37 protein-coding genes (1 of these 37 cut by a window edge) are annotated in these 42,507 nt (G+C 67.3%); 15 read left to right on the forward strand and 22 right to left on the reverse strand.

From position 1 onward, the window contains the following. On the forward strand, positions 1-690 hold the 3' portion of the coding sequence (locus AB0L70_RS34285) for an MDR family MFS transporter (protein ID WP_363690955.1). 1,332 nt of this gene lie to the left of the window's left edge; the window shows 690 of its 2,022 coding nt (coding positions 1,333-2,022); the start codon falls outside the window, past its left edge; its stop codon occupies positions 688-690. A gap of 11 nt (positions 691-701) precedes the next feature. Here AB0L70_RS34285 and AB0L70_RS34290 read toward each other — a convergent pair whose 3' ends face one another. Continuing rightward, positions 702-1,193: an META domain-containing protein gene (locus AB0L70_RS34290; RefSeq protein WP_363690956.1), complete on the reverse strand. Its 492-nt coding sequence runs from the start codon at positions 1,191-1,193 to the stop codon at positions 702-704. 78 nt (positions 1,194-1,271) lie between these two features. On the opposite strand from AB0L70_RS34290, the gene AB0L70_RS34295 reads away from it, so the two are divergent. Together AB0L70_RS34295 and AB0L70_RS34300 are read left to right on the forward strand one after the other, a co-directional pair. After that, positions 1,272-1,958: a Crp/Fnr family transcriptional regulator gene (locus AB0L70_RS34295; RefSeq protein ID WP_363690957.1), complete on the forward strand. Its 687-nt coding sequence runs from the start codon at positions 1,272-1,274 to the stop codon at positions 1,956-1,958. A 139-nt stretch (positions 1,959-2,097) separates the two neighbouring features. After that, entirely contained in the window at positions 2,098-2,526 is a 429-nt protein-coding gene (locus AB0L70_RS34300) for an SRPBCC family protein (protein WP_363690958.1), read from the forward strand. Between the two features lie 24 nt (positions 2,527-2,550). On the opposite strand, the gene AB0L70_RS34305 is transcribed toward AB0L70_RS34300, so the two are convergent. The 8 genes from AB0L70_RS34305 to AB0L70_RS34340 all read right to left on the reverse strand — a co-directional run bounded on the left by AB0L70_RS34305 (position 2,551) and on the right by AB0L70_RS34340 (position 13,703). Next, positions 2,551-3,474 (reverse strand): hypothetical protein, encoded by a 924-nt coding sequence (locus AB0L70_RS34305; RefSeq protein WP_363690959.1) that lies wholly within the window; start codon positions 3,472-3,474, stop codon positions 2,551-2,553. A 23-nt stretch (positions 3,475-3,497) separates the two neighbouring features. Further along, positions 3,498-4,328, reverse strand: coding sequence for a hypothetical protein (locus AB0L70_RS34310; RefSeq protein WP_363690960.1), 831 nt, complete (start codon positions 4,326-4,328; stop codon positions 3,498-3,500). 167 nt (positions 4,329-4,495) lie between these two features. Next, entirely contained in the window at positions 4,496-5,221 is a 726-nt protein-coding gene (locus AB0L70_RS34315; protein ID WP_363690961.1) for an IPT/TIG domain-containing protein, read from the reverse strand. Positions 5,222-5,878: 657 nt separating this feature from the next. Then, positions 5,879-7,714, reverse strand: coding sequence for a long-chain fatty acid--CoA ligase (locus AB0L70_RS34320; protein WP_363690962.1), 1,836 nt, complete (start codon positions 7,712-7,714; stop codon positions 5,879-5,881). A gap of 157 nt (positions 7,715-7,871) precedes the next feature. Beyond that, a complete protein-coding gene (locus AB0L70_RS34325; protein ID WP_363690963.1) occupies positions 7,872-10,622 on the reverse strand; it encodes a BTAD domain-containing putative transcriptional regulator in 2,751 nt (916 codons plus the stop codon). Positions 10,623-10,700: 78 nt separating this feature from the next. Beyond that, positions 10,701-11,726, reverse strand: a complete 1,026-nt coding sequence (locus tag AB0L70_RS34330; RefSeq protein WP_363690964.1) for an aspartate-semialdehyde dehydrogenase — start codon at positions 11,724-11,726, stop codon at positions 10,701-10,703. A gap of 250 nt (positions 11,727-11,976) precedes the next feature. Further along, a complete protein-coding gene (locus AB0L70_RS34335) occupies positions 11,977-12,165 on the reverse strand; it encodes a tautomerase family protein (RefSeq protein ID WP_363690965.1) in 189 nt (62 codons plus the stop codon). Positions 12,166-12,200: 35 nt separating this feature from the next. Then, on the reverse strand, positions 12,201-13,703 hold the full coding sequence (locus AB0L70_RS34340; RefSeq protein ID WP_363690966.1) for a sodium:solute symporter family protein: 1,503 nt from the start codon (positions 13,701-13,703) through the stop codon (positions 12,201-12,203). Positions 13,704-13,854: 151 nt separating this feature from the next. Here AB0L70_RS34340 and kduI point away from each other — a divergent pair, with 151 nt between their 5' ends. Genes kduI through AB0L70_RS34355 form a run of 3 tightly spaced genes read left to right on the forward strand, consistent with a single transcriptional unit; the run spans position 13,855 to position 16,224 of the window. Further along, the gene (gene kduI, locus AB0L70_RS34345; RefSeq protein ID WP_363690967.1) at positions 13,855-14,691 is read left to right on the forward strand and encodes a 5-dehydro-4-deoxy-D-glucuronate isomerase; all 837 of its coding nucleotides are present in this window, start codon (positions 13,855-13,857) and stop codon (positions 14,689-14,691) included. Next, the gene (locus tag AB0L70_RS34350) at positions 14,688-15,449 is read left to right on the forward strand and encodes an SDR family oxidoreductase (protein WP_363690968.1); all 762 of its coding nucleotides are present in this window, start codon (positions 14,688-14,690) and stop codon (positions 15,447-15,449) included. The genes kduI and AB0L70_RS34350 overlap by 4 nt, the downstream gene beginning before the upstream one ends. Before the next feature lie 10 nt (positions 15,450-15,459). Then, positions 15,460-16,224 (forward strand): IclR family transcriptional regulator, encoded by a 765-nt coding sequence (locus AB0L70_RS34355; protein ID WP_363690969.1) that lies wholly within the window; start codon positions 15,460-15,462, stop codon positions 16,222-16,224. Here AB0L70_RS34355 and AB0L70_RS34360 read toward each other — a convergent pair. The 7 genes from AB0L70_RS34360 to lepA form a co-directional block, all read right to left on the reverse strand. Further along, on the reverse strand, positions 16,203-17,411 hold the full coding sequence (locus AB0L70_RS34360) for an MFS transporter (RefSeq protein WP_363690970.1): 1,209 nt from the start codon (positions 17,409-17,411) through the stop codon (positions 16,203-16,205). The two genes, AB0L70_RS34355 and AB0L70_RS34360, sit on opposite strands and share 22 nt — an antisense overlap. Positions 17,412-17,435: 24 nt before the next feature. Beyond that, positions 17,436-18,683 carry an MFS transporter gene (locus AB0L70_RS34365; RefSeq protein WP_363690971.1) on the reverse strand — a complete coding sequence of 416 codons (1,248 nt, stop codon included), beginning with the start codon at positions 18,681-18,683 and terminating at the stop codon, positions 17,436-17,438. After that, positions 18,680-19,306 carry an MOSC domain-containing protein gene (locus AB0L70_RS34370; RefSeq protein WP_363690972.1) on the reverse strand — a complete coding sequence of 209 codons (627 nt, stop codon included), beginning with the start codon at positions 19,304-19,306 and terminating at the stop codon, positions 18,680-18,682. Before AB0L70_RS34370 ends, AB0L70_RS34365 begins: the two co-directional genes overlap by 4 nt. Before the next feature lie 42 nt (positions 19,307-19,348). Further along, entirely contained in the window at positions 19,349-20,734 is a 1,386-nt protein-coding gene (locus AB0L70_RS34375) for an MFS transporter (protein ID WP_363690973.1), read from the reverse strand. Next, positions 20,731-21,312 carry a TetR/AcrR family transcriptional regulator gene (locus tag AB0L70_RS34380; RefSeq protein WP_363690974.1) on the reverse strand — a complete coding sequence of 194 codons (582 nt, stop codon included), beginning with the start codon at positions 21,310-21,312 and terminating at the stop codon, positions 20,731-20,733. The genes AB0L70_RS34375 and AB0L70_RS34380 overlap by 4 nt, the downstream gene beginning before the upstream one ends. Positions 21,313-21,379: 67 nt before the next feature. After that, positions 21,380-22,291, reverse strand: a complete 912-nt coding sequence (locus AB0L70_RS34385) for an aminoglycoside phosphotransferase family protein (protein ID WP_363690975.1) — start codon at positions 22,289-22,291, stop codon at positions 21,380-21,382. After that, complete coding sequence (gene lepA / locus AB0L70_RS34390; protein ID WP_363690976.1) at positions 22,292-24,178, reverse strand: translation elongation factor 4; 1,887 nt, start codon at positions 24,176-24,178, stop codon at positions 22,292-22,294. It lies immediately after the preceding gene. Positions 24,179-24,296: 118 nt separating this feature from the next. Here lepA and AB0L70_RS34395 point away from each other — a divergent pair, with 118 nt between their 5' ends. Genes AB0L70_RS34395 through AB0L70_RS34405 form a run of 3 tightly spaced genes read left to right on the forward strand, consistent with a single transcriptional unit; the run spans position 24,297 to position 26,958 of the window. Continuing rightward, positions 24,297-25,196, forward strand: a complete 900-nt coding sequence (locus AB0L70_RS34395; RefSeq protein WP_363690977.1) for a hypothetical protein — start codon at positions 24,297-24,299, stop codon at positions 25,194-25,196. A gap of 47 nt (positions 25,197-25,243) precedes the next feature. Next, positions 25,244-25,771 (forward strand): sigma-70 family RNA polymerase sigma factor, encoded by a 528-nt coding sequence (locus AB0L70_RS34400; protein WP_363690978.1) that lies wholly within the window; start codon positions 25,244-25,246, stop codon positions 25,769-25,771. Next, complete coding sequence (locus tag AB0L70_RS34405; RefSeq protein ID WP_363690979.1) at positions 25,768-26,958, forward strand: WD40 repeat domain-containing protein; 1,191 nt, start codon at positions 25,768-25,770, stop codon at positions 26,956-26,958. The genes AB0L70_RS34400 and AB0L70_RS34405 overlap by 4 nt, the downstream gene beginning before the upstream one ends. Positions 26,959-26,980: 22 nt before the next feature. Here the strand turns inward: AB0L70_RS34405 and AB0L70_RS34410 are convergent, their stop codons facing one another. Continuing rightward, on the reverse strand, positions 26,981-29,968 hold the full coding sequence (locus AB0L70_RS34410; protein ID WP_363690980.1) for a S8 family serine peptidase: 2,988 nt from the start codon (positions 29,966-29,968) through the stop codon (positions 26,981-26,983). Between the two features lie 97 nt (positions 29,969-30,065). Here AB0L70_RS34410 and AB0L70_RS34415 point away from each other — a divergent pair, with 97 nt between their 5' ends. From AB0L70_RS34415 to rpsT, 3 genes are all read left to right on the forward strand, one after another. Next, a complete protein-coding gene (locus AB0L70_RS34415) occupies positions 30,066-30,545 on the forward strand; it encodes an SRPBCC family protein (RefSeq protein ID WP_363690981.1) in 480 nt (159 codons plus the stop codon). Further along, the gene (locus tag AB0L70_RS34420) at positions 30,526-30,678 is read left to right on the forward strand and encodes a hypothetical protein (RefSeq protein WP_363690982.1); all 153 of its coding nucleotides are present in this window, start codon (positions 30,526-30,528) and stop codon (positions 30,676-30,678) included. The genes AB0L70_RS34415 and AB0L70_RS34420 overlap by 20 nt, the downstream gene beginning before the upstream one ends. Positions 30,679-30,851: 173 nt before the next feature. Continuing rightward, entirely contained in the window at positions 30,852-31,112 is a 261-nt protein-coding gene (gene rpsT / locus AB0L70_RS34425) for a 30S ribosomal protein S20 (RefSeq protein WP_363690983.1), read from the forward strand. 124 nt (positions 31,113-31,236) lie between these two features. Here the strand turns inward: rpsT and holA are convergent, their stop codons facing one another. Further along, positions 31,237-32,220 carry a DNA polymerase III subunit delta gene (holA, locus tag AB0L70_RS34430; protein ID WP_363690984.1) on the reverse strand — a complete coding sequence of 328 codons (984 nt, stop codon included), beginning with the start codon at positions 32,218-32,220 and terminating at the stop codon, positions 31,237-31,239. Positions 32,221-32,364: 144 nt separating this feature from the next. Between holA and AB0L70_RS34435 the strand changes: the two genes are divergently transcribed. After that, positions 32,365-32,988 carry an isochorismatase family protein gene (locus AB0L70_RS34435; RefSeq protein ID WP_363690985.1) on the forward strand — a complete coding sequence of 208 codons (624 nt, stop codon included), beginning with the start codon at positions 32,365-32,367 and terminating at the stop codon, positions 32,986-32,988. 52 nt (positions 32,989-33,040) lie between these two features. Here AB0L70_RS34435 and AB0L70_RS34440 read toward each other — a convergent pair whose 3' ends face one another. The 3 genes from AB0L70_RS34440 to AB0L70_RS34450 form a co-directional block, all read right to left on the reverse strand. Then, entirely contained in the window at positions 33,041-35,509 is a 2,469-nt protein-coding gene (locus AB0L70_RS34440; protein WP_363690986.1) for a ComEC/Rec2 family competence protein, read from the reverse strand. Then, positions 35,496-36,311, reverse strand: a complete 816-nt coding sequence (locus AB0L70_RS34445) for a ComEA family DNA-binding protein (protein ID WP_363690987.1) — start codon at positions 36,309-36,311, stop codon at positions 35,496-35,498. Before AB0L70_RS34445 ends, AB0L70_RS34440 begins: the two co-directional genes overlap by 14 nt. A gap of 66 nt (positions 36,312-36,377) precedes the next feature. Then, positions 36,378-37,220, reverse strand: coding sequence for a DegV family protein (locus AB0L70_RS34450; RefSeq protein ID WP_363690988.1), 843 nt, complete (start codon positions 37,218-37,220; stop codon positions 36,378-36,380). A gap of 53 nt (positions 37,221-37,273) precedes the next feature. Between AB0L70_RS34450 and AB0L70_RS34455 the strand changes: the two genes are divergently transcribed. Together AB0L70_RS34455 and AB0L70_RS34460 are read left to right on the forward strand one after the other, a co-directional pair. Next, positions 37,274-37,783, forward strand: coding sequence for a pyridoxamine 5'-phosphate oxidase family protein (locus tag AB0L70_RS34455; RefSeq protein WP_363690989.1), 510 nt, complete (start codon positions 37,274-37,276; stop codon positions 37,781-37,783). Between the two features lie 58 nt (positions 37,784-37,841). Continuing rightward, a complete protein-coding gene (locus AB0L70_RS34460; RefSeq protein ID WP_363690990.1) occupies positions 37,842-39,236 on the forward strand; it encodes an FAD-binding oxidoreductase in 1,395 nt (464 codons plus the stop codon). Between the two features lie 761 nt (positions 39,237-39,997). Here the strand turns inward: AB0L70_RS34460 and AB0L70_RS34465 are convergent. After that, the coding region (locus tag AB0L70_RS34465; protein WP_363690991.1) for a helix-turn-helix domain-containing protein at positions 39,998-42,507 on the reverse strand (2,510 nt) is incomplete at its 5' end.

The following is a 42,507-nucleotide window of genomic DNA, read 5'->3' on the forward strand; positions in this document are numbered from 1 at the left end:
GTCGACGGAGTGCGGTCGCTGCCTTCGGAGGTGCGGTCCGCGGTAACTGCGGCGTACGCGGATTCTTTGCATGTCGTGTTCCTCTGGGCGGTGCCGGTGGCGGGGCTCGGGTTCCTGATCGCCCTTCTGCTGAAGGAGGTCCCGCTGCGCGACACCGCCCGGATGGCGGCCAGCGACGTGGGCGACAACTTCGCCGCACCCACATCCTTCAACTCCGAGCAGGAGCTCCAGAAGCTCGCGGCCCTCGTCGTACGGCATCACAAGCGCAACCCGGCGCCCGAGGTACTGGCGCAGTCCGGCCTCCCGCTCAACGTCGCCGAGGCGTGGATGATCATGCGCGTCTTCCGCGGCGGCGCCGAGAACGGCTCCGCCACCCTGGCGGAAATCACCGGTGACCTCCGCGTCCCACCCGGCGTCTTCGAACCCCTGGCCACCCAACTAGTTGCTGACGGCTACCTCTCCGAAACCTTGGGCCACTACCGCTTCACCCCCGCCGGCCTGGAGATGTTCCAGCGCTTCGTCGGCGCCTTCCGCACCTGGATGCTCGACCGCCTGACCGACTGGGACCCCGACAACTCCGAAGCCTTCTCCTGCGCCGTCGACCGCCTGGCCGAACAAATGATCGACCAAGGCCACTCCCTGACCACCGGCAAACACGCCGCTCCCCCTGTCCCGATCGGCGCCGCATAAGCACAGGTGCGTTAGCGGGCTGCTCGCAGGTTCAGGCCGGACTGGTTGTTGGGGGTGCGGAGTTCCAGGCGGTTGGTGGTGATGGTGTAGGTGAGTTTGGTCTGGAGGTTTGTGATGACTGCTTGCTCCAGGCGCGCGGTGTCGCCCATGCAGCCCACCAGTGTCATCGTGACGAGCCCCAAGCCGACGGTGGAGCCGTCACGAACAGCCAGGCCGCTGAACTCATTGCAGCCGGTGGAGCCCGTGACCTTGTCTTTCTTGATGATCAAGTAGGCCGACCCGGCCCGCGCGAAGTCCTCGACGCTGGATCCGGAGACGACCGACTCGACAACCCATTTGGTGCCCTCGAGCGCAACGTCGGGCAGTGCGACCGGGGTTGTGGACGACGGCTCGGTAGTGGACGTACTTCCTCGGACAGATGAGTTCTCCGCACCGGAAGGTTCGCTGTCGCAGGCAGTCAGCGCCAGCGCCACACCGATTACCACCATCCCCAGAAGCCTCATCCTGATTCACCCCTCGTTCTACAGACGCTGTCAGACCCCGCTCGTGTTGCACAGGACTGGGGGCCGCATGCTTGGACTGTGGGCGATGTGGACGTGGCGGCGGTGATGGCCGGGAGCTTTCTCGGCCATCTCCCGGTTGAGCTGGTCGAGCGGTTGCTAGCGTCGGGCGAGCGGATCCACTTCCCCGCAGGCAGCACGCTCTACCGCGAGCGGTCCGCGCCGCGCGCCCTGCTGGTAGTCCAGGGTCTGCTGCGGGTGTACATGTCCTCCCCCGAGGGCCGGCAGGTGACAGTGCGGTACGCACGGACCCGCGACGTACTCGGGATCGCCGTACTCGTCGGCGGTCCGGCCGATGTCGGCGTACAGACGCTGGCGGATTCGACCCTGTTCCGGATCGACGCCGGCTTGTTGACCACCGCGGCGCGCACCGACAGCCGCGTCTCGTGGGCGATGGCCGAAGAGCTCAGCCGTCGCCTGTACGAAAACCTGCACCAGACCGCAGTCAACGCGTTCGGCACCGTCCGGCAGCGAGTCGCCGCCCACCTCCTGGACCTGGCCTCGACCCAGCAGAGCCCGCACGGCGAACTCATCGCCCACGTCTCCCAGCAGGAGCTCGCCGACGCCGTCGGCTCGGTCCGCGAAGTAGTTGCCCGAGTACTGCGCGAGTTCCGCCAGGCTCAGCTGGTCACGACCTCAGCCGACCGGGTCCACCTCCTCGACCCCACCGGCCTCCACGACCAGACCTGGAACCCGGACGACGTGTGACCTCGCCAACTCCAGCGAAGAACAAAAGTCACAGACGTACGCCGCAGCCGGGGGAAGACTGATGCCCCAGGCCCCGAATCCGTCGGGACCCGATCGGCACCCCAGGAGTCACCATGTCCAGCGTCTCGCGGCGGCCCAGATGAAGTTCACCAACACGATCACGATCGAACGGCCGGCCGACGTCGTCTTCGCCTACCTCGCGAACCTGGAAAACATCCCGGCCTGGAACTACGCCATCACCGAAACCCACCAGCTGACCCCCGGCCCACCCGCCGTCGGCACCCGCTACCGCCAAACCCGCACAATCCCCACCCACGCCGAAGAATCCCTGGAGATCACCGAGTTGATCCCCAACCAGAAACTAACCATCAACGGCACCCTCAACTCCTGGCCCGCCCACCTGACCTACACCCTGCACCCGACCGGCAACGCCACCACCCTCACCAACACCATCGACCTACACCTCCAAGGCCCCCTGACCCTCGTGGCCCCCCTCGCCCGCACCCAAATAAAATCCGCAGTAGCCAAAAACCTAGCCACCCTAAAACAACACCTCGAACAACCATGACGCCCAAGCGCACGGCCACAACCTCTACTTCGCCAATGGTGCGGTCTCGGTGTCAGCGGTTGGGCGCAGTCCTGGTGTCCACAGCTCCTTCGTCTGGGTGATCCAGAAGGCGAGGAACAGCAGAATCAAGGCGACCTCGACGTGCAGCAACGAATACTTCCAATCCAGGAGTCGGCCAAGCACGCCGTAGGCGATGCACACGCCCATGGCGATGGCGATCCCTCGGTACAGCTTGGTCACCCGCCTCTTCAGGACGGGCCCAGTGGTGTTGTTGCGGGGCGCGTCCCGTCCGTTGAGCCAGACGATCGAGATGATCATCGCGAAGAACGCGAGCGCGGCCACATAATGAGCGTTGTCCTTGAAGCTGGGGCGGAACCACACGAACCATACGAGGCCTGCGACGAGGATCAGGCTCGATGCGGCCAGAGCTCTGTCTTGCGCCGTGCTCCATCGATCCGACCTCTGTACGTCGTGACCTTCGTTCGGCGCGATCAAGCCGTCGGATGGGGCGTCGCGATTGGCATCGAGCTTGATCCCGAACGACACCGCCAGAGCCACCGATCCCGCTATGAAGAGGGCCCACATGTTGTTGGCGATGCTGGGAGACGGATCGCTCAACGTCTGTGACACTGACGAACAGGACCCTTCTCCTGGGGTCGGCACCAGCGCGACGACCGGCGCGAACATCCCACCGATGTTCAGCAGAACGTCTTCCGGCTTGGTACTCCCCTTGAGCACGATCATGCAGACCCCGACCGCGAGCACTGAGCAGACGAAGATCGCACGGGCCGGCGTGTAGTAATAGGCACTGATCGACCCCTGCCAGCACCGCGGGTCCGTCCTGAAGCGCTCGATCAGCACCGACACGGCCAACAGCACCAGAACGGCAATCATCGCGAGCCGCACGTTTCGGTAGGTTCTGCTTTCGGGACTGGCCGACTGCACCACGATGCTTTCCCCTTGGTCCGTTGTTATCGATCGGTATCGCTTGCCGACCGCCCAGCTGTGCTGAACTCGACCCGCACCGATCCGTCGTCTGGCAGCGCAATCACGCCGTCGGCATCGCTGCGCCATCCGACGGGCAAGAGATAAAACTTGTCGCCAGTTCGCTGAAGCAGGCGGAGGCCGTCGTACCGGAAGCCATAGGCGGACGACGACTCGGTGATCTGATACTTCGTCACTCCCGGGCCGGCGAGCTGGATGTCCTGCTTGCTGTACACGACGACGCCAGTGCGCTGATCGAGGCCGGCCACGATCTGATCAGCGAGCCCGCGACCGACGACGCCGGCGAACGTCGACAGTCCCCAGAAGATAGTGAGTGCAACGAGTGCTCCGACCAGCAGTTTCATCAGTGGCCAATGCCACCTGGCGAGACATCCGTCGTCGCTGTCAGGCTTGGTTAGACTCTTGATCCTGCGATACATCACCGACGCATAACTACTGACCAGAATGCCGACGGTCATGCACAAAGGCACGATCAGCTCCATCCAGGCCGGCCAAACCATGCCTGCGACTAGACCAACAGCTGGCACAACGAGCCAACTGATCCTCAGCCAGCGGAATCTCTTGCTCCAACCCGGCAGGCCACGGCGGTGATCAACCGCAGCCGAGATCCGCTCGTGCACAAGTAGCCACACCACCCCGGCACAGCCGACGACCAGCAACGGCACGAACAATGTATCGATGCTCCGCAGCACGTAGTCCCGGGTCGACATTCCCAGCACGCTCTCCTCGAGCCCAAGCTGGCGGGCCTGCTCATTACTCCTCGCCCAGCCGAAATAGACGAGGAGAGCGGTAGCCACGGTGAGAGGTGGACCGAATACGCTCACGAGGCTGAGCGCCGACCGCATGACGTCAAATGCGTCATGACCTGTTGGCTTGGGCTGGGCCTGATCGCCTCCATGCGTGGAGGAGCTGCCTCTGCGACGTCGGACTGTCGACACCATCTGCCGCATCTCCCTACCGAATTTCAGGACCCGCACTCGGAGTTCGGCGAGTTGGACACACCGGCCGAGTACTCGAAGACCTCTCCCGGCGGGCTGGTACGTCGGCCGCCCGGTGATTTGACCGTGATTCGCACCTTCCCCGCGCGAGCATTCGGCGGCGAGCAGACGTACATGAATTGGCCGGCGAATCCGCTGCCGTCGGTGAACTCCGTCGCCCTGATGTCACCGAAGTACACCTCGGAAACCTGCACGAGTCCCGAGCCGAGAATCTGTACCCGAGTCCCACCCTCGAATGGCCCCGCGACCAATCCGGGATCGCCCTCGACCGGATCCCTGAGCTGCAACTTGTCTATGCCCCACGGGCAGGCAGTTCCGGACGCCGGAGTGATCTGCACCCGACTACGCGGCTGCGTGCGATGCACGGAGACGAGTCGTTGCAGTAACGACACAACTGAGGTCTCCAAGCAGTTCTGTCGCTGTCCGGCCAGGTCCTTCCTTGCCTGGTTCAAGTAGGCGGCTGCCGCGCCCCAGTGCGCCGGATCACCGCCCAGCGAACCCAGACATGCTTCCCCCACGCCACGGTAGGCCGACCGCATCCGCCCGAGTGTGTCGCCCTCCGCTCCCGCCAGGAACTCACATCGCCGTACCCGTTCCGCGCCGGTAGCCAGAACTGCTCGATGCGTACGGCCGAACCACTCCATGGGTGGCGGCGAATCGGCGGCCGCAGGCCCGAAGGGTACCCAGGTCACCTTGGTAACCGGAGTCTCCCGCGGGGAAGTCTGACCTTCGCCCGGCCGTACCGACGACGTCACGCCTGGCCGTGGTACGGGGGTACTACTTCGTCCGCGCCAGGTCGACGAGGTACCTGCTGGATACGGCGTCAATGGCCGCACCGGCGTCCAGGTCTTAAGCTCGCTCCGACCTGGTGTCGGACTCGTTGCGGGCTGCGAAGAACCGGCGGGCCGGCTCGGAACAATCGTCGGCGCAGCCGACGTGGCCGGGTCCGCGTCCGCGTCGATCCGGCCACCCGAATCCGGTCGACAACTCGTGGTGGTCGCACACAGCAGAAGCACTGCCACCCACCGGCAACCTCGCATCTTGCTCATTACTTCCCCCTGGTCCCCTCATGAACCGGAGGAAGCACGAACCCGAAACATACACATCGCTTCGAATTGAACATCCATTTCAATCAATCCGATGAGCACAGACTCCTTCGAATCGCTGGGAATCCTGGTCACAGTGCGCCAGACCGCAGATCAGTACACCTGAGCGGTCATCTCAAGTCGTGCGCCGAGACGACAGTACGGGGCAGTCGCTAGCGCGCGACGACAGGAGCACGCGTGCCCATGGGCGGGTGGGAGCGACGGCGAAGGAGCGCGCGGAGCGGCGCGTGGGACGAAACCTGTCTACTCGTACATCTTGTCGAGGAGGGCGGCGTATTCGGTTTCTACGTGTTTGCGTTTTAGTTTGAGGCTGGGGGTCATTTCGCCGGATTCGACGGTGAGGTCTCGGTCCAGGATGGTGAACTTCTTGATGGTTTCCCAGCGGTTCAAGCCTGAGTTCAGTTCGTCGACGTAGCCCTGCACCATGGTCCGGGCTGCGTCCGAGGTGACGATCTCGGCGTACGACTTGCCGGCGAGGCCGTTGGTGGTGGCCCAGCCCACGACGGCGTCAGGGTCGAGGGTGACCAGGGCGGAGACGAAGTTGCGTTTGTTGCCGTGGACAATGAACTGGCTGGCGTACGGGCAGAGGGTCTTGAAGCGGCCCTCGATCACCTGGGGGGCGACGTACTTGCCGCCGGAGGTCTTGAAGAGGTCCTTCTTGCGGTCGGTGATGACGAGGTAGTCGTCCTCGAAGTGGCCGATGTCGCCGGTGTGGAACCAGCCCTCGGCCGTGATCACCTCGGCCGTCTGGGTCGGCTGGTTGTGGTAGCCGCCCATCACACCGTCGCCCTTGATCAGGATCTCGCCGTCCTCGGCGATCTTGAGCTGGGTGCCGGGGAACGCCAATCCAACGCTGCCGAGCCGGTACTCGGTCGGCCGGTTGAGCGTCGCCCCGGCAGCCGTCTCGGTCAGGCCGTAGCCCTCGAGGATCAGCAGACCCGCAGCGTGGAACCACTCCGCCAAGCCCTTGTCCAATGCCGCTGACCCGGAGACAAAGAACCGGATCCGCCCGCCGAAGCGGTCGCGGATCTTCGACAGCACCAACCGGTCGGCCGTGGCGAACTGCGCGGCCAGCAGCCCCGACGGCTCCTTGCCGGCCTGGCGCAACGCGGAGACGCGAGCGCCGACGCCGAAGGCCCAGTGGAACATCTTGGCCTTGACGCCACCCTCGGACTCGATCATCGTCACGATCCGCGCGTGCGCCTTCTCGAAGATGCGCGGCGCGGCGGCCATGAATGTCGGTTGTACGATTGCAGCATTGTCGACAATCTTGTCGATCCGCCCGTCCACAGCGGTCGCGAAACCGATCTGGCACTGTACGGCGACCAGCACCTGACCGAACACGTGCGACAACGGCAACCACAAGAACTGCAGGTCGTCCGGGCTGAGCACCCGCATCCCCTCGACGGCCGCGCCCTCGTACGTCCAGACCGAATGCGGCAGCCGCACGCCCTTGGGACGACCGGTGGTGCCTGAGGTGTAGATCAGCGTGCACAGGGATGCCGGCTTGATCTCGCCGAGCCGCTTGTCGACCGCGGACGGGTTCTCGGTCAGGTACGACGTACCCAACGCGTCGAAGTCCGCCAGGCTGATCACCCAGTCGCCGTCGCTCTCCAGCGGCGAGCCGTCGATCAGCACGACCTTCCGCAGCGACGGCGTCTCGGACCGGTGCGCGCGCAGCTTGTCGACCTGCCCGGCGTCCTCGGCGAACACGACCTGTACGTCGGCATCCGCCACGATGAACGCGACGTCCTCGGAGATTGTCGACGGGTAGATTGTCGTCGTCGCGGCGGCGGCCAGTACGGCGGCCAGGTAGCAGTCGATCCACTCCATCCGGGTGCTCGACGCGATCGCGACCCGCTGCTCCGGCTCGACGCCGAGCGCGACCAGTCCGGCGGCCCGGCGGCGGGCCAGTTCGTCGGTCTCACTCCAGGTGACGGACGTCCATTGGTCCCCGGCCGGGTACCGGAACGCCTCGCGCTGCGGGGTCGCGGCAACGCGGTCCAGGAACATCTGGGCCATCGTGCTCTTGCGGTTGGTGAGCAGTGCGAGCTGGCCGGAATCGGCGACGGGATTCATAACTGGCCTCCATCGGGGGTCAAGTAACCGGAGGGTAATCGGTCTGGGGTGGTGCTGGCCATGGCACTCGCTCGCCTGCTGGGAGCTTCTCCATCACGTTTCCGCAACAGGCACACACGGTCAGTCGTAACCGTCTCACTATCCGTCCACGCAGCGTCTACCGGTGCTGATCGAGCGTACGGCGGACCGTCTTGGCGTCGGGGTGGTCAAGCGTTTCGAAGATCTCCAGCGCCTCGGTCCAACTCGCGCGAGCCGCCTCCAACTGCCCGGCCTGGGCTTGGGTTTCCGCCATCGAGACCAGCGTCTCCGCGGTGTCGAGCCGGCGGCCGAGCACGCGGAGAAGGCCGACCGACATCGCGTAGCTGGCGATGGCCTCGTCGAGCCGCCCTTGCCCGGCCAGCGCGAAGGCCATCGTGTCACCCACGACCGCCCGCCCGAACTCCGAGTCGAGCTCCGAGTAGAGCTTCAGCGACTGCTGCGCGTAGTCGACAGCGACGTCGTACTCGCCGAGCTTCGCGTGGTACCAGCCGAGATTGTTGAGCGCGTTCGCCCGCGGATCGACCAGCCCGAGCCGCTCGTAGATCCGCAGCGCCCGGGATGTCCGTTCGATCGCCTGCCGATGTTCGCCCAGCCGCGTCAGCACCCTGGCCAGACTCAGCGAGCCGTGCGCGATCCCCGCCTCGTCGTCGAGCTCCTCCGCGATCCCGAGCGCCAACTCGTGCTGCCGGATCGCGTTGTCCCACTGCCGCAGCGCCATATGCCCGCGGGCGAGGTCGCGGCGTGTCTGCGCTTGCTTGTGCGGATCGTTGAGCCGTACGGACGCCTCGAGCGCGAGCGTCTGCGACTCCATGTACCCGGACCGCCCACGGAAGTCGAGATAGTCCGCCAGCGCCCAGACGTACAGCCAGAGCAACCCGTCCGCCCGCCCGGCGGCAGAACGCAGTACGGCGAGACTGTTCGGTTGCTCGGAATCGAACCACTCGAACGCCTCCTCCCGCGTCGTCGGCAGCACGAGCTCGACCTCTGGATCAAGATCCGGCAACTCCACCGGAACGCGCCCGGGCGCGAGCAAACGTGCCCCCGCACTCCCCGTGTGAACCAGGTACCCGAGCAGCCGCTCGAACGCCTCATCCGCCTCCTGCTCATCGCACAACTCGTGCGCGTAGGCACGCAGAAGATCGTGCAGCACATACCGATCCGGCGCGATCTCGATCAGCTGATGGTTGGCGACCAGTACGGCGAGCATCGCCTGCGCATCCCGCACTCGCACACCGGCCAGCGCGGCCGCCGCACCCAGACTGATCTCCGCACCAGGATGCTGCGACAACAACCGGAACAGGCGCGCGAGCTCCGGTCGCAGCTCCCGATAGGACCAGGAGAAGACCGTGCGTACGTCGATCCCGTCGGCGGTAGAGAGCGCGTCCAGCGGATCCTCGCGCAACGTCTCGACAAAGGAGCCCAGCTCCCGTCGCGGCCGCAGCGAGATCTGTGCCGCGAGCAACGACAACGCGAGCGGAAGCCCTGCACACCTGTCGATCAAAGCGTCCGTACTCACGGCATCCGCCAGCAACCGCGGTTCGCCGACCCTTGCCGCCAGCAACTGTCGGGACTGGGAAGGGTCCAGCACATCGAGCAGAATCGGCCGCGCCTGCTCGGTGGCGACCAATCCGGCGAGTTCGTTCCGGCTCGTGACGACGGTGAGGCACCTCGGCCCGGTCGCCGCCAGCGGCCGGACCTGGTCGGAGGTACGCGCGTTGTCCAACACCACCAGGACCGATCGCTCGGCCAGCAGGCTGCGGTAGAGCGCGATCTGCTCCTCCGCTGTCGGCGGGATCCGGTCGGGCGGAATCCCCAGTGCGGCGTGGAATCGGGGCAGGACGGAGTGCGGGTCGGCCGGTTCCGTCACGGACGAGAAGCCGAGCAGATCGGCGTACAGGATGCCGTCCGGGAAGTTGTCGGCGACCTGCGTGGCCCAATGGATCGCCAGCGAGGTCTTGCCGACGCCGGCCGGGCCGATGATCAGGCCGAGGCCCGCGCCGGGCAGGAGACCGTCTAATTGGCCCAGGGGCTCGGTGCGGCCGGAGAACGTGCGGATGGCGGTCGGCAGCTGGCGCGGTACGACCATGCTGTCGGTGTCGGTGGTGGCCAGCAGTTCGGCGTGCAGGCGTTGGAGTTCGGGACCTGGGCCGACGCCGAGGAGATCACGCAGTCGCCGGGAGACTTCGCCGTACGTCGACAACGCGAGCGCCGGCCGTCCGGACGCACGATGGGCGCGGATCAGCTGGCCCCAGAAGCGTTCGCGGGTCGGGTGGCGCTCGACGAGCTCGGTGAGTTCGGGAATCACCCCGGACGCGTCGCCCTGGATGAGGCGGGCGTCGAAGTAGAGCTCCTGGGCCTGCAGGTGTTCCTCGAGCAGGCGCGGGATCATCTCGCGGGTCAGGGCGCTGGTGTCGAGGCCGGCCAGCGGTTCGGCTCGCCAGAGCGCGAGGGCTTCGGTGAGGATCTCGACGGTGGCGGCTGGATCTGCGGTCTTGGGAGCCTTGCGAACCAGGGCTCGGAAGACTTCGAGGTCGAGCTGCGCCGGGTCCGCGTGCAGCGAGTAACCGCCGTCCCCGGTGTGGATCATCGTCCGGCCCGAATCGCCCAGCGCGGTCCGGAGCCGGGAGATGTAGATCTGCAGCGCGGCGCGTGGGTTGGTCGGCAGCTCGTCGTCGCCCCAGAGCACGTCGACCAGGTCATCGGTGCGGACGGTCCGATTCAGCCGCAGCAGCAGGGCGGCAAGCAGCAGCGCCGGACGGTGCGACGGCAGCGGTACGACGGCGCCGTCAGCGGTCCGCACCTCCACGGTCCCGAGCAGCCGGAACCGCAGCCCAACCACCGCATCTCGCTCCAGCTCGGTCACCTCCACCCACGAGAGACCTCACCCTAACGGCACCTCAGGTGCGTTTGCGGGCAATCAAACGATGGATCCAATCTCCCTTTGATGTCAGCGCTGGGCGAGGAGCTCCGCGATCTGGACCGCGTTGAGGGCGGCGCCCTTGCGGAGGTTGTCGTTGGAGACGAACAGGACCAGGCCGTGGTTGCCCCGGACCGACTGGTCCTGGCGGATCCGACCGACGTACGACGGGTCGCGACCGGCGGCGAGTAGCGGGGTCGGGAGGTCGGCCAGCGCGACACCGGGGGCGTCGGCGAGGAGCTCGGTGGCCTGTTCGGGGGTGATCGGGTCGGCGAACTCGGCGTGGATGCTCAGCGAGTGACCGGTGAAGACGGGTACGCGGACGCAGGTGCCGGCGACCGGGAGGTCCGGGATGTGCAGGATCTTCCGGCTCTCGTTGCGGAGCTTCTGCTCCTCATCGGTCTCACCGGTGCCGTCGGCAACGATCGATCCGGCGAGTGGGAGCACGTTGAAGGCGATCGGACCGGCGTACACCTTGGGCTCGGGGAGCTCGATGCCATCGGTGCCGCGGGCAAGTTTTCCGCCTGGTTCGACGAGGGCGCGGGCTTGGTCCTCGAGTTCGCTGACGCCGACGCCGCCGGAGCCGGAGACCGCTTGGTAGGTCGAGACCACCAGGCGGGTCAGGGTCGCGTGGCGGTGCAGCGGGGCGAGGACCGGCATGGCGGCCATCGTGGTGCAGTTGGGGTTGGCGACGATGCCCTTCGGGAGGTGGTCGAGGTCGCCCGGGTTCACCTCGGAGACGACGAGGGGTACGTCGGGGTCCATCCGCCAGCCGGATGAGTTGTCGACCACGATCGCGCCGGCGGCGGCTGCCTTCGGGGCGTACTCCTTGGAGGCTGTTTTCCCGTTGGAGAACAGCGCTAGGTCGAGGCCGGTGAAGTCCGCGGTCGCGGAGTCCTCCACGGTGATCTCGCGATCCCCGAACGGCAACGTGCTGCCTGCCGAGCGCGCTGACGCGAAGTACCGGATCTCGTCCACCGGGAACTTCCGCTCGATGAGCAGCTCCCGCATAACGCTTCCAACCTGACCAGTTGCACCAAACACACCTACTCGCATGAGGAAAACAGTAGTAGGTCCCCACCCCTCCCGCCCCCAAATTCCACCATGCGGTGGGTTTACAGAGGATGGGTTGAGGCAGCCGCACCACCGGGGGGCAGGTTGGGGGCCGGACCTGCGCCACTCAGCAACTGGTGGTCCCGGCAGGGGTCAGGCGGGCGGGACCGGCTGTGGGGGTGGTTGATGAGTGCTGCAGGTCCGCCCACCCCACGGCCCGGCACCTGGGGCGGGGGGTGCCGGGCCGGTGGGGTTACTGCACGTCGGCTACCAGGGTGCCGCCGTTGGCTACGTCGGTCTTTTCGATCTCCTGGAAGACGATTCGGACGGACTCGCGCTTGGCGCCGAGGATGGCGATGGCGGAGTCGGTGACGGCGGCGACGAACTCGCGGCGTTGGTCGAGGGTGCGACCGGAGAGCAGTTCGACGGTGATGTTCGGCATACAGGATCTCCTCAAGGGTTGTCGGGTGCAGTGTTTCAGTTGACGGCCGCGGCGCGGCGGGTGGTGAGTTCGTCGGGGTCGGAGTTCAGGGAGTCGATCAGTTCGTCGACCTCGGGGCGGCGTTCGGGCAGCAGCCAGCCGAGGCCGACGTACACCACCAGGGAAGTTGCCAACGGCAACGCGACGACCAGCGTGGTGTCGGTGGAGTCGAGGCCCCACTTCACGACCGCCCACACGATCAACCCGATTGCCCACGAGACCAGCGCCGCCCGCGACCCACTCCGCTTGAACCAAGGCAACAGACCAAGCATCAGCGGAATCGAGATCGGCCCCATCGTCGCCGCGACCAGATCCACGACGATCTTCAGGACCACACCTTCACCGTTGGTCGCGATCGCGATCAGCATGCTCACCGTCACGAACGTGAACGTCGTGATCCGCGCGAACTTCAACGCCCCCGCATCGGTCATCCGCCGCACCTTCGGCACCAGCACCGGCGCCAAGTCCCGGGTGATCACGGACGAGATCACGTTCGCGTCGGATGCCACCATCGCCATCGTGTGCGAGAAGAATCCCGCCAGCACCAGCCCGATCAGTCCGGTCGGCAGCAGCAGTTGCGCGAGTTCGACGTATGACTGCTCCGGCTTACCCGGATGGACCAGCAGCGGCGCCGCGCACATCGGGATGAACAGGATCAGCGGCCAGACCAGCCACAGGATCGACGACAGCAACGCGGACCGCTTCGCGTCGGAGCCGGACGGCGCGGCCATGTAGCGCTGCGCCAGGTTCCACATCCCGCCGTTGTACTCGAACGTCTTGATGAACAAGAACGCGATCAAGAAGATCGGCGTATACGGCCCGTTCAGCGCATCCCCGTGCCCGGCCGGCAGTTGGTCCCACATCTTCCATAGCGTCGGTACGCCGTCCAAGTGCGCGAGCACCCCGATGAACATCGCGATCCCGGCCCCGAACTGGATCACGAACTGCCCGAAGTCGGTCAGTACGTCGGCCCACAGCCCGCCGAGCGTCGCGTACAACATCGTGACCACACCGGTCAGCAGGATCCCCCACCGCATCGGTACGCCGGTGAATCCGTTCAGCAGCACGGCGATCGCGACCCACTTCGACGCGATGTCCACGACCTTCAGCGCGGCACCGGAGTACGCGAGCGCCTGCTGGGTCGGCAGGTTGTAGCGCCGGGCCAGGTACTCCAGCGGTGAGACGACGCCGTGTTTGGCCCGCAATCGGTTCCAGCGGGCGGCGAACACGAACGCACCGATCCCCACGCCGATGCCGATCGACATCGCCCACCAGACGTAGACGGTGATGCCGTAGCTGTAGGCGACCGCCGCGAAGGCGACGAACATGACGGCGCTGTAGCCGGACATGTGATGCGAGATGCCGGACAGCCACCAGGGAATCCGGCCGCCGGTAGTGAAGTAGTCCACGACGGTCTTGATCTTGGAGCGCGACCAGACTCCGATCAGCACCATCAAGACGAAGTACGCGACCAGGACCGACCAGTCCAGAGTGGTCATCAGGGATCCTCCCAGGGGCGTTGGGCGAGTGCTTGAGAGGTTCCACCGAACAGAACTAGGTGTCAAGAGACGGAACCCGGAACAATTCTGCACGGTGTTCCAGCCCTCCACGGCGATTGACAGGAGGTTCCGTGGAATAGAACCTTGTTCTGTGAACGCTCAGCCGCCCCTCCAGGTCAGACATGCCACCCACCCCGCCCAGGTGCCCGGCTTCGACACCGCCGCGCTGCGCTCGCACTACCTGGTCGACGACCTCTTCACGCCGGACACGATCACCGCGGTGCTCACCCACCACGACCGGATCGTGCTCGCCGGCGCGCGCCCCACGAACGGCCCGCTGACGCTCGGCACCTGGCCCGAGCTGCGCAGCGAGTACTTCCTCGAACGCCGCGAGGCCGGCATCGTCAACGTCGGCGGCGCAGGCACAGTCACCGCGGACGGCACGAAGTACGAGCTGTCGACCGGAGCCTGCCTGTACGTCGGACGCGGGGTCCGCGAGATCACCTTCGACGGACCCGATGCGGCGTTCTACGCCTTCTCCGCCCCGGCACACGCCGACTTCCCGACCGCCCAGATCAACCCCGGCGAGGGCAACCGGATCGAAGCCGGCGACCAGCAGACCGCGAACCGCCGCACGATCGACCAGTACATCCATGCCGACGGCGTCCGCAGCTGCCAGATCGTCCTCGGCGTGACGACGCTGCACGCCGGCAGCACGTGGAACACCATGCCCGCGCACACGCACGACCGTCGGACCGAGTGTTACGTCTACTTCGGTCTGCCCGAGACCGAGCGGATCGTCCATCTGCTCGGTGAGCCCAACGAGACCCGGCACCTGCTGGTCGCCGACCGGCAAGCGGTGATCTCCCCGAGCTGGTCGATCCACTCCGGCTCCGGCACCTCGTCGTACAGCTTCGTTTGGGCGATGGCGGGCGAGAACCAGGCGTTCGCCGACATGGACGGTGTCGACGTACGGGAGCTGCGGTGACGTCTGACGCCTTCAGCTTGCGAGGGCGTACGGCGCTGGTCACGGGAGCCCGGCGTGGTATCGGGGCGGCGATCGCGGCCGGGTACGCCGCGGCCGGGGCCGAGCTGATCCTGATGGCGCGCGACGCGGCGCTCGAGGACACCCTCGAAGCCATCAAGGAGAACGGTGGTGGCGAGGCAACGGTCGTCACCGCCGACTTCGCCGATCCGGACGCGGTCGAAGCGGCCGCGGTGAAGCTGGCGGCGGAACGACGGATCGACATCCTGGTCAACAACGCCGGCACCATCCGGCGGGCACCGGCGGCCGAGACCAGCGCCGCCGACTGGCGGCACGTGATCGACGTCAACCTCAACTCCACCTGGGCCGTCACGCGGCCGGTCGGGAGCGCCATGGTCGACCGTGGCGCCGGGCGGATCATCACGATCGCCTCGCTGCTGAGTTTCCAGGGCGGGATCACCGTTCCGGCCTACACTGCGAGCAAGCACGCGGTCGCGGGACTGACCCGCGCGCTGGCGAACGAATGGGGGCCGGCCGGCGTTCAGGTGAATGCGATCGCGCCCGGGTACATCAGTACCGACAACACCACCGGACTGCGCGCGGATCCGGCCCGCGAGACCGCGATCCGGGAGCGCATCCCGGCCGGCCGCTGGGGGCGGGCGGAGGACGTCGTCGGTGCCGCGGTCTTCCTGGCCTCGGCGGCGGCTGACTACGTCAACGGCCACGTCCTCGCGGTCGACGGCGGCTGGCTGGCCAGATAGGAGTGGCAAGATGACCGACATGAGCTCGCCTTCGGCCATCGACAAGACGTTGATGGTGCTGGACGCCGTCCTGGAGCACTCGCGGTTCACCGACGTGGTCAACGCGACCGGGCTGGCGAAGTCGACCGTGCACCGGATCATGGCGTCGCTGGTGGAGCACGAGTTCGTCGCGCAGGCGGAGGACGGTTCGTACCACCCAGGCCCGAAGGCGCTCCGGCTGGCCGGTCACGCCCTCACCAACGTCGACCTCGCGACCGTCGCTCGCCCGGTACTCGCGGACTTGGTCGCGCAGACGCGCTGCACAGTGCACGTGGGCCTCCTGAACGGCGACGAGGCGATCTACGTCGCGCGGCTCGACGGCCCGAAGCCGTACCGGATGCCGTCCCGCGTGGGTAAGGCGTTCTGGCTGCACTGCACCGGCATCGGCAAGGCCCTACTGGCCGAGAAGGACGACGAGGCACTCGACGCCCACATCACCCGGACCGGTCTGCCCGCCCGCACTCCCCTGACCCACACGACCGCGGCAGCACTGAAGGCCGATCTGAGCCAGGTCCGGTCCCGCGGTTACGCCCTCGACGACGAGGAGAACGAACCCGGCATCCGCTGCGTAGCCTCCGTCATCCACGATCACACCGGCACCGCGATCGCCGCCGTCAGCATCTCGACCCTCTCACTCGAGCAGTCGATCGCCCAGGTCGCCCTGATGGCACCGGCCGCGATCGAGGCCGCCCGGAAGATCTCCGCTGCTCTCGGCTACCGCGAACCCACCATCTGACGCCTCGCCGCCCACCGCACCACCGGCACGAACAGCACGCCGGCGACAGCGAACCAGACGCCAAGGATGATCCAGCCTGGTACGCCGAGACCGAGCGGAAGCAACGCCATCACGGTCGGTGCCAGCATCGAACTGACCGACGTACTGGTGTTCCAGACTCCTTGATACTGGCCCTGCGCGTGCTCGGCCGCCAGATCAAAGCCAAGCAGGAACGAACCGGACGACTGCAGCAACTCCCCGGCGACCTGCACGAGCGCGGCGACTACCAGCACGATGATCGCAACCACGGCATCTCCCGCGGAGGCAGTCGCGAACAGAACCATTGCTGCCAGCAACAACAGTCCTGCGGTCCTGGTCGCCCGCGCCGCGGACGCGGTGTCGACGATGCCACGCGACGCCCGGACCTGCAGTACGGCGACGCCCGCGGCGTTCACCATCAACGGCAGCGCGGCGGCCCAGTGCGGAGCGTCGGTGTGATCGACTACCCAGAGCGGAATGGCCACGTCGATCACCGAGTAGTGGATCGAGATCGCCGCATTGAGCCCGGAGACCGCCAGGTAACCGCGATCGCGGAGCGCCACCCACACCGGCCCGTCACCCTTTGGAAGTGGTTTCACCCGCGGTACGGCGAGCACGACCAAGGCCGAGATCACGCCGAGGACGACGTACACGCAGAACATCAGGTGGTACGAGGTCGCCGTACCGAAGGACAGTGCGACGGCGCCGAGGCCGGCACCGGCGGTGACGCCGATGTTGGTCATCGAGCGGAGGTAGGCGCGGGCCGCGACCCGGGCTTGGGAGCCTTGGGTGACGGCGGCGATCAGCGCGAACCGAACGGCGTTGGAGCCACGGTCGAGGATCGCGATGACCGTCGCGACCACGAGGAACTGCCAGAACGTGTCGATGACCAGGTAGAGCAGTGCCAGCACGGACAGGAAGAGGCTGAGTACGACGAACAATGTCCGCGGACCGCGGCGATCGGCCAGGTGACCGAACGGGATGCTCGCGAGCAGGCCGAACAGTCCGGCGACGGTGAGGCCGAGACCGACCTGGGCGATGGACAGGCCGATGATCCGGTTGAAATACAGCACGCTGATCGTCATCAGCAGGCCGTTGCCGACCCGGCTCAGCAGCGTGGCGAGGGCGAGCGGGCGCAACGGACCCGGCGGCGGGAGCAGTTTCCTCACCGGTTCATGGTGCGCTATCTGCGACTAAGTCGCAATAAGTTGGTCGCTCCTGCGCTGGGCGGCCCAGCGCACGACCGGGACGAACAGGACGCCGATCACCGCGAACCAGACGCCGAGGATGATCCAGCCCGGGACGCCGATGCCGAGCGGGAGCAGGGCGAAGACGGTCGGCGCGACCATGTTGCTGATCGACATGCTGGTGTTCCAGACTCCCTGGTACTGCCCCTGCGCGTGGTCGGCCGCGAGGTCGAAGCCGAGCAGGAACGAACCGGAGGACTGCAGGAGTTCGGCGATCACCTGGGCGACCGCGCCGAGCGCGAGCAGGCCGACCGCGACGATCGCGTCCCCGAACGAGGCTGTCGCGAACAGAATCATCGATGCCAGCAGCAACAATCCGGCCCGTCGCGTCACCCGGGCCGCGGTGGTGGGATCGGAGATCCCCCGGGACGAGCGGACCTGGAAGAGCGCGACCACGACGGTGTTGATGATCAGCAGCAACGCGACCATCGAGCGCGGCGCATCGGTGTGGTCGACCACCCAGAGCGGGAGCGCGACGTCGAACACCGCGTAGTGGATCGACATACCGGCGTTCAAGCCCGCGACCGCGAGATAACCGCGGTCACGTAGCGCCACCCAAACCGGCCCGTCATCCGTCCGGGGCTGCGGTGCGACCCGCGGAACCGCGAGTACGACGAAGGCCGCGATCGCACTCAGCACCGCGTCGAGGATGAACATCAGGCGGTACGCCGTACCTGTGTCGAAGTGCAGCGCGACCGCACCGATCGCCGCGCCGGCCGTGATCCCGATGTTGGTCACGGCACGCAGGTAGGCGCGCGCCGCGACCCGGCCGGAGCCTTGGGTGACTGCGGCAATCAACGCGGACCGCACCGCTCCCGCGCCACGGTCGATCGCGGTCAGTACGACGGAGACGATCAGGAACTGCCAGAACGTCTCCACGAACAGGTAGAGCAACGACACCGCACACAACAGCAGACTCAGTACGACGAACAGCGTCCGAGGCCCACGTCGATCCGCCAGATGCCCCATCGGCACGGCCGACACCAGCCCGAACAGGCCGGCGACTGTGAGCCCCAGACCCACCTGCGCGATCGACAATCCGACGATCCGGTTGAAGTAGAGCACGCTGACCGTCATCAGCAGCCCGTTGCCGACCCGGCTGAGCAGCGTGGCGAGCGCCAGCGGCCGCAACGGTCCGGGCGCAGGAAGTAGGCCTCGGCCCGTGGATTCCTGCGCTGCCTCTTGGGCGCTCACGCGCGGGCCGCGACGCGGTGCGCGGTGTCGCGGAGCTCGTCCATCAGGTCTACACCCGAGTCGAGCATCCGCTGCATCTTCGCCGGGTCCTGCCCGCGGAACATCTCGCCGATGGTGACCTCGTGGTCGGGCCGGCTGAGGATCTCGATCTCATCGCCCGCGCCGATCGTGCCGGTTTTCAGCACCTTCAGGTACGCCCCGGGGCAGCCGGCCTGGTGGAATCGCTTCACCCAGTGGGGAATCTGCATGCGGTGCTGGAAGGTGATGCACGGGATGCGCGGTGCACGAACCATCACCTCGACCGCGGGGCCGATCCGCCAGACCTCACCCAGGAGGGCGCCGGTGATGTCGATGCCCTCGGTGCGCAGGTTCTCGCCGAACAGGCCGGTCGGGATGTCGCGGCCGAGTTGTCCGGACCACCAGTTCGCGTCCTCCTCGGCGTACGCATAGACCGCGAGGTCGGGGCCGCCGTGGTTCTTGGTGTCGCAGACCCGGTCGCCGACGAGGCCGAGCTCACCGACGTGTACCCGGCCTACCTGCGGTCGCTTGTCGATGGCCGTGAACCCGGTCTCTTTCGGACCGGGAATCAGGTTTTCCACCACATTGACCGTCAGCAACCGCATACCGGCATCCTCCCTCCGACGGTCGGGCCGGTTCCACCGGTTTTACGCGCGTCGCGGTCGGAGTATGGCGATGATCACTAGAGTTGCGGCCGTCGTGGCGACCCCGGTCCAGGCGGCCACGCCGTACCCGCCCTCGTGGGGGAAGACGTCGGTCGTGTGGGCCGCGAGGATGAGTCCGCCGAGTGCGCTGCCGATCGAGAACCCGACACTGCGGACGACCTGGTTCACGCTCATCGCACTGGCGGTCTCGGCGGCAGGGGTCGCGGCCAGGATGACCGCAGGCATCGCGGCGGAGAACGCACCGACGCCGAACCCGAGGATGCTGATCGCGATGATCGGCTCGATCAGGTTGCCGCGGACCAGGGCGAAGAGGACGAAGGCCGCGAGTACGACGGTTGTGCTGCCGGCCAGCAGGCTGCGGCCGCCGAACTTCGTGCGGAGGCCGGGAACGAGACGGCCGGCGATGAAGCCGAGGACTGAGAACGGGACGAGGACCAGGCCGGCCTCGAAGGTGTTGAGGCCGAATCCGTAGCCGGCCTCTGCGGGGGTTTGGACGTAGCGGGTGATGAGACTGAGGAGGAGGTACATGCCGACGCCACCGGTGAGCATGACCAGGTTGGCCGCGGCGACCGCAGGGTGACGCAGGAGGCGTAGGTCGACCAGCGGGTTGGCGGCACGGGTCTCGACAATGGTCCAGAGTGCGAGCAACGCGATCGCGGCGAGGAGGACCGCCAGTGCGATCGGGGTGTGGTGTCGCCAGAGATCCGTCTGGCTGATCACGAAGAGCAGGGCGAGGAGGGCGATCGTGAGGAGGATCGCTCCGGGGAGGTCGACCTTGGATGCCGGTCGCGATGGCGCCGGTGGGACCACGGCGGCTATGGCGATCAGGGCGACCACGGTGGCGACCAGGCCGAGGGCGTAGGCGGCGCGGATACCGCCGAGGTCGGTGAGGAAACCGGCTAGTGGGTAGCCAACGCCGATGCCTGCGGTGGACGCGACCGAGAGCAGCGCGATCGTGCGGGCTGAGTGTTGCTCATCGAGGTGATCGCGTGCGGTCGCCATCATCAGCGAGGTCAGGCCGAGGCCCGCGCCCTGAGCCGCACGACCGATGAGCAGGAACGCAAATGGGAGCGGGATGACCGTCAGCGCACTCCCCGCCACGACGACTCCCATGGTCGCCAGGACGACGGTACGGCGGTTTGGGCCGGAGCCGAGGCGCCCGATCAGCGGGGCCGTTACTGCACCGGACAGGAGTGCGATCGTCAATGTCCACTGGGCCGCGGCCAAGGAAACGTCGTACTGCTGAGCAACCGCGGTGATGAGTGGGGCGCCCAGGCTGCCGACCACAGCAGCCAAAAGACCGACGAAGACAATCACCCCGCCCAGATACCGCGGCTCGGTCACCACTCCTCTGGTGTTGGTGCTCATTGGTTGGTCTTCGTGGTGATGTGGGCGAAGAGGCCTGGTTTTATTCGGGTTCTGGCCTGCTGGGACCACGGCTCGTCCACCTCGGGGAGGTCCAGGGCGGCGTTGGTGTTGAGGAGCATGCCGAAGGCCAGGAAGGCCTTGACGGTGACCGGGTCGAGGTCGGCGGTGTCGGCTACTGCTTGCCAGAGGCGGCCGAAGCTGGTGCGAACGGCGTCGCGGACCTCGCCGTCGCCGGCGGCCGCGGCGGCGGTGCCCTGGAGTTGGAGCAGGAGCGTGGTGCGGTCAGCGAGCATCGCGTTGTACTCGGCGCCCATCGCGGTCAGCGCCTCGATCCCCGTCGTACCGCCGGCCGCGGCCAGCATCGCCACCGCCATCCGCTCGAACGCGGCATCCACGCACTCGATGAACAACTGCTTCTTCGTCCCGAAGATCCGGAACACGTACGCCTGAGTGATCCCGGCCCGGCGGGCGATCGTCTCGGTCGACGTACCGGCCAACCCGGCCGCGGCGAACTCTTCCTCGGCGATCGCGAGCACCTGCTCGCGACGCTCCTGCCCACTCATCCGTGTCGGCGACATACCGGTGAAGTTAGTAGGTGGTAACTACTAACTTCAAGCGAGTGTCTCCTACGTCACCCGCCCGGCTTCAGTCCTGGATCGCCTTCACGATCGCGATGTTCCGGGTGACCCAGTCCTGCGGAAGCGACTCGTCCTCGCCGGCGTCCTCGAGCGTCCACAGCACGTTGAGCATCTGCCGGACGATCACCCAGTCCCGGGCCCGCTCCTCGTCCAGACCGCCCGCGTCGATCGCGGCATAGAACCGTTGCCGCACCCCGAACCGAAGGTCGCCGGAGGCAACGACTTCGTCCCAGCGGTTCCAGATCAGCGGAGCAACCTCGAAATGCGGATCGCCGGACAGCGGCTTCGGGTCGATCACCAACCAGGGCTCACGGGCCGCGGCCAGCATGTTCTCGTAGTGCAGGTCGGTGTGGATCAACCGCCCGTCGGTGTCCGGCTCCGCGACGAAGTCCTCGGCCAGCGAGATCGCCTGCTCGACGTACCGATGCGGAACCGGCGCCGACATCGGCAACTGCCGCAACCGCTCCACCCACCGAGCCAACTGACCCGACAGCGTCCGGTACTGCGGTCCGGCCGGCAGGTGCAACCGCTTGTAGGTCGACCCAACGAGCTCGCACGCCTCGAGCGCATCGACCGTGGTCAGATCGCGCGGCTCCAACCGCTCGAGCAGCAAGGCGAACCGGCGCGGATCCGCCCGCAGCAACTGCACCGCGCCGTTCCCGCCCCAATCCCGCAACGCGAGATGCTCGGTCTCCGCCTCCCAGTGCGGGAACTGCACCTTGAGTACGGCGCTCTGCCCGTCGGCCGTGATCACCGGAACGACCAGCGCGCAGTTCCCGTGGAACGACGCACCGTCGACGCGCAGGCTCCACTCGTCCAGGAGATCGCGCGTCAGCCGAGGCAACCGGTCGAGCCAGTCGGCCCAATCCGGACCGCGCGACCCGACGACCAGCAGACCTTCAGGAATGTCGACCGGCACCTACTTCTTGGCCTTTTCGCCGGTGTCGGTGGTCCGCAGCGCGGCGATGAAGGCCTCTTGCGGGACCTCCACGCGGCCGACCATCTTCATCCGCTTCTTGCCTTCCTTCTGCTTCTCCAGCAGCTTGCGCTTCCGGGTGATGTCACCGCCGTAGCACTTGGCCAGAACGTCCTTGCGGATCGCGCGGATCGATTCGCGGGCGATCACCCGGGACCCGATCGCGGCCTGGATCGGCACCTCGAACTGCTGCCTCGGGATCAGTTCCTTCAGCTTCCCGGCCAGGGCGACGCCGTACGAGTAGGCGTTGTCGCGGTGCACGATCGCCGAGAACGCGTCGACGGTCTCGCCCTGCAGCAGGATGTCCACCTTGACCAGCGCGGCGGCCTGCTCGCCGGTCGGCTCGTAGTCCAGCGACGCGTAGCCCTTGGTCTTGGACTTCAGCTGGTCGAAGAAGTCGAACACGATCTCGGCCAGCGGCAGCGTGTAGCGCAGCTCGACCCGGTCCTCGGACAGGTAGTCCATCCCCTGCAGGTTGCCCCGCTTGGTCTGGCAGAGCTCCATGATCACGCCGATGAAGTCCTTCGGGCTGAGGATCGTCGCCTTCACCACCGGCTCGTAGATGTCGGCAATCTTGCCCTCGGGGAACTCGCTCGGGTTGGTGACGACGTGCTCCTTGCCGTCCTCCATCTCGACCCGGTAGACCACGTTCGGCGCGGTCGAGATCAGGTCCAGGTCGAACTCGCGCTCGAGCCGCTCCCGGACGATCTCCATGTGCAGCAGCCCGAGGAACCCGCAGCGGAAGCCGAACCCGAGCGCGCCCGAGGTCTCCGGCTCGTACTGCAGGGCCGCGTCGTTCAGCTGCAGCCGCTCCAGCGCGTCACGCAGCGTCGGATAGTCGTCACCGTCGATCGGGAACAGACCGGAGTACACCATCGGCTGGGGGTGCTTGTACCCGCCGAGAGCCTCGGTCGCACCGTGCACGGCCGCCGTGACGGTGTCACCGACCCGGGACTGGCGGACGTCCTTCACGCCCGTGATCAGGTAACCGACCTCGCCGACACCGATGCTCGGGGACTTCATCGGCTCGGGTGAGATGACGCCGACCTCGAGCATCTCGTGCACCGCACCGGACGACATCATCTTGATCCGGTCCCGGTGGGTCAGCTCCCCGTCGACCACCCGGACGTAGGTGACCACGCCGCGGTAGGTGTCGTACACGGAGTCGAAGATCAGCGCGCGCGGCGGTGCGTCCTTGACGCCCTTCGGCGGCTCGACCTGGGCGACGATCTCGCTCAGCAGCTCCTCGACGCCCTCACCGGTCTTGGCCGAGACCTTCAGTACGTCGGAGGGGTCGCAGCCGATGATGTGGGCCAGCTCGGCGGCGTACTTCTCCGGCTGCGCGCTCGGCAGGTCGATCTTGTTCAGCACCGGGATGATGTGCAGGTCCGCGTTCAGCGCGAGGTAGAGGTTCGCGAGCGTCTGCGCCTCGATCCCCTGCGCCGCGTCGACCAGCAGCACCGCACCCTCACACGCCTCGAGCGAGCGCGACACCTCGTAGGTGAAGTCGACGTGGCCGGGCGTGTCGATCATGTTCAGGATGTACGTCGTGCCGTCCGGGGCGAGCAGGCCGCCCGGGGAGTCCGGACCCGGCGCGTACGGGAGCCGGACCGCCTGCGACTTGATCGTGATGCCGCGTTCCCGCTCGATGTCCATCCGGTCCAGGTACTGCGCCCGCATCTGCCGGCCGTCGACGACACCGGTGATCTGCAGCATCCGGTCGGCCAGCGTCGACTTGCCGTGGTCGATGTGGGCGATGATGCAGAAGTTCCGGATCAGCGACGGGTCGGTGCGACCCGGCTGCGGCACGGTCGTGGGGCCTACGGGCACGGAGGGGATCCAAATCGTCTCGGGTAATACCTGATCAACCGGTCAATCATCCCATGCGGGGCCAGCGGATTCTAAAATCGCGAGCACTCGGACCGCTCGGCGCCTACCGTTTGGACGCATGGCGCACGCTACTGGGGTCCGGTTGCCCTTCGAGGAGGTGCCCGCCGCGGTGCGGGCGTGGGTGGAGCGTGCGCTCGGGTCGGTGGTGGTCTCCGCCACGACCCAGCAGGGCGGGTTCTCCCCCGGTGTCGCCGCCCGCCTGGTGACCGCCTCGGGCCGCCGCGCCTTCGTCAAGACCGTCGGTACGTCGCTCAACCCGAAAACGCCGGAGCTGTTCCGCCAGGAGATCACGGCCATGCAGGCCATCGGCCCGTTGCCCATGGCACCTGCCCTGTACGAGGTGTACGACGACGGCGACTGGGTCGGGATGGTGTTCGAGGACATCGACGGCCGGCTGCCCGATCACCCGTGGGAACAGCACGACGCCGACCGGGTCCTGGATGCGGTTACCGAACTGACCGACGTACTGGATCCGTCGCCGTGGCCGGACGCACCGGTGGCCGCCGTTCGCAGCCACGACTTCCTGAGTCGGTGGGACAACGTGATCGCTGACGGTCTCGACGTACCGGAGTGGGCGCGGGGGCGGGAGGAGGAGTTGGCTGAGCTCGCCCGGTTCGGGGTGCGGACGCTGGCGGAAGGGAAGGCGCTGGCGCATTGGGATCTCCGGGCGGACAACATCATCCTGACCGATGACCGGGTGGTGTTCATCGACTGGGCGCATCCGGCGCTCGCGCCGCGCTGGACCGACACCGTCATCCTGCACGCGGACATGCGTGAATCGGTGCGTCTGCCCGCACTGCCGGACGATCTCGCGATCACTGGGTTCTTGGCGGCCGTAGCGGCCGGACTGTGGTGGGGAGCGTTCCACCCGCCCCCGCCCGGGTTGCCGACGATCCGCGCGTGGCAGCAGCGGCACGCCCTGATCCACCTCGACTGGGTGCGGGAGCGTCTCGCCTGACGCAGCGTTTCGGCGACGTGCGCGTCTTTGGAGGTGTGACGAATCCAATGGTGAGCATCAGAGGTCCGCTCCGATCTCTGGCGCGCGACGAGACGCGAGACGCAGTGTCGGAGCTCTACCGCCGGCACTGGGTCGGGCTGGTCCGCCTGGCCGTGCTGATTGTTGACGACCGGCCGGCGGCGGAGGACGCCGTACAGGAGACCTTCACCGACCTGTATCGGCACTGGCCGCTGCGGGACAACGACAAGGCGCTGGGGTGGCTGCGAACCACTCTGGTGAATCGCTGCCGCTCTGTACTGCGGCGTCGTCGGACGGCACGGCTCTACACGCCACCGCACGAGGAACCGAACGCATCCGCCGAGAGCAGCGCCATGCTCGGGGAGGACCGCCTGCAGGTCCGGCAAGCGCTCCAAGCTTTGCCCCGGCGCACCCGGGAGGTCCTCGTACTGCGCTACTACCTCGACCTCCCCTTCGCAGAGATCGCAGAGACGCTCGGAATCAGCCAGTCCAGCGCCCGCTCCACCTCGTCCCGCGGAATCGCGATCCTGACCGAGAAGCTCAAGGAGCTCCGATGAACGACACCGAAACCCGCCTCCGCGACTACCTCCACGCCAAGGCCGACACCGTGCCCAACTCCGCCCAAGGCCCCGGCCTGGAACTGGACGCCACCGGCACCACCACCCGCCGCGGCTGGATCCCCATTGCCTTGGCCGCAGCCGGCATAGCCGCAGTCCTAACCCTGGCCGTCCCTTTCCTGCACGGCCTGACTCACAAGGCCCCGACAGACCCGGCAGGCGCGCCGACCCCGCCCGCGCCGGGCAGAGGCCCGGTATCGGGAGCCGCACCGAGCATCCCGTACACGGTCACCGTTCAGGACAACCCCGACAATCCGCTCGACACCTGGTGGCGGACTCTCTACGACCACGGGAAGACGGTCAGGAACCCGGGAGTCCACGGCAATGTCCTCGGTCGCTTCGGCGACAACAGCTGGCTGATCCAGACCGGCTACCCGAACACGGTGCGACTGGCCGTTCTCGACCCGGCTGGAAAGGTCCGGCCTTTCGGTCCATCGGTGGCTACAGGCCCCATCTACTCGCCCGACCACAAGCAGCTGGCTGTGACCGAGCTCTCTCACTACGGCACGCCGCAGGTCCGCGGTCAGGTCGTCGTACTGGATCCCGGCACCGGCAAGAAGATCGCCAGCCTCGATCCGCCCGCCGCCGGCGTCCAGGCGGTCGCGTGGACGAAGGATGGCATCTTCTTCGGCAACCTCGTCCAAAGGGACACCAAGCTGTACCTCTGGCAGCCCGGGAACGGCCAGGCGCGGCAGCTGCGCGGCATCCAGAGCCCGAACTTCGTTCAGTTCATCCCGGCCACCAACAAGCTTCTCGACTTCACCGCCAAGGGTTGCCCCCGGATCGGTGTGCTGCGCGGTGACGAGTTCGTCGCCGAGCACGAGTACTGCGATACGCCGGACGCAAGCTACGGGTCGGTGCCTTCGCCGAACGGCCGGACCCTGTTCAACCGTGACAAGAAGGTTGCGATCGACCTGTACACCGGCGCCACGACGACGCTCAAGTTGCCTGGCCGGGTCGAGACAGCGTTCTCGGCCTCGGTCTTCGAGGACCCGACCAACATGATCCTGGTCACCAGCGTCGGTGAGTCGAACCAGAACATGTACCGCTGCAGCGTGGCCACCGGCGAGTGCAAGGTCCTCCGCACGGCCAAGGCCAACGAGATGCTGGGGGCAGTAACCCCTTGATTGCTTCGGCGGGCATGCTACGTCAGCCGTTGACGCGGAGGACGGTGTTGCCTGAGCCGTCGGCTCCGTCGGAGTAGTGGAGCTGGCCTAGATAGCGCGTGCCTCGGGTGAGGCCGGTCCAGGTTGCGGTGATGGTGGTTTGCGCCGCTACCTGGACCTGCTGGGTTGCAGGGGTAGCCGTGAGGTTGTCTGCGAGCTTCTGCAGCTCCCAGTGGTTGAGCTTGACCTGGTGTTGCTTGGCTCCGGCATAGAGGTCGACGTAGATGTCGTAGGCGCCGCCGGCCGGGGCCGGGAGGTTGGCTTCTTCCTCGGCTGAGCCGCCGGTGCTGCTGGCGACCGGGGTCGTCGTACCGGCCTGGTAGACGAAGACGTCCAGGTCCGTCCCGGCCGGGTAGTCCGCGTCGAACGTCGAGAATCGGGCGTACTTCGTGCCGGCCGGGATGTTCACCGTGAACTTGGCGACGTGGTCGTTGGCCTGCGGACTCGTCTGCGGGAAGGACACGCCACCCGGGTTCTTCAGTACCGCGTCGCTGACGGTGGCCGGGGTCAGACCGACGGACGTGGTGTTCAGAGTGCCGGCGTACCCAGCTGTGATCGGCACCTGCACCGACCCCGCGGTCCCGGTCCCGTTGACCTGCACCGGTGCCTTCACCGTGAGCGGCTTGATCGCGAGCGTGCTGGTGACGGCGTGCTGGCCGGACTTCCACGTGAGCTTGCCGAACGAGTACTGCTCGAGCGGCGCACCCGTGTTCTCGAACGTCACCTTGTACGTCGTACTCCGGCCGGGCAGCGTGATCAGGATCCGCGGCGACACGGTCACCTTGATCTTGGCGAGGCCCTCGACCTTCGGGACGTAGAGCTCCGGCAACTTGCCGACGTTCGTCACGGTCCGGGTCACGGTCTGCTTGCCGGCCAGGTCGCCGATCGCGATCGTCGGATAGTTCAGGTCGCTCGCGTCGATCGTGCCGCCCGCGCAGAGTTCGTGCGTGGTCGGCACCTGGCCGGAACCACAGACGAACTTGGCCCAATCGGCGTACGACGAGTCGTAGACCAGGCCCGGGTCCATCGCGGTCCTCGGGCGCACCTCGCCGGCGCCGTACCCGAACGGGTTGGCCGCTGAGCCGGCGGCGTTCTGGATCGGCTTGCCGCTGGTGTCCTTGTCGGTGGCGGTCGTCAGCAGCGCGGACTTGATCGCCATCGGGGACCAGTTCGGGTGCCTGCTCTTCAGTACGGCGGCGATACCGGCGATGTGTGGTGTGGACATCGACGTACCGCTCATGAACGCGTACTCGCCACCGGCCGCACTGAACGCGGTCGTCGCGGCCAGGACGTTGGTGCCGGGTGCCATCACGTCCGGCTTCAGCAGGTCGCCGCCGCCGGCCAGGGACGGACCGCGGCTGGATGAGCTCGCGACCTTCGGTGCGGTGACGCGGACCGGCGTACCGGCGCTGATCGTGGCGGTCGGGTTAGCCGTACCGCCGACGTACGCCTTGACCTCCGGGGCTGCCTTGTCGTCGAGGTGCACGGTCGGGACCGCGTGCAGGTCGGCGTCCAGAGTGCCCGGGGTGATGTTGACCAGGATCATGCCGACACCGCCCGCGGCCTTCACCTGCTTGCTCTTGTCGGCGCGGTCGCTGACACCGCGATCGCAGACCACGATCTTCCCTTTGACCTTGGCCGGGTCGAGCGTGCCGGGCTGACAGCGCGCGAGGGTAGCCGGGTCGGCACCGGTGAGTCCCGCGTCCTTGGCGAGGATCGCTGGTGCCTGCGGCGTACCGGCGCCGATCCCCGCGCCCGTGTACGACTTGCCGTTGCCGAAGGTGACAGTGGTCTGGATGTCGCGATCATGGGTGCCGTTGGCAACCGTCGTCACCCAGGGGTAGGTCTTGCCGACGGTGGACTCGCCCGGCCCGTCGTTGCCCGCGCTGGTCGCCACGAACACGCCTGCCTTGGCTGCCCGCAGGAACGCGAGCCCGGTCGCGTTGACGTACGTCGATCCGGAGCCGGAGATCGAATAGTTGATCACGTCCACGCCGTCGGCGACGGCGGCGTCGATGGCAGCGACGAGATCGGCCTCGGTTCCGCTGCCTGCGCCGGTCGCATCCACGGCCCACATGGCCTTGTAGATCGCCAGCCGCGCGTGCGGAGCCATGCCGGAGCCCTTGCCGTAGTCCCGGCCCAGGACGCTCATGTCGACGCCGTAGTCACCAGCCGCCGTACTCGCGGTGTGGGTCCCGTGACCGCCGTAGTCGCGCGGCGATTTGAAGTCCGCTGGGATCACCCGGCTGCCCATGCCCTTGTCGAAGTACCGCGCGCCGATCACCTTGTTGTTACAGGTGATGGGTGCCTCCTCGCCGACCTGGCAGGTGCCCTTCCACTTCTTCGCGACCAGCGCGTCGGACTTCTTGGTCGTCTTCATCGGCGCGAAGCTGGGTCGCTCGGGGACGAACCCGGAGTCGATCATGCCGATGATCACACCGTCGCCGGCCTTGTCGGTACCACCCGCTTGCTGCCAGGCGCCGCCCTTGCCGGACAGTCCGAGGAACCGCGGGGTGCCGACGGTGTCCTCGTGCTGGATGTCGCTCGGCTCGACGCTCTTCACTCCGGACGACTTGGCCAGCTTGACGGCTTCGTCGTACGACATCTGGGCGGAGAAACCGGCGTACGTGTAGCTGTAGTCGTAGAGCTTGGTGATGTCCGTGGCGTTCTGCAGGAGCTGGTCGCGCTCGCCGGCGAGGTGCTTGACGTAGTCGACCACGGACGCCGCGGTCTTGAGGAGCTTGCCGCCGGGGAGGACCCGGGTGGCGGCGAGGCCGGCGATGTCACCGTCGTACTCGGTCACGGGCGCATCGTCGAGCTGGACGATGTACGCACCGGTCTCGGAACGCTTCACCGCCGGATCCGCCGGCGTCGGCTGGTCGGCGCTGGCTACGTTGATCGCGATCGGTACGGCGACCACTGCGGCGAGGAGTGCGACGGTGACATGGCGCTTCGAGATACGGCGGGACACTACTGAGTTCCTCCAGGGCTTGCGGTTACCGACGTCAAGCGGGGCCGAGTATGTCACGCTCAGCTCACCGGGTATCAGCTGAGAGCAAGGACACCACATGGCCGACCTGACGGAATCCATCGCGATCGACGCCCCTGCTCCGACCGTCTACGCGCTGGTCAGCGACCTGCCGCGGATGGGCGAGTGGAGCCCGGAATGCACCCGCGTCACCTGGACGTCAGGTGCTACCGGACCGGCTGTGGGGGCTCGGTTCGTGGGGCACAACCGAGTCGGGGCGATCCGCTGGTTCACGTTCGGGCGGGTCGTCGACGCTGACCCGGGCCGCCGGTTCGCCTTCTCCATCCACTTCGGCCCGATCCCGATCTCGCTCTGGGCCTACGACTTCACCGCGACCTCGTCAGGCTGCGAGGTCACCGAGACCTGGACCGACCACCGGCCGGCCGTCCTCCGAATCCTCTTCCGGCCCATCTTCGGCAACCGGACGGCCCGTAATGCCCGCGGCATCCACACCACGCTTACCCGACTGAGGAGCACAGCCGTCGAGTCCGCAGGACCCGGTGCGCGACCACTCCGATGAGCACCACCAGGACGACCGCCCCGTTCGAGTAGCGCAGGATCTGGCCGGATCGCGGCGCCGGCGAACCGTCGTACTCCGCACCGTCGACCCGCTCACGTACGACGACGGACACCGGCTGGGCCACCGCCGCTGATGCCCTCGCCCGGCACTCGAACCGCAACCGCCGTCGCCGCCCGCTCAGGCCGGTTTGGTTCCGGGTGGGGCTTGTTGGTAATCTGTTCTTTCGCGCGCCCACGGGTGGTGTTCAGTCGTGCGCCGCGACATTTTCCTGTAATGACCGCATACTCCTGATCGAGGCTCTGCTCCGTGGCGAACATCAAGTCCCAGATCAAGCGCAACCGCCAGAACGAGGCTGCGCGACTTCGCAACAAGTCGGTGAAGTCGACCCTCAAGACGGCAGTTCGTCGCTTCCGTGAGGCCGCCGAGTCCGGCGACAGCACGACGGCGCAGGAGCAGGCCCGCGTGGCCGGCCGTCTGCTCGACAAGGCCGTCAGCAAGGGCGTCATCCACGCCAACCAGGCTGCCAACCGCAAGTCGGCCATCTTCAAGAAGGCCGCTTCACTCTGAAGTAGCCCGCCAACGATCGGCCCGTCCCAGACCGGCCGATCGTTTTTGCGTCCCCAAATCCAGCCTCGTTCCCAACTGCAGGCTGGTTCTCGCGTGCAGGCTGGTTCTCGGCTGCTGACTGTGGTCAGCGGCGGCCGTGGGAGTGGCTGACGGTGATCACCATTCGTTCCAGCGCGTACCCGGCATCGCCGGAGGCACCCTTCACGTCGGCGTCCGCCTGAGCCACCGCCTTGATCGCGGCGGCGAGACCACCGGGCGTCCAGCCGCGGGACTGCTGCTTGAGCTGCTTCAGCTTCCACGGCGGTACGCCGACCTCCCGAGCCAGATCCGCCTCCCGCAGACCGCTGGGAGCGCTCGAGAACTTCGCGAGCCCGCGCAAACCACCCGCCATCGCACTCGTGACCAGCACCGGCGCGACCCCGCAGTCGAGGGCCCAGCGCAACTGCTCCAGCGCCGGCTCGGTCCGGCCCGAGATCGCCGCGTCGGCGACTGCGAAGCTCGTGACTTCTGCCCGGCCACCGAAGTACTGCCCGATCAGCTCCGGGGTCACCGCCTGACCATCTGAGTCGGACACCAACTGGGAGCAGGCCCCGGCGAGCGCCCGGAGATCATGTCCGACCGCGTCCACCAGCGCGGACGCCGCCCGCTCGTCCACGGTCCCACCGTGCAGCCGGATCTCCCCCGCCACGAACTGCGGAAGCTCCCACGCCTTCGGTGCCGTCGCCACGACCTCGTTGACCGATGCCTTGCGCAACTTGTCGAGGACGGCCTTGCCCTTCTGCCCGCCCGAGTGCACAAGCACGACGAGTACGTCGTCAGCCGGAGAGCCGGCGTACTCGATCAGGTGCGGCGCCATCTCGCTCGGCAGGTTCTCCAGCCCGCGCAGCACGAGCACCCGCTCGGTGGCGAACAACGACGGCCCGGTGAGCTCCGCGAAGACGCCGACATCCAGCGTCGTCGCGTCGACATCCGTCACCTCGACGTCGGTGCTGCCCTTCGACACCGCAGCAATCGCCGACCGGACAGCACGATCCGCGAGAAACGCCTCGGCGCCGGTCACCAGCAATACGTCGCCCAGCTTCGGCGCAGAACCCCTACGAGCAGCCACCCCGCCAGCATCCCACGCCCCACCGACAACCCCACCACGCCCACCACAACCCAACCCACCACTGTCCTTCGAGCGAAGCCGGATAATCCGACCCCCACGGTTATTCAGGTGGAGGTGGGGTGGGTGAGGCGTGAGGATGGGGGGATGACCGGGACTGTGGAGCAGGTTGGCGTGGTTGGGGTTGTTGATGGGGAGGGGCTCGGTGGGGTGGCGGCTGTTGATGCGTTGATCGTGGTGGACATGCAGACCGCGTTCGTCTCGGGTGAGAACGCAGTACCCAATGTGGCTCGGCTGCTCGAGCGGACGACTGCGCTGCTCGAACGGGCACGTGCCGCCGGGGCGTTGGTCGTGCACCTGCAGAACGACGGCGTACCCGGGTCCGACGACGAACCGCACGCCCGCGGCTGGGAGCTCTACCTGCCGGTCGATCCGGGACCGCGCGAACACGTGATCCGCAAGCCACGTGACGACGGCTTCGACGCGACTCCTCTAGGCCAACTGTTGATTGGTGCGGGCGTTCGGTCCGTGGTGATCTGCGGGGTGATGTCCGAGATGTGTGTGCAGGCAACCGCGCGTACGGCGCTCGCCCGCGGGTATCGCGTAGTCCTTCCACACGACGCTCACGGCACTTACAACATCCCCGCCGTCCCAGGGGTCAGCGACGAGGTACCCGCTCACGTCGTCTCCCGCGTCGCCGCCTGGGCACTAGGCGACGAACCAGAAAGCACAGTCGAAACCGCGGCCGTAACCTTCACCACCTCAACCTGACCACCCCTCCACGCTGCGTCGACCACGGGTCAGCGCCACCGGGCTAGATCCTCTAGCGGGCGGTGAGATTGTGGGTGGTGGTGAGGGATAGGTGGTTGTCAGGGTTCGTGATGGCCAATGGGCCGCTCGTGTTCGTGGTGGCCGTCTTGAGGACGTCGTGGGACAAGAGGTCCAGGGTTCGTGGAGCTGGGTGACCGTAGTCGTTGTCCCGACCGGCGGAGATGAGCGCTACGCGAGCGTGCACAGCAGCTATGAAGGTTGGGTCTTGCTGGGCTGATCCGTGGTGAGGGACTTTGAGCACGTCGGCTCGGAGGTCGGCCCCGCTGGCGAGGATGGCTCGCTGGGACTCGGGTTCCAGGTCGCCGGTCAGGAGAATCCGGAGACCAGAAAGCTCAACCATCATGGCGATGCTCGCGTTGTTCTCCGGTGAGCCTTCGTCGGAGGAGGTCGCCGATGAGGTGCCCGGCGGCGGAAGCGCAGGCACCCGGGCCGGCCACAGCGTGGTCCAACTAATCTCACCCACCACACGTTTCTCCTGGTACGTAACGGTCCGCATCGCAACACCATGCTGCGAAGCCAAGGCGACAACGCGGGCGTACTCAGCACGAGGCGAGAAGTACGGCGTCACCTCGATCTCGCCGACCCGCCGATGGTTGAGTGCACCGGCCAATCCACCGGCGTGATCCGCATGGAAATGGCTCAGCACAAGAACCGGGATGTACTCAACCCCGAGATCCCGCAGGCACCGATCCATCGCCGCCGGATCCGGCCCAGTGTCGACGACAACCGCCGTACGCTCGCCCGCTCGGAGAACCAACCCGTCTCCCTGGCCAACGTCGCACATCACAAAGAGCCAGTCGTCCGGCGGCCAGCCCAGCGAACCCATCGGACGCAGCACGAGGACCGCGAGCAGGACGACCGCAAGGACCATGGCAATCGGGCGGGCCAAGATCCGATGCAGTCCCAGCACCAACGCAAGGCAGAGCAGTGTCAGTACGGCGACCCCGATTGCTGTTGCTGGCCACGGGTTCGCGGCGCCCGGCAGATCGGCTCCTTCCCGAGCGACGAGGATGATCCATCGAGCCGGCCATGCAGCTGCCCAACCGATCAGTTGCGCCAGCCCCGTGCTCACCAAGGCGACCCCGGCGGCTGCGAACCCAAGGATCGTCGCCGGACCGACTGCGGGACCGGCCAGCAGGTTCGCACCTACTGCGACCATCGAGACCTGACCCGAGAGCCACGCGACAACCGGCGTACAGGCGATTTGCGCGGCGAGTGGACACGAGATCGCCTCGGCCAACCACCTCGGCAACCACTTGGCCATCGCGTCACGCCATCCAGGACCGAGCAACACGATCCCCGCGGTCGCCAGCACCGACAAGGCGAATCCGGCCGATCGCGCGAGCGACGTGTCGAGCAACAGCAACCCGATGACCGCGACCGACAGACTGCGTACGGCGCGTCGGCCCGATCCCCCGCTCGTCATTGCCGCCAACGCGATCAGGCCCATCGCGGCCGCGCGGAGAACGCTGGGTTGCGGTCTCGCGAGGATCACGAACACGACGACGGTGAGTACGCCGAACACAGTCAGGCCGCGCGCCCGTACGCCGACCAGCCGAGCGAACGGCAGGATGAACGCCAGCAAGAGGGTCAGGTTGGTGCCGGAAACCGCGGACAGGTGTGTGAGCCCGGTGATCTGGAAGTCGTCGTTCAGGTCGGCGGAGAGGCCGGACTCATCGCCCATCACCAACGCTGGGACCAGACCGCGAACGTCCTCCGGCTGACCGGCTACGGATGCGCGGAGGCCGGCTCGGACCTTCTCCGCCGCGCGCAACCACCAGGGTGGTTTGTCCACGATCCGCGGTGGTGAACGGATCGAGAGCATGGCGGCTACATCGGAGCCGGCTTCGACTGGCTCGAGGCGGCCGTTGGCGTTGACGTGCTGTCCGTAGCGGACGGCCTGCCATTGGGGTGTGCCGATGACGAGGACCGGCGTGCGGATTCGTGTCGTTATCCCTCGGGACTTCACCTCCTCGATCGTTGCCCGCATCACGACGTACGGCGGGCGGCGGTTGCCTGAGCCCTGACGTAAAGATGGGTCGGCGGTCACCTTCAGTCGGACGCTCACCGCTGCGTTGCCGTCGGCCAAGCCGTGCACCGGACCAGCACGCACAGCCTCCACCTGCACCGCAGCCGCAACCGCCATCCCCGCGACAACAATCAGCACACCCCCGACGGACCAGGTGACCCGGCCAGATGGGCGGATGATCGGGCCAAGCCAACGGCGACCCCGCCCAAGCGGACGTACCATCCGGCCGCGCGGGCTCGTGCTCCGGCTGATCAGGCGTAGGAGCGCCAGGGTGGCGGCCAGGGTCAAGGCGACTGCGGCTGTGACGATGCCGATCAGTGGGCGGTGGTTGATCAGGAGAACGGCGGTTAGCCAGCCGGCTGCCGCTGGGATCAGTAGGCGGACGTCGAGGGTTTCGGTGGGGTTCGGTGGCGGCGGGTCAGATGCGGACATGAGGTTTGAGGGAGTCGAACTTCTTTGGGCCTACGCCGGGGACCTCCTGGAGTTGGTCGATGGTGGTGAAGGGGCCGTTCTCCGTGCGGTAGTCGAGGATTCGCTGGGCCAGCACGGGACCGACGCCAGGGAGGCCGTCGAGTTGGTCGAGGGTTGCGGTGTTGAGGTTGACCGGCGCACCGGCGGGCGCGTTCGGTGCGGATGAGGTGGTCGCGCCGCCAGGTGTGGTGGGTGGTGGCGCGTTCGCTTGGCCGACGAGGATCTGTTCGCCGTCGGTGACTTGGCGGGCGAGGTTGAGGGTGGTGAGGTCGACGCCGGGGAGCGCGCCGCCGGCCAGCGCGAGTACGTCGGCAACCCGCGAGCCGGCCGGAGCCCGGACCAGACCGGGACGCCGAACCTTGCCCGCGACGTCGACGACGACCACGCCCGCCTGGCTAGGCGCCTGGGAAGGGCCCGATGGAGGCTGGGAACCGGCCGAGGGCTGAGCACCGGGCGACGGCTGAGCACCACCCGGCGAAGATCCCGGCGGTTGCGAGACAGGTGAGCCGGCGATCGTCGACGAACGGTTGTCGGGCAGGGTCTCCGGTCGGGAGCGGAAGACAGACCACGCCGCCCAGGACAGTCCGATGACCAGCACCGCGGCCAGGACCACGACGTGTCGTGCGGACAGGGTCCAGCGGGCGTCTCGCAGTCGCTCGGGCCGGACTGATTCGGGGATCCATCCACCTCGCACCTCCTCATCACGCTCCTCCAGGTGTTCGTCAGGTCGTGCGGCTGCTGAAGCACGACGAAGAACCTTCACGCCAGAGAAAGTACGAGTTCGCGACCCCGCCAGAACGGCAACTTGAAACCTGTGGACAACCGAGAATCAGCGCGGAGCGACGACGACAGCCAGAAGCCCCGGCCCCACATGAGCGCCGATGACAGCACCGACCTCACGAAGCACGATCTCCTCGGCCCGCGGCAACCGCTCAGCCAACCCATCCGCAAGGGTCTGAGCCTTCTCAAGGCTCGCAAGGTGATGGACCGCGACCTGGACAGGACCATCACCAGCCCGCTGGACCGCAATATCGGCCAAGCGAGCGATGGCCCGACTGGACGTGCGGACCTTCTCGAGCGGGACGATCCGCCCGCCGCTGATTGTCAGGAGCGGCTTCACGGCTAGCGCCGTACCGAACAGTGCTTGAGCAGCGCCGATCCGTCCGCCACGGCGCAAATACTCCAGGGTGTCGACGTAGAAGTAGGCCGACATCGACTTCAGCCGAGCGCGCGCCACCGCCTCGACGCCCGCCTGGTCCTCCCCCGCGGCGGCTGCAGCGGCCGCGGCGAGCACCGGGAACCCGAGCCCCATCCCGAGCGAGCGGGAATCGACCACGGTGACCGGGATCGGCGACTCCTTGGCCCCGATCATGGCGGCCTCGAACGTGCCCGACATGTCACCCGAGAGGTGGATCGACACCACCGCCGAGGCCCCGTCCTTGGCACACCGCAGGTACGCCTCAGCGAACGTCTGCGGCGACGGACGGCTGGTCGACACCGGCGTACGCGTCTTCAACGCCTCCGCCACCGCATCCGTCGAGGTAGCGCCGTCGTCGTACGACGTCCCGCCGATGACGACCTGCAGTGGTACGACGGTCAGCGGGTACCGCAGCACCTCATGCGTGGACAGGCCAGCCGTGGAGTCGGTGACGACCTGCACGCGGGCTGACATGCAGCGAGGTTACCGGACAGTTAATGTCCGTGCCTGGTGCCAGACTCGTGAAGATGAAGGAGACAGCGGACGAGGTCACCGAACTGCAGCAGCTTCTGGATGCGGCGTACGAGCGTTCCACGCAACATCTGCGCAACATCGTCACGGATCCCCGCAAGCTGACCGCCGACGAGCTGGTGCGGGTTCTGACTGGCATGTGCACACTCAACCTGGCCACCGTCACCGCGCGTGGTGAGCCCCGGATCAGTGCGGTCGACGGGCACTTCCTGCACGCCCGGTGGGTGTTCACCACCTCCGGCTCGGCGGCGAAGGCGCGGCAGCTCAAGGCCAGACCCGCCGCCAGCATCTCGTACGTCGACGGCGAGCGGATCGGGGTGTTCAGCCACGGGGACGTCGAATTCCTCACCCCCGAGCACCCGGAGTTCGCGGAGATCGAGGCACACCTCGTCAAGCACTACGGCAGTTCTCCGTCGAGCTGGGCCGACGACATCGTCTACTGCCGGCTTCAGCCGAGCTGGATGGTCGGCTACGCCTTCGACAAGGCCGCGGTGCTCAAGACGTGACTGTTTAGCGGTAGCTAAAAGGTTGGTGACCCGCAGGAGCAGCGGGAGAGCCTGGGCCATGACCGTCCAGGAGCATGCCGCCACCGCCAGCTGGGAACGCCTCGCATCCTCTCTCCAAGGAGCACTGCTGCTCCCCGGGACCATCGCGTACGACGAAGCCGCCAAAACAGCCCGCCCGCTGCCCAACGCACCGCAACCCCGGGCCATAGTCCGGGCCGCCGGCGCAGACGACGTCGCGACCGCCATCAGATTCGGTCGCGACCAAGGCATCCAGACAGTCCCCCGCTGCGGCGGCCACTGCTATGCCGGCCGGTCATCGACCGCCGGACTGCTCATAGACGTCGGCCCGATGAACCGGATCGAACTCGCAGGTACGCGCGTCACCGTCGGCGCCGGAGCCCGACTGGGTGGCATCTACGACGTCCTCGCCCCAGCAGGCCGGATGCTTCCCGCCGGGACCTGCCCGACGGTCGGCATCTCCGGACAGGTGCTCGGTGGCGGCTTCGGGTTCATGGGCCGCGCCTACGGCCTGGCGTGCGACTACCTCGTCTCCGCCCAGGTCGTGCTTGCCGACGGATCCATCGTGCAGTGCGCCGCCACCCACGAGCCCGACCTGTTCTGGGCCCTCCGCGGCGCGGGCGGCGGCCAACTCGGCGTACTCACGGACCTGGTCTTCGAGACCGTGTCACTTCCACCCGTCATGACCTCGTTCGACCTGACCTGGTCATACGAGCATGCCGCCGCAGTAATGACGGCGTACCAGCGCTGGGCACAGGTCGCTCCGGATGAATACGACCTCGACCTCCGCCTGTTCGCCCCCGCCGATCCTGCCCGCGCACCCGAGGTCCACCTGTTCGGCTCGATGCTCGGCACCGGGCCACTCGACGTGGTCACCGACATCATCGCGGCGGTCGGTGTGGCGCCGGAGTGGGTCTTCCATGAGCAGGGCGACTATCTGGGTGAGGTCGAGCGGCTCGAAACCGTCGGCCCGGGTTACTCGCCGGACTCGACGAAGGTCAGGTGCGTGAAGTCGGAGTTCTTCCGCGAACCCATGCCGGCGGAGGCGATCACCCACCTGGTAGCGAAGCTGGTGGCCGATCGGGTCCCGGGCCAGATCCGCGAGTACAGCTTCTCGCCCTGGGGTGGCGGCTACAACCGCATGCCGACCGAGGCGACCGCGTTCGCTCACCGCGAGGAGGCGTTCCTGCTCGAGTACAGCGTCGAGGTCGAAGAGGCCACCGCTCCGGCCTGGCTGGACGAGGTATGGCAGTTCGCGCATCGCTGGGGGTCGGGACGGGTCTACCCGAACTTCCCGGACGCCGGACTGACCGACTGGGAGTCCGCCTACCACGGTCCGAATCTCGACCGGCTCCGCGAGGTCAAGCGCCGCTACGACCCGGACAACTTCTTCCGCTTCCACCAGTCAGTGCTTCCGGCTGACTCCAAGAACTAGTGAGCGAGGTGAAGGCCTACCCCACCTCGGCCTTCACCTCGCCGTGCTGACTCCCTCGTCACCGGCTCGCTGCCGTCCCCTCGTACGTCGGCGTTCCGGCCCCCTCGTTCGTCGGCCTGCTGGCCTCCCCACGTATGTCAGCAGGCCGACTCCCCCTGTGGTGTCAGCGGGCGGAATCCTCTCTGTGCCGGCGGGCTGACTCCCCCTGGTGGTCAGCCGGCCGCCTCCCCGAATGGCTGAGTGCAGGTCCTCGGCGAGCTACTCCCCGTACCGGATCCGTGCGGACCGGCCTGACCGCGAGCTCGTCGAGGTCCCGGGAGGCCCCAGCGACTGACCCGCCGGCAGGTGACCAAACCCGCCGGTTTCCCCGTGTCAGCCGGACCGTGGCACTCGTCCCCTGTGTCGTGTGCCTGGCCTGTAGCTGGGACCCCGCCCCGGGTGTGGTGCCCTGACGGCGCACGGCACCCGGTTCAGGCAGGACAGATCCACACGCTGCAGCACTCCGGAGCTCTCGACAGCCGTTCGGTGCCCCACCGTCCAGCCGTCGGACGCCCTCCGCGTCGCCTTCCCCAAGCCTGTCGGCATCTGAACGCTGTTCCATGGCCTCTTCATGGGTTCACCGTCCATTCCCCTGCCTGCGTTGCCCGGCGTCGGTCTCTGCTTCGTGGAACCTGCCCTACGGCTGTAATTCTTCGCCGCGCGGCTATGTCCGGACGAGGCAGAAGTACCGGCAGTTACCCGGCAGCTTCAGGGGATACGCGTCATGAAAGAGCGGAGAGTACGTCGTTCGCGAGCCGCTCCACCGCGGCTGCGGGATCAGGCTTCGGCCAACCATCGGCGTCCGACGCGCTGTCACACGACTCCTGCAAAACAGCCCACGCCGTCGGCAGCATCGGCGGGTCCATTGACCGCTGCCACGCGAGCAGTTGGCCGCACAACGCGTCGGCCTCGACGGACTTGCCCAGCGCGTGCAGCACCGCCACCGCCTCAGGCAGTACTTCGAGCAGGTACACAACCCGCCCTTCCAACAGCAGCCGGCTGACGGCGTCCCGGATGCACGCCCGGGCCTGCTCGACCTCACCGGCCTCACGGGCGAGTCGCGACCGGTAGAGCATCACCAGGTAGTCGAAGTACCCACGGTGTCCGCGGATGTCGGCGTCCGCCTCGTCGAGCAGTGCCCGCGCTTCGTCGTACCGGCCGGCGTGGTACTCGACCATGGCCAGCGAGCCGGCCAGCTTGGTGCGCTCCGGGTCGTCGGACGCCTGACTCTTCTGGGCGAGTGAAACCCAGCGTCGCGCCTCGGAGTGGTTGCCCAGCTCGAGCTCCACCCGGCAGAGCGCCATGTACGCGATCTCGTCCGCATAGACGCCCGGGTTGACCAGTGCGGCCTCCCATGCGAGCAGGAGCTCCTTGGCCTCCGGCAAACGACCCCAACGCAGCAGTGCGAGTCCACAGATCGCTTGTACGGTCGCAGACCGCTGAGCATCCCCGTGCTTGCGTGCGTCCTGCACCAGCGCCGGTATCTCGGCCAGGCTCTGCGTATCGAGCAGGTGCGATCCGGACGACACCCAACCGCCCCGAGCGACCAGACCGAGCTCGGTCTCACCAGGGATGAGTGTGCGGGCTTCCTCGTAGTGCCGACGAGCCTCATGGATGTCACCGGTCAGACTGGACAGGCGCCCGGCGATCGCACGCAGCATGCCGCGTACTTCCTTCTCCGCCACGTTGTCGGCGCATAGCGTCGCCCACCGGATCCCGCTCTCGGCCACACTCGCCTGGTACTGCCACGCGATCCGGAACCCCAGCACGATCCGCGCGGCCACATCCCACTGGCCAAGCTGAGTAGCGCGTTCCAGCGCCACCTCGAACAGCGCCGAGTTCGCATGCGCGGCCCGATACCGACGATCCCGGTCCGGCGACGACCAGGCGCCTTCCAGCCCGGAGACGTACGTCGAACACCACGCGACCGCCCGGTCCCGGAACTCGACCAGATCATCGTCCTGCGACGAGAGTCCGGCGTACGCGTGCTCCCGGATCGTCTCCAGCAGCTTGTAGCGGGCGCCGTACAACTGCTCGAACTCGTGGACCGGCTGCAGCAGCGACTTGTCCACCAGCTCGGCCAGCAGCATCGGTACGTCGGCAGCGTCGATCGGATCGCCCGTGCACACACCGACCACGGCCTCGAGCGTGAACGGCGACCCGAGAACGGACGTGCGGTAGAGCAGCTGCCGGGCTGCGTCGGACAAGGCGTCGACACTCCACGCGATCGTGTCCGCCAGCGTCCGCTGATGTGGCGCACCGAACCGCCGCGGCCCGGACAACAGCCGGAACCGGTCGTCCAGCGCGGCCAGTATCGTCTCGACCGACAGCGACCCGGCCCGTGCAGCCGCCAACTCCAGCGCCAACGGCAGTCCGTCCAACCGGCGGCACAGCCGGGCGACGGTCTGCGCAGTCTCCTCGTTCAGGACGAAATCGGGCCGTACTCGCGCCACCCGCCGGCAGAACATCTCCACCGCCGGACTGGCCGCGATCTCCTCGAAGTCGTAGTCGTTCGCCGGTACGCCGAGCACCTGCACCCGACGGACCACCTCATCCGGCAGTCCGAGCGGGATCCGGGACGTCACCAGTACGCCGATGCCTGGGAAGCTGCGGACCATCCGGTTCGCGACTGTGGCGACCCCGTCGAGCACATGCTCGGCGTTGTCCTCAACGATCACCAGGTCCCCCGGCTTGCGTCCGGACAGCACGTCGTCGAGGTCCGACGTACCAGGGGCGGTGCCGAAGGCGTCCAGGATGGCGGTCGATACGGCGGCATCGCGCTGGACGGTTGTGAGGTCCACAACGACCACGGTCGTGTCGACGCCGGAGAATCGGTCGGCCGCGGCGAGTGCGAGCTCGGTCTTGCCGACGCCACCCGGACCGACCAGCGTGACGAGGCGGTTCTGCCGCAGGAGTGACTCGAGCTCGAGCAGCTCCTGCTCCCGGCCGACGAGACCGTCCGGGATGGGTCGGGTGCCGCGCCAGCGCAGCCCGGTCGGAGCGGGGTCAGCGACCGAAACAGTCGGTCGCGAGGCGCCACGCCCGGCCGCAGCGAGGAAGCGTTCCAGATCCCCGGCGCCGAGCTTGAGTCCTTGGGCGAGCAATCGGACGGAGTCCTTGCGAGGACGTGCCACCCGGCCGGCTTCGAGTTCACGGATGGTGCGGACACTCAATCCGGCCTGCTCGGCGAGCTCCTCCTGCGACAGCTCGGCCTGGACCCTCAGGTCGAGCA

Source organism: Kribbella sp. NPDC051952, assembly GCF_040680855.1.
GTDB lineage: Bacteria > Actinomycetota > Actinomycetes > Propionibacteriales > Kribbellaceae > Kribbella.

Coding starts and splice junctions, on each gene's coding strand:
- AB0L70_RS34320 (WP_363690962.1), bottom strand. CDS start 7,714: ATGAATCCCGTCGCCGATTCCGGCCAGCTCGCACTGCTCACCAACCGC.
- AB0L70_RS34300 (WP_363690958.1), top strand. CDS start 2,098: ATGAAGTTCACCAACACGATCACGATCGAACGGCCGGCCGACGTCGTC.
- AB0L70_RS34380 (WP_363690974.1), bottom strand. CDS start 21,312: ATGTCGCCGACACGGATGAGTGGGCAGGAGCGTCGCGAGCAGGTGCTC.
- AB0L70_RS34460 (WP_363690990.1), top strand. CDS start 37,842: ATGACCGTCCAGGAGCATGCCGCCACCGCCAGCTGGGAACGCCTCGCA.
- AB0L70_RS34435 (WP_363690985.1), top strand. CDS start 32,365: ATGACCGGGACTGTGGAGCAGGTTGGCGTGGTTGGGGTTGTTGATGGG.
- AB0L70_RS34395 (WP_363690977.1), top strand. CDS start 24,297: ATGGCGCACGCTACTGGGGTCCGGTTGCCCTTCGAGGAGGTGCCCGCC.
- AB0L70_RS34415 (WP_363690981.1), top strand. CDS start 30,066: ATGGCCGACCTGACGGAATCCATCGCGATCGACGCCCCTGCTCCGACC.
- AB0L70_RS34340 (WP_363690966.1), bottom strand. CDS start 13,703: ATGACCACTCTGGACTGGTCGGTCCTGGTCGCGTACTTCGTCTTGATG.
- AB0L70_RS34370 (WP_363690972.1), bottom strand. CDS start 19,306: ATGCGGTTGCTGACGGTCAATGTGGTGGAAAACCTGATTCCCGGTCCG.
- AB0L70_RS34330 (WP_363690964.1), bottom strand. CDS start 11,726: ATGCGAGTAGGTGTGTTTGGTGCAACTGGTCAGGTTGGAAGCGTTATG.
- AB0L70_RS34355 (WP_363690969.1), top strand. CDS start 15,460: ATGACCGACATGAGCTCGCCTTCGGCCATCGACAAGACGTTGATGGTG.
- AB0L70_RS34450 (WP_363690988.1), bottom strand. CDS start 37,220: ATGTCAGCCCGCGTGCAGGTCGTCACCGACTCCACGGCTGGCCTGTCC.
- AB0L70_RS34375 (WP_363690973.1), bottom strand. CDS start 20,734: ATGAGCACCAACACCAGAGGAGTGGTGACCGAGCCGCGGTATCTGGGC.
- AB0L70_RS34455 (WP_363690989.1), top strand. CDS start 37,274: ATGAAGGAGACAGCGGACGAGGTCACCGAACTGCAGCAGCTTCTGGAT.
- AB0L70_RS34290 (WP_363690956.1), bottom strand. CDS start 1,193: ATGAGGCTTCTGGGGATGGTGGTAATCGGTGTGGCGCTGGCGCTGACT.
- AB0L70_RS34400 (WP_363690978.1), top strand. CDS start 25,244: ATGGTGAGCATCAGAGGTCCGCTCCGATCTCTGGCGCGCGACGAGACG.
- AB0L70_RS34335 (WP_363690965.1), bottom strand. CDS start 12,165: ATGCCGAACATCACCGTCGAACTGCTCTCCGGTCGCACCCTCGACCAA.
- AB0L70_RS34405 (WP_363690979.1), top strand. CDS start 25,768: ATGAACGACACCGAAACCCGCCTCCGCGACTACCTCCACGCCAAGGCC.
- AB0L70_RS34440 (WP_363690986.1), bottom strand. CDS start 35,509: ATGTCCGCATCTGACCCGCCGCCACCGAACCCCACCGAAACCCTCGAC.